Origin of the sequence: Allobosea sp. RCC_152_1 (assembly GCF_041360765.1) — a bacterium.
In the GTDB taxonomy this organism is placed as follows: domain Bacteria; phylum Pseudomonadota; class Alphaproteobacteria; order Rhizobiales; family Beijerinckiaceae; genus Allobosea; species Allobosea spartocytisi.
Window position 1 is genome coordinate 1 of sequence record NZ_JBFUPU010000003.1, and the last position, 54916, is coordinate 54916.

56 protein-coding genes and 1 riboswitch (1 of these 57 cut by a window edge) are annotated in these 54916 nt (G+C 67.2%); of the genes, 33 read left to right on the top strand and 23 right to left on the bottom strand.

The window, feature by feature from the left end:
• Positions 1-172 precede the first annotated feature (172 nt).
• Positions 173-580, top strand: coding sequence for a DUF1236 domain-containing protein (locus tag AB6806_RS11845; protein WP_038361010.1), 408 nt, complete (start codon positions 173-175; stop codon positions 578-580).
• Between the two features lie 64 nt (positions 581-644).
• On the opposite strand, the gene upp is transcribed toward AB6806_RS11845, so the two are convergent.
• From upp to AB6806_RS11875, 6 genes are all read right to left on the bottom strand, one after another.
• Positions 645-1286, bottom strand: a complete 642-nt coding sequence (gene upp / locus AB6806_RS11850; protein ID WP_038361008.1) for a uracil phosphoribosyltransferase — start codon at positions 1284-1286, stop codon at positions 645-647.
• A gap of 174 nt (positions 1287-1460) precedes the next feature.
• Positions 1461-2678: a URC4/urg3 family protein gene (locus AB6806_RS11855; protein WP_142020166.1), complete on the bottom strand. Its 1218-nt coding sequence runs from the start codon at positions 2676-2678 to the stop codon at positions 1461-1463.
• Between the two features lie 51 nt (positions 2679-2729).
• Positions 2730-3992, bottom strand: a complete 1263-nt coding sequence (locus AB6806_RS11860; RefSeq protein ID WP_113253328.1) for a GTP cyclohydrolase II — start codon at positions 3990-3992, stop codon at positions 2730-2732.
• A 114-nt stretch (positions 3993-4106) separates the two neighbouring features.
• Positions 4107-4268, bottom strand: coding sequence for a Thivi_2564 family membrane protein (locus AB6806_RS11865; RefSeq protein WP_091855869.1), 162 nt, complete (start codon positions 4266-4268; stop codon positions 4107-4109).
• Between the two features lie 340 nt (positions 4269-4608).
• Positions 4609-6921 (bottom strand): glycine--tRNA ligase subunit beta, encoded by a 2313-nt coding sequence (glyS, locus tag AB6806_RS11870; protein WP_370954663.1) that lies wholly within the window; start codon positions 6919-6921, stop codon positions 4609-4611.
• On the bottom strand, positions 6921-7883 hold the full coding sequence (locus AB6806_RS11875) for a glycine--tRNA ligase subunit alpha (RefSeq protein ID WP_051987699.1): 963 nt from the start codon (positions 7881-7883) through the stop codon (positions 6921-6923). Before AB6806_RS11875 ends, glyS begins: the two co-directional genes overlap by 1 nt.
• A gap of 217 nt (positions 7884-8100) precedes the next feature.
• Between AB6806_RS11875 and AB6806_RS11880 the strand changes: the two genes are divergently transcribed.
• Positions 8101-8382 carry a hypothetical protein gene (locus AB6806_RS11880; RefSeq protein ID WP_113253998.1) on the top strand — a complete coding sequence of 94 codons (282 nt, stop codon included), beginning with the start codon at positions 8101-8103 and terminating at the stop codon, positions 8380-8382.
• Positions 8383-8536: 154 nt separating this feature from the next.
• Positions 8537-8836 carry a hypothetical protein gene (locus AB6806_RS11885; protein WP_038360993.1) on the top strand — a complete coding sequence of 100 codons (300 nt, stop codon included), beginning with the start codon at positions 8537-8539 and terminating at the stop codon, positions 8834-8836.
• A 2-nt stretch (positions 8837-8838) separates the two neighbouring features.
• Here AB6806_RS11885 and AB6806_RS11890 read toward each other — a convergent pair whose 3' ends face one another.
• On the bottom strand, positions 8839-9612 hold the full coding sequence (locus AB6806_RS11890; RefSeq protein WP_370954664.1) for a tRNA1(Val) (adenine(37)-N6)-methyltransferase: 774 nt from the start codon (positions 9610-9612) through the stop codon (positions 8839-8841).
• Positions 9605-9829 carry a putative signal transducing protein gene (locus AB6806_RS11895; protein WP_038362326.1) on the bottom strand — a complete coding sequence of 75 codons (225 nt, stop codon included), beginning with the start codon at positions 9827-9829 and terminating at the stop codon, positions 9605-9607. Before AB6806_RS11895 ends, AB6806_RS11890 begins: the two co-directional genes overlap by 8 nt.
• A 157-nt stretch (positions 9830-9986) precedes the next feature.
• On the opposite strand from AB6806_RS11895, the gene AB6806_RS11900 reads away from it, so the two are divergent.
• The 3 genes from AB6806_RS11900 (at position 9987) to tcuC (ending at position 13030) form a co-directional block, all read left to right on the top strand.
• On the top strand, positions 9987-11003 hold the full coding sequence (locus tag AB6806_RS11900; protein WP_370954665.1) for a polyprenyl synthetase family protein: 1017 nt from the start codon (positions 9987-9989) through the stop codon (positions 11001-11003).
• 20 nt (positions 11004-11023) lie between these two features.
• Positions 11024-11614 carry an NUDIX domain-containing protein gene (locus tag AB6806_RS11905; protein WP_370954666.1) on the top strand — a complete coding sequence of 197 codons (591 nt, stop codon included), beginning with the start codon at positions 11024-11026 and terminating at the stop codon, positions 11612-11614.
• Between the two features lie 99 nt (positions 11615-11713).
• The gene (gene tcuC / locus AB6806_RS11910) at positions 11714-13030 is read left to right on the top strand and encodes an MFS transporter (protein ID WP_370954667.1); all 1317 of its coding nucleotides are present in this window, start codon (positions 11714-11716) and stop codon (positions 13028-13030) included.
• On the opposite strand, the gene AB6806_RS11915 is transcribed toward tcuC, so the two are convergent.
• The 3 genes from AB6806_RS11915 to AB6806_RS11925 all read right to left on the bottom strand — a co-directional run bounded on the left by AB6806_RS11915 (position 13008) and on the right by AB6806_RS11925 (position 17884).
• Positions 13008-13901: a 4-(cytidine 5'-diphospho)-2-C-methyl-D-erythritol kinase gene (locus tag AB6806_RS11915; protein ID WP_370954668.1), complete on the bottom strand. Its 894-nt coding sequence runs from the start codon at positions 13899-13901 to the stop codon at positions 13008-13010. The genes tcuC and AB6806_RS11915 overlap by 23 nt on opposite strands.
• A 48-nt stretch (positions 13902-13949) precedes the next feature.
• Complete coding sequence (locus AB6806_RS11920; RefSeq protein WP_248311130.1) at positions 13950-15731, bottom strand: tetratricopeptide repeat protein; 1782 nt, start codon at positions 15729-15731, stop codon at positions 13950-13952.
• Between the two features lie 473 nt (positions 15732-16204).
• Positions 16205-17884: an electron transfer flavoprotein-ubiquinone oxidoreductase gene (locus tag AB6806_RS11925; protein WP_038360984.1), complete on the bottom strand. Its 1680-nt coding sequence runs from the start codon at positions 17882-17884 to the stop codon at positions 16205-16207.
• Positions 17885-18055: 171 nt separating this feature from the next.
• On the opposite strand from AB6806_RS11925, the gene AB6806_RS11930 reads away from it, so the two are divergent.
• Together AB6806_RS11930 and ypfJ are read left to right on the top strand one after the other, a co-directional pair.
• Entirely contained in the window at positions 18056-18889 is an 834-nt protein-coding gene (locus AB6806_RS11930) for a uracil-DNA glycosylase (protein WP_142020162.1), read from the top strand.
• 111 nt (positions 18890-19000) lie between these two features.
• Positions 19001-19885 carry a KPN_02809 family neutral zinc metallopeptidase gene (ypfJ, locus tag AB6806_RS11935; protein ID WP_113253992.1) on the top strand — a complete coding sequence of 295 codons (885 nt, stop codon included), beginning with the start codon at positions 19001-19003 and terminating at the stop codon, positions 19883-19885.
• Between the two features lie 82 nt (positions 19886-19967).
• Here the strand turns inward: ypfJ and AB6806_RS11940 are convergent, their stop codons facing one another.
• Together AB6806_RS11940 and AB6806_RS11945 are read right to left on the bottom strand one after the other, a co-directional pair.
• Positions 19968-20903, bottom strand: a complete 936-nt coding sequence (locus AB6806_RS11940; protein WP_370954669.1) for a dihydrodipicolinate synthase family protein — start codon at positions 20901-20903, stop codon at positions 19968-19970.
• Positions 20900-22240 (bottom strand): MFS transporter, encoded by a 1341-nt coding sequence (locus AB6806_RS11945; RefSeq protein WP_370954670.1) that lies wholly within the window; start codon positions 22238-22240, stop codon positions 20900-20902. The genes AB6806_RS11940 and AB6806_RS11945 overlap by 4 nt, the downstream gene beginning before the upstream one ends.
• Between AB6806_RS11945 and AB6806_RS11950 the strand changes: the two genes are divergently transcribed.
• Together AB6806_RS11950 and AB6806_RS11955 are read left to right on the top strand one after the other, a co-directional pair.
• Positions 22239-22382: a hypothetical protein gene (locus tag AB6806_RS11950; protein WP_370954671.1), complete on the top strand. Its 144-nt coding sequence runs from the start codon at positions 22239-22241 to the stop codon at positions 22380-22382. The two genes, AB6806_RS11945 and AB6806_RS11950, sit on opposite strands and share 2 nt — an antisense overlap.
• Before the next feature lie 30 nt (positions 22383-22412).
• Positions 22413-23096 (top strand): FadR/GntR family transcriptional regulator, encoded by a 684-nt coding sequence (locus AB6806_RS11955; protein ID WP_038360976.1) that lies wholly within the window; start codon positions 22413-22415, stop codon positions 23094-23096.
• A gap of 54 nt (positions 23097-23150) precedes the next feature.
• Here the strand turns inward: AB6806_RS11955 and AB6806_RS11960 are convergent, their stop codons facing one another.
• On the bottom strand, positions 23151-23627 hold the full coding sequence (locus AB6806_RS11960) for a glycosyltransferase family A protein (protein WP_162737898.1): 477 nt from the start codon (positions 23625-23627) through the stop codon (positions 23151-23153).
• Positions 23628-23793: 166 nt separating this feature from the next.
• On the opposite strand from AB6806_RS11960, the gene AB6806_RS11965 reads away from it, so the two are divergent.
• The 4 genes from AB6806_RS11965 (at position 23794) to AB6806_RS11980 (ending at position 27993) form a co-directional block, all read left to right on the top strand.
• Complete coding sequence (locus AB6806_RS11965; RefSeq protein ID WP_370954823.1) at positions 23794-24957, top strand: PA0069 family radical SAM protein; 1164 nt, start codon at positions 23794-23796, stop codon at positions 24955-24957.
• Between the two features lie 195 nt (positions 24958-25152).
• Positions 25153-25764, top strand: coding sequence for a ribonuclease HII (locus AB6806_RS11970; protein ID WP_038360974.1), 612 nt, complete (start codon positions 25153-25155; stop codon positions 25762-25764).
• Positions 25765-26090: 326 nt separating this feature from the next.
• A complete protein-coding gene (locus AB6806_RS11975) occupies positions 26091-27308 on the top strand; it encodes a site-specific DNA-methyltransferase (protein WP_113253988.1) in 1218 nt (405 codons plus the stop codon).
• Between the two features lie 55 nt (positions 27309-27363).
• Complete coding sequence (locus AB6806_RS11980) at positions 27364-27993, top strand: LysE family translocator (protein ID WP_142020159.1); 630 nt, start codon at positions 27364-27366, stop codon at positions 27991-27993.
• Here AB6806_RS11980 and mutY read toward each other — a convergent pair.
• Positions 27983-29059: an A/G-specific adenine glycosylase gene (gene mutY / locus AB6806_RS11985; RefSeq protein WP_142020158.1), complete on the bottom strand. Its 1077-nt coding sequence runs from the start codon at positions 29057-29059 to the stop codon at positions 27983-27985. The two genes, AB6806_RS11980 and mutY, sit on opposite strands and share 11 nt — an antisense overlap.
• Positions 29060-29170: 111 nt before the next feature.
• On the opposite strand from mutY, the gene AB6806_RS11990 reads away from it, so the two are divergent.
• Positions 29171-29806 carry a VOC family protein gene (locus AB6806_RS11990; RefSeq protein WP_142020157.1) on the top strand — a complete coding sequence of 212 codons (636 nt, stop codon included), beginning with the start codon at positions 29171-29173 and terminating at the stop codon, positions 29804-29806.
• Positions 29807-29833: 27 nt separating this feature from the next.
• Here the strand turns inward: AB6806_RS11990 and AB6806_RS11995 are convergent, their stop codons facing one another.
• The gene (locus AB6806_RS11995) at positions 29834-30427 is read right to left on the bottom strand and encodes a 3'-5' exonuclease family protein (protein ID WP_142020156.1); all 594 of its coding nucleotides are present in this window, start codon (positions 30425-30427) and stop codon (positions 29834-29836) included.
• A 151-nt stretch (positions 30428-30578) separates the two neighbouring features.
• Here AB6806_RS11995 and AB6806_RS12000 point away from each other — a divergent pair, with 151 nt between their 5' ends.
• From AB6806_RS12000 to AB6806_RS12040, 9 genes are all read left to right on the top strand, one after another.
• Positions 30579-31076 carry a DUF721 domain-containing protein gene (locus tag AB6806_RS12000; protein WP_142020155.1) on the top strand — a complete coding sequence of 166 codons (498 nt, stop codon included), beginning with the start codon at positions 30579-30581 and terminating at the stop codon, positions 31074-31076.
• A gap of 107 nt (positions 31077-31183) precedes the next feature.
• Positions 31184-31819, top strand: coding sequence for a DsbA family protein (locus AB6806_RS12005; RefSeq protein WP_038360963.1), 636 nt, complete (start codon positions 31184-31186; stop codon positions 31817-31819).
• 207 nt (positions 31820-32026) lie between these two features.
• On the top strand, positions 32027-35482 hold the full coding sequence (locus AB6806_RS12010; protein WP_142020154.1) for a chromosome segregation SMC family protein: 3456 nt from the start codon (positions 32027-32029) through the stop codon (positions 35480-35482).
• Positions 35483-35727: 245 nt separating this feature from the next.
• A complete protein-coding gene (locus AB6806_RS12015; RefSeq protein ID WP_051987690.1) occupies positions 35728-36078 on the top strand; it encodes an AtpZ/AtpI family protein in 351 nt (116 codons plus the stop codon).
• Positions 36079-36121: 43 nt separating this feature from the next.
• Positions 36122-36892, top strand: coding sequence for a F0F1 ATP synthase subunit A (locus AB6806_RS12020; RefSeq protein WP_038360957.1), 771 nt, complete (start codon positions 36122-36124; stop codon positions 36890-36892).
• A 61-nt stretch (positions 36893-36953) separates the two neighbouring features.
• Positions 36954-37181, top strand: a complete 228-nt coding sequence (locus tag AB6806_RS12025; protein ID WP_038360954.1) for a F0F1 ATP synthase subunit C — start codon at positions 36954-36956, stop codon at positions 37179-37181.
• 119 nt (positions 37182-37300) lie between these two features.
• Positions 37301-37894 (top strand): F0F1 ATP synthase subunit B family protein, encoded by a 594-nt coding sequence (locus tag AB6806_RS12030; protein ID WP_370954672.1) that lies wholly within the window; start codon positions 37301-37303, stop codon positions 37892-37894.
• Between the two features lie 11 nt (positions 37895-37905).
• Complete coding sequence (locus AB6806_RS12035; RefSeq protein WP_038360948.1) at positions 37906-38382, top strand: F0F1 ATP synthase subunit B family protein; 477 nt, start codon at positions 37906-37908, stop codon at positions 38380-38382.
• Positions 38383-38515: 133 nt separating this feature from the next.
• Positions 38516-39322 (top strand): dienelactone hydrolase family protein, encoded by an 807-nt coding sequence (locus AB6806_RS12040; RefSeq protein ID WP_370954673.1) that lies wholly within the window; start codon positions 38516-38518, stop codon positions 39320-39322.
• 149 nt (positions 39323-39471) lie between these two features.
• On the opposite strand, the gene AB6806_RS12045 is transcribed toward AB6806_RS12040, so the two are convergent.
• The 7 genes from AB6806_RS12045 to AB6806_RS12075 form a co-directional block, all read right to left on the bottom strand.
• On the bottom strand, positions 39472-40731 hold the full coding sequence (locus AB6806_RS12045) for a L,D-transpeptidase family protein (RefSeq protein WP_112762900.1): 1260 nt from the start codon (positions 40729-40731) through the stop codon (positions 39472-39474).
• A 126-nt stretch (positions 40732-40857) separates the two neighbouring features.
• Positions 40858-42432: an aminomethyl-transferring glycine dehydrogenase subunit GcvPB gene (gene gcvPB / locus AB6806_RS12050; protein WP_370954674.1), complete on the bottom strand. Its 1575-nt coding sequence runs from the start codon at positions 42430-42432 to the stop codon at positions 40858-40860.
• The gene (gene gcvPA / locus AB6806_RS12055) at positions 42432-43772 is read right to left on the bottom strand and encodes an aminomethyl-transferring glycine dehydrogenase subunit GcvPA (protein WP_142020150.1); all 1341 of its coding nucleotides are present in this window, start codon (positions 43770-43772) and stop codon (positions 42432-42434) included. The genes gcvPB and gcvPA overlap by 1 nt, the downstream gene beginning before the upstream one ends.
• A gap of 152 nt (positions 43773-43924) precedes the next feature.
• A complete protein-coding gene (gene gcvH / locus AB6806_RS12060; RefSeq protein WP_038360938.1) occupies positions 43925-44299 on the bottom strand; it encodes a glycine cleavage system protein GcvH in 375 nt (124 codons plus the stop codon).
• 32 nt (positions 44300-44331) lie between these two features.
• Entirely contained in the window at positions 44332-45480 is a 1149-nt protein-coding gene (gene gcvT / locus AB6806_RS12065) for a glycine cleavage system aminomethyltransferase GcvT (RefSeq protein WP_370954675.1), read from the bottom strand.
• A 160-nt stretch (positions 45481-45640) separates the two neighbouring features.
• Positions 45641-45738: riboswitch (glycine riboswitch) on the bottom strand.
• A 76-nt stretch (positions 45739-45814) separates the two neighbouring features.
• On the bottom strand, positions 45815-46417 hold the full coding sequence (locus tag AB6806_RS12070; protein WP_051987687.1) for a hypothetical protein: 603 nt from the start codon (positions 46415-46417) through the stop codon (positions 45815-45817).
• A complete protein-coding gene (locus tag AB6806_RS12075; protein ID WP_142020149.1) occupies positions 46414-46923 on the bottom strand; it encodes an invasion associated locus B family protein in 510 nt (169 codons plus the stop codon). Before AB6806_RS12075 ends, AB6806_RS12070 begins: the two co-directional genes overlap by 4 nt.
• Positions 46924-47275: 352 nt before the next feature.
• On the opposite strand from AB6806_RS12075, the gene coxB reads away from it, so the two are divergent.
• From coxB to thrC, 9 genes are all read left to right on the top strand, one after another.
• Positions 47276-48157 carry a cytochrome c oxidase subunit II gene (gene coxB, locus AB6806_RS12080; RefSeq protein WP_038360930.1) on the top strand — a complete coding sequence of 294 codons (882 nt, stop codon included), beginning with the start codon at positions 47276-47278 and terminating at the stop codon, positions 48155-48157.
• 20 nt (positions 48158-48177) lie between these two features.
• Positions 48178-49806, top strand: a complete 1629-nt coding sequence (gene ctaD / locus AB6806_RS12085) for a cytochrome c oxidase subunit I (RefSeq protein WP_038360928.1) — start codon at positions 48178-48180, stop codon at positions 49804-49806.
• A 150-nt stretch (positions 49807-49956) separates the two neighbouring features.
• Positions 49957-50901, top strand: coding sequence for a heme o synthase (locus AB6806_RS12090; RefSeq protein ID WP_142020148.1), 945 nt, complete (start codon positions 49957-49959; stop codon positions 50899-50901).
• A complete protein-coding gene (locus tag AB6806_RS12095) occupies positions 50898-51071 on the top strand; it encodes a hypothetical protein (RefSeq protein WP_166652956.1) in 174 nt (57 codons plus the stop codon). The genes AB6806_RS12090 and AB6806_RS12095 overlap by 4 nt, the downstream gene beginning before the upstream one ends.
• Entirely contained in the window at positions 51071-51691 is a 621-nt protein-coding gene (locus tag AB6806_RS12100) for a cytochrome c oxidase assembly protein (protein ID WP_112762904.1), read from the top strand. The genes AB6806_RS12095 and AB6806_RS12100 overlap by 1 nt, the downstream gene beginning before the upstream one ends.
• A gap of 53 nt (positions 51692-51744) precedes the next feature.
• On the top strand, positions 51745-52608 hold the full coding sequence (locus AB6806_RS12105) for a cytochrome c oxidase subunit 3 (RefSeq protein WP_112762905.1): 864 nt from the start codon (positions 51745-51747) through the stop codon (positions 52606-52608).
• A gap of 75 nt (positions 52609-52683) precedes the next feature.
• Positions 52684-53058, top strand: coding sequence for a DUF983 domain-containing protein (locus AB6806_RS12110; protein WP_038360917.1), 375 nt, complete (start codon positions 52684-52686; stop codon positions 53056-53058).
• On the top strand, positions 53055-53819 hold the full coding sequence (locus AB6806_RS12115) for an SURF1 family protein (RefSeq protein WP_112762906.1): 765 nt from the start codon (positions 53055-53057) through the stop codon (positions 53817-53819). Before AB6806_RS12110 ends, AB6806_RS12115 begins: the two co-directional genes overlap by 4 nt.
• A gap of 85 nt (positions 53820-53904) precedes the next feature.
• On the top strand, positions 53905-54916 hold the 5' portion of the coding sequence (gene thrC, locus AB6806_RS12120; RefSeq protein ID WP_142020147.1) for a threonine synthase. Its footprint extends 404 nt past the window's final position; 1012 of the gene's 1416 nt are visible here — the first part of the coding sequence; the start codon lies at positions 53905-53907; its stop codon lies beyond the right edge, outside the window.

The following is a 54916-nucleotide window of genomic DNA, read 5'->3' on the forward strand; positions in this document are numbered from 1 at the left end:
AGCCTGCCCGGAAAGCCACCCTCCCGTCACCCAGCGACCAGGAGGAGGCCGGAGCCCCAACAACCCGATCTTTTTTTTTATTTTTCGCAAGACGCCGGATCCATCGGGAACAGGAAGGCGGCAGCGCAGTTTCCCCGGGGCAAGGGGGCGCAATCGACGTCGGAGGACGATTATGATCAAGCGTATCCTGATTGCGGCTGCTTTCGCGGCCGTCCCTGTCGTGGCGTTCGCGCAAACAACCGGGCCGATCATCCGCGATCCCACGGGCGGTTCGACGCGCGACCCTGCCCTGGCAGAACCCATGTTCGGCACCTTCGCCCCGGCTCCGATGCACGAGGCCGCCGGCGGGACGATGATCAGCGATGAGGCGGCCTTCCGGAACTACGTGATGGCGCAGCACGTGCGGTCCTATCACTATCGCCAGCCGGTCGAGGTCGGCACGATGCTGCCGGCGCGAGGCGTGACCTTCCACGCCGTGCCGACGGAATATGGCGCGCATGGCTATCGCTACACGGTGGTGAACGACCAGGCCGTCATCGTCGAGCCGCGCACGAGGCGCGTCGTCGAAGTGATCGAATAGCCCTTTCGGCTGCTCGGAGGGGCTCGTGCCGGCAAAACGGCGCGGGCCCATTTTTCGGCCTGGTTCAGCGCGTGCCGAACATCCGGTCGCCGGCATCGCCCAGGCCGGGCACGATATAGCCGTGATCGTTGAGCTTCTCGTCGATGGCGGCGGTCCAGATGCGGACATCCGGATGGGCGCCACGCAGATGTGCGATGCCTTCCGGCGCGGCGAGCAGGCAGACGAAGCGCAGATCCTTCGCGCCGCGCTCCTTCAGGCGTTCCATCGCCGCCACGGCGGAGTTGGCCGTCGCCAGCATCGGGTCCATCACCACGATCATGCGGTCGGCGATGTCGGACGGCGCCTTGAAGTAATACTCCACCGCCTGCAGCGTATCCGGGTCGCGATAGAGGCCGATATGAGCGACGCGGGCCGCCGGGACGAGCTCGAGCATGCCGTCGAGAAAGCCGACGCCGGCGCGCAGGATCGGGGCGAAGACCAGCTTCTTGCCGGCGATGACCGGCTGCATCGATGTCTGCAGCGGCGTCTCGATCTCGATCAGCTCGGTCGGCAGGTCGCGCGTCACCTCATAGCAGAGCAGCATGCCGATCTCGTTGAGGAGCTGGCGGAAGCTCTTGGTCGAGCGGTCCTTCTCGCGCATCAGCGTCAGCTTGTGCTGGACCAGCGGATGGTCGACGACGGTGACACCGTCCTGGCTCAAGGTCATCGATTCCCCTTCCCTGTTCTCGGTGCCCCGAGCATCTTCGTCACGCCGTCATTCCGGGCGAAGCGAAGCGCAGACCCGGAATCCATCGTAGAGCGCCGAGCCCGGTGATGGATTCTGGATCGGCGCCGCTATCGCGGCTTGTCCGGAATGACGAGGCGGATAGCATAGATCCGCTCAGAATACCGTGCCGTCGCTGATGATGGCGAGGGGCGGGCCGCCATCCACACGCTTTTCGCGCGCGATGCGCCGGCCGGCGGCCCAGCTGCCGCCTTCCAGCACCTTGGCGAGCGGCAACTCCTCGCGCGAGCGGCCGAGACGCTTGCGGACGATCGAGCCGACCTCATCCAGCAGCGCGACGGTCAGCGCACGCCATTCCACCACGAGGACCGAGGAGACCTCATGGGGCTTTGCCCGGTCGGCCTCGTCCTTGAGCGCGATCACGCCGAGATCGAGGAAGAGTCCGCCATTACGGTATTCCGGCAGGCCGGTGAGATCGTCGATGTCGACGACGGCGATGCCGGCCCACTCCAACGGCTCGATCAGCGAATAGGTCAGCCATTGCGAGAGCTTGTGGAAGGGAACGAGCCCTTCCGTGACCTCACCCGTGGCGATCAGCGGATGGCGCCAGGTGTCGCCGAGCGCCACGCCGGCGAGCGTCAGGCGCGACGGCCAGATTCCGCCGAAGGTCGCCAGCACCTCGCCCAGCATGTGGCCGGCCCGGACGGTTCCCGTATCGGCAGCCGTCGAGAAGCGGTCGAACAGCTCACCGGGGCGTGACAGGCCCTGCCGCTCCAGTTCCTCGCCGAGGCGATTAAGCAGGGCGGCGCGCCCCTCGAGCGCCATCAGCGGGTTGGCCGGCCCCGCCTGGAAACCCTGTGCCAAAGAGGCCTCGTCGAGATGTCTCAACGCCTCCGCATCGGCGCGCAGGGGATCGACCGGGTTGCTGGAGAACAGGCCCGCCGCGAACATGTCGAGCGAGGCGAGCGCCAGCCCTTCGGAGCGACCGATCTCGCGGCCCGTCGCAGCGTCGCGATAGCGCCAGTCCGGCCCGGCGCCGGCGTCGAGCAGCACGCTGACCACGGCGAGGTCATAAGCAGCGCGGCCACGCGCGGCAGGGTCCGGAAAGTGCGCGGCGGCGTCGAGCCGCTGCCAGCGGTCGTCCCCCGCCAGGACGAAATGGCGCCAGCGCGCATGGAAGGGGATGTCCAGCGTCGGGTAATTCGCGCGGATGGTGTCGAGGACATAATCGGCGCAGGCCTCCAGCCGCTCGGGATGCACGCTGAAATGCAGGAGCCGCCCGGCAAGGCCGAGCTCCAGCATCTCCTGCGCGCGGGCGCGGACGGCCGCAGGCTTCAACAGGGCGCGGAACGCCTCGGGATTGGAACTCGGCATGGAGCTGCGGCTTTCGTCGCTGAGAATTTGCGTCGCTTGGAATAGGCTCGCTCAGAACTTGTCGAGCTCGCGGCCGACCGTGGCCTTGAGCGCGTTGTCGCCCGGTGCGCCCTCGGGCGAGTAATAGCCCGCCGCCTTCTTGGCCTCGATCTCGACCGAGGCGTCGAGCGGAATCAGCTCCGGGGGAATCGCGACGCGCTCGCCGATCACGATGCCGCTCTCGACCATGGCGTCGTATTTCATGTTCGACATCGACATCAACCGGTCGATATGGGTCACGCCGAGCCAGTGCAGCACATCCGGCATCAACTGCTGGAAGCGGGCATCCTGCACGCCCGCGACGCATTCGGTGCGCTCGAAATAGGTCGCGGCGGAATCGCCGCCTTCCTGACGCTTGCGGGCGTTATAGACGAGGAACTTGGTCACCTCGCCGAGCGCCCGGCCCTCCTTGCGGTTGTAGACGATCAGGCCGACGCCGCCGCTCTGCGCCTCCTTCACGCATTCCTCGATGCCATGGGTGAGATAGGGCCGGCAGGTGCAGATGTCGGAGCCAAAGACGTCCGAGCCGTTGCATTCGTCATGGACGCGGCAGGCGATGCGGCTCTTCGGATCGGCGAGCGCGGAAACCTCGCCCATGACATAGGCCGTGATCGAGCCGATCGGCGGCAGGAAGACCTTGAGGTCCGGCCGCGTCACCAGTTCGGGATACATGCCGCCGGTCTGCTCGAAGAGCGTGCGGCGCAGTTCGTTTTCCGTCGTTCCGAAGCGCTCGGCGATGCCCGGCAGATACCAGACCGGATCGACCGCGATCTTGGTGACGGAGATGTCGCCGGTGGGGTGCAGGATGTGCCCGTCCGCCGCGAGGCGATGCGCGCCCATCGCCGCCAGGATCTCGGGCAGGTTGAGCCGCGCCTTGGTGATCGCGATCGAGGGGCGGATGTCGATGCCCTCGCCGATCAGCTTGCCGAAATCCTGCGCCACCGTATGGCCGAAGGGGTCGAGCGAGACGATCTTCTTGGGATCGGCCCATTGCGGCTGCGGCGCGATCTCCGCCGTCGGATGGGTGTTGGTCAGGTCCGGGCGCTGCGAAGGATTCATCGCTCGGGCCGAGATGGCGAGCGCGCGATAGACCGAATAGGAGCCGCCATGGGCGCCGATGACGTTGCGGTCGGCCGGGTTGGTGGTCGAGGCGATGACCGGGCCGCGCTCGGCCGCCGTCGGTGCGCCCCATCGGATCGGGAAGCGCAGGGCGGCGCTGCCGGGTTCGGGATGGGAGGTCAGCCTGATATGGCCGGTGCGGTTCGGCGCGTTCATCGCGGTCGTACCCCGAAGGTCTTGCCCTTAAACAGGAAAGGCCCCGTGACGGCATGTCCGGGGCCCTCTGGATTTCAACGAGTCTGAACCAGCGCAGGCGCGCCGTCAATCAGCTTAGAAAACAGCGAGATAGCGCAGAAGCGAGATGATGCCGATCACGATGACGATGATCTGCACGACGTTCTTGATCTGCCCGTCGAGCGGCAGCATGCGCACGAGATAGAGCACGAGACCGATGACGAGAACGGTGATCAGAAGCGAAATCAGAATGGACATATCGAAGCCCTTTATCTCGGCCGGTCGCCGGCCCCCCGAGCCCCACCGCGACGTCTTCGCGGCAAGTCAGCCCCGATGACAGAACGTCGCAGGGTGGGAATAGGTTCCGGAGGGGGGATTTTAGGGGCGAAAAGGGGCGGTGGGTTCCAAATGAACGCGGGAACCGCAAACAGAAACCCCTCTCCCGGATGGGAGAGGGGTAGGGGTGAGGGAAGGACGGAAAACCCGCTCCGCGCAACAGTAACCGCAGCAGCGGAGAGCGCAGAGTAAGGGTGATCGCCGGCAGGCCCTCACCCCTGCCCCTCTCCCATCCGGGAGAGGGGTTCCCCGCGCCCCTCCTTTATCCCGCGATGCGATCGAAATCCGCGACCGCGCGCGTCGCCTGGCGAAGCTGGTTGAGCAGCTTCAGGCGGTTGGCGCGCTGGGCCGGATCGGGATCGTTGACCGTGACCTTGTCGAAGAAGGCATCGACCGCCGGACGCAATTCGGCGAGCGCGGCCATGGCGCCCTCGTAATCCTCGGCGGCGACCGCAGCCTCGGCCTTCGGCGTCGCCTGCGCCAGCGCGACGGCGAGCGCCTTCTCCTCGATCAGGCCGGCATCGGCGATGAGCTGAAGATCGGCGGCGCCGGTGAAAGCGCCCTCCCCGTCCTTCTTCTCCTCGGCCTTGAGGATGTTGGCGGCGCGCTTGTAGCCCGCGAGCAGGTTCTTGCCGTCCTCGGTGTCGAGGAAGCGGCCGAGTGCGGTGACACGCAGGGTGATGAGGAGGAGGTCGTCGTTGGCCGAAGCGCCCTCGCCTAGCACAGCATCGACGAGATCATGCCGCGCGCCCTGATCGCGAAGCATGACCTTCAGGCGGTCGTGGAAGAAGGAGAGGAGGTCGGCAGCGATTTTGTCTGGATCGCCATAGCTTGAGAAAGCTCTGGCTCTCCGGTTTTCCAGAGGACTCAAACGATCTTCTTCGCGCAACGCATCATATGTACCACGAGCTTTATCGATTGCCGCTTGTGCCGAAACCGTATCACGGTACTGCATTCCATCGGCGATAATGATCTGTTGGATGGCGCAGGGCTCGATTAAGCCCAACCGCACCCCATTCTCAACCACTAGCCGGATCACACCCAGCGCCGCACGGCGCAGCGCATAGGGGTCCTTGCTGCCGGTCGGCTTCTCGTCGATGGCCCAGAAGCCGACGAGCGTGTCAAGCTTGTCGGCCAGCGCCACAGCCACCGAAACCGGATCGCTCGGCACCCGATCGGAGGGCCCGAGCGGCTTGTAATGCTCCTCGACCGCCGCAGCGACGGAGGCGTCCTCGCCCTGCAGCTCGGCATATTTCCGGCCCATCAGGCCCTGCAATTCCGGGAACTCGCCGACCATCTCGGTCGGGAGGTCGGCCTTGGCGAGCTTGGCGGCGCGCTCGGCCTTTTCGGGATCGGCGCCGACGATCGGGGCCAGTTCCCTGGCCAGCGCGGCAATGCGCTGGACGCGCTCGCCTTGCGTGCCGAGCTTGGCGTGGAAGACGACGCCGAGCTTGTCGAGCTTGGCCATGCGCTGGTCGAGCGGTTTTGCGAGATCGAGGCCGAGCTTCTTCGCACTCTCCGCGAAGGTATCGAGATCGGGCAGCGAACCGCGGTCGGTCTGCCAGAAATAGGCGGCGTCGGAGAGGCGTGCTCGCACGACGCGGCCATTGCCGGCGGTGATCGCCACCCCGCCGTCGCTGGCGGCGAGGTTCGAGACCAGGATGAAGCGGTTGGCGAGGTTGCCCGTCGCGGGATCGCGCAGCACGAAGCATTTCTGGTTGGCGCGGATGGTGGCGCGGATCGCCTCGCCGGGGATGTCGAGGAAGCGCTCCTCGAAGGAGCCCATCAGCACCACCGGCCATTCGACGAGGCCCGCGACCTCCTCCAGCAGCCCCTCATCCTCGATCAGCTCCAGCCCCTGCGCGAAGGCGAGGTTCTTGGCATCGGTGAGGATGATCTCCTTGCGGCGGTCGGCATCGAGCACGACCTTGGCTTTCTCAAGCGAAGAGACGTAGTCGTCCAGGCGCCGCACCGTGATCGGACCGGGCGCGAGGAAGCGATGGCCATGGGTGACGTTGCCCGAGACGATGCCGTCGACCTCGAAGGGCACGATCTCGGTGTCCTCGGTCTCGGCGCCGAAGGTGCAGAGGATCGAATGCAGCGGGCGCACCCAGCGCAGGCTGGCGCCGGCGGCCGAGGCCTTGCCCCAGCGCATCGATTTCGGCCAGGGGAAGGCGCGGATCACGGCCGGCACGATCTCGGCGATGGCCGCAAGCGTTTCCTGGCCGGGCTTCTCGATGATGGCGACGTAGGAATCGCCCTTCTTCGGGTCGCTGACGATGGTGGCCTGATCGAGCGAGGTGAGACCCGCAGCCTTGAGGAAACCCTGCACGGCAGCGTCGGGCGCGCCGACGCGCGGGCCTTTCCGCTCCTCGCGCACGTCGCGGCCGCGCACCGGCAGGCCGGCGACATGCAGCGTGAGACGCCTCGGCGTGACGAAGGCCTTCGCGCCCTCATAGAGCAGGCCGCGCTCGACAAGCGCATCGGTGACGAGCTTCTTCAGGTCGTCAGCCGCCTTGCGCTGCATGCGCGCCGGAATTTCTTCCGAGAAGAGTTCGAGCAGGAGATCGGGCATCAGTTCGCTCCCCCGCCGGCGGTCTTCAGCCAGGCCGCGCCGCAGGCCTTGGCGAGCTCGCGCACGCGCAGGATGTAGCTCTGCCGCTCGGTGACCGAGATCACGCCGCGCGCATCGAGCAGGTTGAAGATATGGCTGGCCTTGATGCACTGGTCATAGGCCGGCAAAGCGAGTTCATGGCGGGGCAGGTTGGCGCCGGCAGCCGGCTCACCGGCGGCGAGCAGGGCCTTGCATTCGGCCTCCGCATCCGAGAAATGCCGGAACAGCATCTCGGTATTGGCATGCTCGAAATTGTGCCGGGAGTATTCCTGCTCGGCTTGCAGGAAGACGTCGCCATAGGAGATGCGATCCTCGCCATCGAGGCCGTTGAAGTTGAGATCGTAGACGTTTTCGACGCCCTGGACATACATCGCCAGCCGTTCGAGCCCGTAGGTCAATTCACCCGCGACCGGGGCGCATTCAACGCCCGCGACCTGCTGGAAATAGGTGAACTGGCTGACTTCCATGCCGTCGCACCAGCATTCCCAGCCGAGGCCCCAGGCGCCCAAGGTCGGGCTCTCCCAATCGTCCTCGACGAAGCGCACGTCGTGCAGGCCGAGATCGACGCCGATGGCGCGCAGCGAGTCGAGATAGAGCTGCTGCAGATCCGGCGGCGACGGCTTCAGGATGACCTGGAACTGGTAGTAATGCTGCAAGCGGTTGGGGTTCTCGCCGTAACGGCCGTCCTTGGGCCGGCGCGAAGGCTGGACATAGGCTGCCTTCCACGGCTTCGGCCCGAGCGCGCGCAGGGTCGTCGCCGGATGGAAGGTGCCGGCGCCGACCTCCATGTCGTAGGGCTGCAGCACCACGCAACCTCGCTCGGCCCAGAAGCGCTGCAGCGTCAGCAGCAGCCCCTGGAAGGAGCGGGTCGGGTCCAGCGCCGGGGACGGCGCGGCGGGCGAATGCTGGGCGAGGGCGGACAAGGGCGAAAAGCCTTCCGAAAACGCGGATGAGTGCGGCGTGATTAGGGGTTCGCGCCCGGCGCGGTCAAGCCAAAGCGACCAAACGGGACCGGAACCGGCGCCGGACAGCTTTCGTTCATATGCGGAGGATTATGACTTGGGCCATCCGCACGGTCCGCGGCGTTCGGGGTGAGCGTTTGAGCCGGGCCGGCGGGCTATAGACAGCAGGAGTTCTACAATGCTGACCCATCGTATCGTTGCCGCCACCTTCGGCGCACTCACCCTCGCCGCTTCCGCTTTCGCCGCTGTTCCGGCCTCGGCCGCGCCGGTTGCCTCCCCCGTCGCCGCCGCGCCGCTCCAGGCCGCACCGGCAGGCGATCTGCTGCAGCAGGCACAGTATTATTATGGTCCGCGCCGCTATTACGGCCGCCCCTATTACCGCCCGCGCTGCTTCTGGGCGAACCGGCGCGTCTGGAACGGCTGGCGCTGGGTCATCCGGCCGGTGCGCGTCTGCCGCTGAGCCCGACGCAATGCGGCCATAATGGGCCGCTGAATGAAGGCAGGATGAACGGCGCGGTTTCGCGCCGTTCAGGTTTCAAGGGTTAAGTTTCAGTTCAAGATCGGTGCCAGCTTTCGCAAGTTCACCCGGCCGACACCGTCTCACGGAGGATTTCATGTTCAGAACCATGCTTCTTTCCGCGATGGCGGCAGGCACGCTGGGCCTGGCCGCTCTGAGCGCCGCCCCGGCCTCCGCCGCGCCCGTCGCCGCCGCGCCGCTGGTCGATGCGACCGGCGGGATGGTCCAGCAGGCGCAGTACTATTACGGACCGCGCCGCTATTACGGCCCGCGCCGCTACTATGGACCGCGCTATTACGGGCCGCGCCGGTATTATGGCCCGCGCTACTATGCGCCGCCGCTCTTCGCGCCGCCGGTCTACGGGCCGCGCTATTTCTACGGCCCACGTTACTGGTAGCGTCAGCCCAGCTTAGCCCGCCCGCGATGGACGGCGTCGCTCAGCGCGGTTAGCCGCCCATCCGGACCATTGATGACGAAAGCCGGCAGCAACTCTGCCGGCTTTCTGCTGTTCAGGACGGCTGTGACGATGACGCGAATCGCCGGGCGCTCGGCGAAGGCATGGACCGGCCGGATGGCGAGAGCGCCGAAGCCGGCTTCGAGGCCGGCGAGCAATTCCGGCAAGGCCTCGGCGCGATGGATGATCGCGATCAGCCCGCCCGGCTTCAGCAGGCGCCGGGCAGCGCGCAGCCAGATTGCCAGATCGCCCTCGGCGACATGGGCGGCCTTGCGATTCGGCACCGGCGACGCCCGCGTGCCGCCGGGTGGATAGAAGGGCGGGTTCATCGCGACGGCATCGTATGCCCCCGGCGCAAGGCCGAGCCCGGAGAGTTTCCCGGCCGGGGCGCCGACATCGGCCGCGACGACAGAGACCCTGCCCTCCATGCCGTTCAGCGCCGCGTTGCCGGCCGCCAGCGCCGCCAGTTCCGGATCGCGCTCCAGCAGCGTGACGCCAAGCTGCGGCTGCGCCAGCGCCGCAGCGAGCCCCACCGTCCCGACGCCTGCTCCAATGTCGAGGAGCCGGCCCGCTCCCAGCTCCGGCAGGGCAGCCGCGAGCAGCACCGCGTCGCTGCCGGCGCGATGCCCCTTGCGCGGCTGGCGCAGGATCAGCCGGCCGTCGAGCAGACGATCCTCGACGATCTCGCCGAGGCCGGCGGGCGCCTTCGCCTCACTCATCGCGCAGCTCGGCGCCATAGCCGGCATCGATCAACAATGCGCGAGCGCGCCTGCGATCCTGGTCGCGCACCAGCAGCCGGCGCGGGAAGGCGCCGATCATGCCTTCCAGCGCGCTGATGTGCTGGTCGGCGATCAGGCAATCGAGATTGGCCGCGCTCAGGAGCGCTTCGAGGGCGCCGAGCAGGATCAGATCATTGGTGCGGACGAGTTCATGCATGCCGCCATGGAGCCGAAGCGCCGGGTCCGGCGCAAGCATCCTGTGGCCCCACTGCGGCGACGCGGTGCAATTGCGGGGGCTGGCGTCCCATGCAACGGTTGTGGCATGGCTCCGGGCGCGCCGCCCGGCGCGAGTGGTTTGGCTGGAGTTCAGTCCATTGGGTGTCGTCGTATCCTTCGAGGAACGGGAATCGGGCCAGCGCGGCATCGAGCCGCTGGTGGCGTTGACGCGTGAGGACATGGAGCGCGTCAATGCGATGATCCTGTCGCGGACCGGCTCGGACGTGACGATGATCCCGGAGGTCGCCAACCATCTGATCTCCTCCGGCGGCAAGCGCCTGCGGCCGATGCTGACGCTGGCGATGGCCGATCTCTGCGGCTACCAGGGCGAAGGCCAGGTCAAGCTCGCGGCCTCCGTCGAGTTCATGCACACGGCCACGCTGCTGCATGACGACGTCGTCGACGAGAGCGACATGCGCCGCGGCAAGCTCGCCGCCCGCATGCTCTGGGGCAACGAGGCGAGCGTGCTGGTCGGCGACTTCCTGCTCGGCCAGGCCTTCAAGATGATGGTCGAGGTCGGCTCCCTGCGCGCGCTCGACATTCTTTCGACGGCGGCCGCCGTGATCGCCGAGGGCGAGGTGCTGCAGCTTTCCGTCGCCAAGAACACCGAGACGACGGAGGACGAATATCTCTCCGTGATTCGCGGCAAGACCGCCGAGCTCTTCGCCGCTGCCTGCGAGGTCGGGCCGGTGATCGCGGGCTCGTCCAAGGCGAACGAGGCGGCCTGCCGCAGCTACGGGCTCAATCTCGGCATCGCCTTCCAGCTCATCGACGACGCGCTGGACTATGGCGGGGTCGCCGCCAAGCTCGGCAAGAACACCGGCGACGATTTCCGCGAGGGCAAGATCACGCTGCCGGTGGTGCTCTCCTTCCGCCGCGGCAGCAGCGAGGAGCGCGCCTTCTGGAAGCGCACCCTGCAGGACGGTGCGATCGAGGACGGCGATCTCGAGCAGGCCCAGGCGCTGATGCGCAAGCACAAGGCGCTGGAGGACACGATCGAGCGCGCGCGCCACTATGCCAAGATGGCGAAGGATGCGCTCGGTCTCTTCCCGGCCTCGCCGATGAAGCAGGCGCTCAACGACGCCGTCGATTTCTGCATCGCACGGGCGCATTGAAGCCGCGGGTCGAGCCATCGATGGCAGATCCGGCGTCCGACGCGAAACCGGAAATCGCGACCCTATCGTCGAGAGTCGTCTACGCAAACCGTTGGATGACGGTTCGCGAGGATGCCATCCAGCGGCAGGATGGGTCGCACGGCATCTATGGCGTCGTCGAGAAAGTTGATTTTGTCGCCATCATCCCGGTCGAACCGGATGGCAGCATTCACCTGGTCGAGCAGTATCGCTACCCCGTCGGCGCGCGCTTTTGGGAGCTACCGCAAGGCTCCTGGGAGCTGAATCCGCAGGCAGATCCCGTGAGTGTCGCTCGCGGCGAACTGCGCGAGGAAACCGGCCTCCACGCCGAAGACATGGTCAAGCTCGGCTATCTGTTCGAATGCTATGGCTATTCCAATCAGGGCTGTCATCTCTTTCTCGCCCGCCGGCTCCGCTACGAAGGCAGCGATCTCGATCTCGAAGAGCAAGGCCTCGTTTGCCGCCGCTTCACGGCCAGCGAAGTCGTCGCGATGATCGAGAGCGGTCGGATCAGGGATGCGACGACTGTCGCCGCGATCGGCCTCATGATGATGAAAGGTTTGTTCCCGAAAGGCAGCGGCGGTACCGACTGAACCGAAGCCAAAAGGGGCGCCTGTTTCTCTAATCCGGGGCTTCCCTCTGGCCATGCGCAGGCATAGCGTGATGGCTGTGGGAAACGCTTAGGCCGGAGAATGGCCATGTCGGCATCGTCGCAACGCCAGTCGCAGATCTGGTCCGTCGTCCGCGTCTCGAGCGGAAACTTCCTCGAAATGTACGACTTCTTCGTCTTCGGCTATTACGCCGCGGCGATCGGCAAGGCGTTCTTCCCGTCCGGCAGCGAGTTCGCACAGCTCATGGCGGCGTTCATGACCTTCGGCGCGGGCTTCCTGATGCGTCCGCTCGGCGCCATCGTGCTCGGCAGCTATATCGACCATCACGGCCGCCGCGCCGGGCTGCTCCTCACCCTGATGCTGATGGCCTTCGGCACGCTCACCATCGCGCTCGCGCCGACCTACGCCTCCATCGGCATCCTGGCGCCGATCATCGTCGTGATCGGGCGGCTGGTGCAGGGCTTCTCGGCCGGCGTCGAGCTCGGCGGCGTCTCGGTCTATCTCTCGGAGATCGCGACGCCCGGCAACAAGGGCTTCTATGTGAGCTGGCAGTCGGGCAGCCAGCAGGTCGCGGTGATCTTCGTGGCGCTGCTCGGCGTCTGGCTCGCCACCATCCTGCCGCCCGAGACCATGACCGAATGGGGCTGGCGCATCCCGTTCCTGGTCGGCTGCCTGATCGTGCCGTTGATCTTCCTGCTGCGCCGCTCGATGCAGGAGACCGAGGAATTCGCCGAGCGCAAGCGCAGCGCGAGCCATCCGACGCCCGGCCAGATCATCCGGATGCTGGCGACGCATTGGCAGACCGTGCTGGTCGGCATACTGCTGGTGACGATGACGACGGTGTCCTTCTACTTCATCACCGCCTACACCCCGACCTTCGGCAAGGAGGTGCTGAAGCTCTCCAGCATCGACAGCCTGCTGGTGACGCTTTGCGTCGGCGTCTCCAACCTGTTCTGGCTGCCGGTGATGGGGGCGCTATCCGACCGGGTCGGCCGCAAGCCGCTTCTCATCGCCTTCACCGCCCTGCTCTTCGTCAGCGCCTATCCGGCCCTGTCCTGGCTGGTTTCGCAGCCCTCCTTCGCGCGGCTGCTCATGGTCGAGCTGTGGCTCTCCTTCATCTATGCCAGCTATAACGGCGCGATGGTGGTGGCGCTGACCGAGATCATTCCGGTCGAATTGCGCACGACCGGCTTCTCGGTCGCCTACAGCCTCGCGACCGCGTTGTTCGGCGGCTTCACCCCGGCGGTCAGCACCTATCTGATCGAGGCGACCGGCAACCGGGCCGTGGCGGGCCTCTGGCTGATGTTCGCGGCGGCCTGCGGTTTCGTCGCCACGCTCATCGCCTATCGCCGGCGCAGCGTGCCGACATCCGTGGTCAGCGCAGCAGCGTCGCCCTGACCCACCATTCGGGGCGCTGCTTCGCCAGCGCCTTCGCGGCTGCCGCACTGGCAACGCAATCGTCGAACAGGGCGAAGCAGGTCGCGCCGGAGCCGGACATGCGGGCAAGCCGGCTTCCGGGCAGCGCCGCCAGCCGCTCCAGAACCTCGCCGATTTCGGGGGCGATGCGTTGCGCCGGGACGGCAAGGTCGTTGCCGGAGCGTGCCAGCACGGCGCGCCACTCAGCCGCAGAGGCCGGCAGCGCGGGCAAGCTCCCGCCAGCGGCCAAAAGTCGATCGCCGGCCGCCAGCCCCAGCGCGCGAAAAACCCCGACGGTCTCGACCGGCGCACCCGGATTGACCAGCACGGCAAACAAGGAAGGCAGCCGCAGCGCCGGCCCCAGCCTGTCTCCGATGCCGGCCATCAGCCGCGCCCGCGATTCCAGGCAGACGGGAACGTCGGCCCCCACGCCCGCCGCAACCTCACGCAGTGTCGGGTCCGACAGGGCAATGTCGTTCAGCCGTGCGAGCAGGCGCAGCGCCGCGGCCGCATCGGCCGAGCCGCCACCGATGCCCGAAGCCACCGGCAACCGCTTGGTGAGATGAAATGCGCCCGCATGCGTGCCCGGAAAGGCCTGACCGAAAGCGCGTGCCGCCCGCAGGACGAGGTTGCGATCATCGGCTTCCAGCCCGGCGGCGCGCGGACCGGCGATCGTCAGCGAGAGCACCGGGCCGGGGTCGAGCGCAAGCTCGTCGCCGATGCCGGCGAAAGCGACGAGGCTTTCAAGCTCGTGATAGCCGTCCGGACGCCGGCCGAGCACGCGCAGGTCGAGATTGACCTTGGCGCGGGCACGCGTCCGCAAGCGCAGCGCATCACCGGCAGAGGCGGCCATGGCAAGGCCCCTGCTCTCCGCTCCCGGCTCCATCGCGCGGGGCAGGCGTCAGCCGCCGTCCTTCTTCTGCTCGGCGGGGCTAGCCTGCTCGCCCGCATTCGCCGATGGCGTATCCTCCATCCCGCGCTCGATCTTGCGCAGGATGTTCGGCAGATCTTCCGGCTCGGGCTTGAGATCGCGGGCGTGGTTCCACTGGAACTTCGCCTCGAGCTTGCGGCCGGTCTTCCAGTAGACGTCGCCGAGATGGTCGTTGATGACCGGGTCGGAGGGGCGCAATTCGGCGGCGCGCTCGATCTCGCGCGAGGCGTCCTCGTACCGGCCGAGGCGATAATAGGCCCAGCCGAGCGAATCGATGATGTAGCCGTCGCGCGGGCGCAATTCGACGGCCCGGCGCAGCATGTCGAGCCCCTCGTCGAGCTTCAGATGCTTGTCGACCAGCGAGTAGCCGAGATAGTTCAGCACCAGCGCCCGCTCGCGGCCGAGCGGATCGGGCAGCAGTTCCAGCGCCTTGCGCAGATCGGCCTCGGCATCGGGCCAGCGGTTGATGCGCTCGCGCGCGATGCCGCGGAAATAGAACAGGTCCCAGTTGGCGCGGCCGGGTACGGCGAGCTTGGCGATCGCCTTGTCATAGGTGTCGGCGGCCTCGGCGAACTGCTTGCGCGAGCGATAGATGTTGCCGAGCGCGGCGAGCGCATCGACGTCGTCGGGCCGCTCGCTGATGACCCTGTCGAGATGCTTCACGGCATCGTCGTGCTTGCCGAGATTCTCCAGCGCGAGCCCGGCCTGGATCTCGGCATTGGGCCGCAGCGGCGAGGTCATCGGCATCTTGTCGTAGACCGCGACCGCATCTTCCGGCTGACGCGAGCGCTCGAGGATGTCGCCAAGCGTCAGGATGGCGAGGTCGTGGCTCGGATCGAGAAAGATCGCCATGCGCAGATAGAGCAGCGCCGCCGCCTCGTCACCCTGGCGGTTGCCGGCGCTGGCGAGGCCGTAGAGCACCTCGGCCGCGCCCTGCTGCGGCGTCGCGATCTGGCGCGGCGGAGCTTCCTTCTTCGCGACGAGGGCCATGCCCTCGCGGATGATCGGGTGGTTCGGCAGCAGCCGGTCGAAATCGGCATAGGTTGCGGTGGCATCGTCGAAATCGCCGTTGCGGGCCTGGAAACGGGCCCAGAGATCGACGAGACGCAAGGTCGTCTTCTCGGCGTCGTAGGCGCTCTTCAGGCGCCTCTCGGCCTCCTTCCGGCGGCCGGCCGCATCGAGGATCAGGCCGGCGTGATAGTCGCGGAAGAGATTGTAGGAGGGCTCGCCCTTCAGGCGCTCCAGCGTCTCGACGGCGCGCTTCGAATTGCCCGAGCCGAGATAGGACCAGGCGGACAGCAGCGTCGCGGTGATGTCCGCGGCGCGACCGCGCCCGCCGCGCTGCAGGTGGTTGCGCGCGGTCTGGTAGCTCTTCTGCTTGATCGCGCGGATGCCGACGACGAGCTGGGCGAGGCCATTGCTCGGATCGACCTGGATCAGGCGGTCGGCGGCGCGGAAGGCGTCCGGCATCGAGCCGTCGGCCAGGAAGGCGACGAAAGCGCGTTCCAAGAGATCGTTGTTCTGCGGATCTTCCTTGACCGCCTCGCGCAGATAGACGGAAGCCGCACCCAGATCACGCGAGGCGCCGGCCACGATCGCCGCGAGGTAATTGCCTTCGAGGCTGTCGGCGGGCTCAAGCGATTCGGCGGACCGTGGCGTCGCGCCCTGCGCAGCGGCGGCCACCGGCAAGGCCAGGACCAAAGACAATGCAGCAGCCGTGCCGGAGGCACGCACCTTCTTCAAAAATGTCACGACTGCCATTCTCCCTCGGTCCGCCGCCCCGCTGTTCCGGGGCGCTCTTCCAGCGGACCGTGATCGCTCGCGTAGGGGGTCAAGATGGCGGTTTCCGGGCGAGCGGGCAAGCCGGGCCCGGCGCGAATGCGGCACTTTCGTAGCGACCGCGCAACAGTTGCCGAAAACCCGCTCCCCAAAAGGAGCCATGAAGCAATCGCCAGTCTTCGGCGCGGGATATCCGGGCTATATTCCTGCGACCCGCAGTTCCGGCGGGCGCTCTATTGGGGGTCATTCCAATGAAAAAGATTGTTCTGAGCTTTGCCGCCGTCGCTCTTCTCGCCGGCTTCGTCGCCGGCTGCGCCACCACCGAGGTGAAGGAAGCCCCGAAGGTCGTACGCAAGGGCTGATCGCCCCTCGCGTAAAACAAAGGGCGCGTCGCGAGGCGCGCCCTTTTCATTTGGGGAAGGCCGGCAAGCAGCCTCGCCGAGCGATCACATATTCGCGTAGCCCGGCCCGCCACCGCCCTCGGGCACCGTCCAGGTGATGTTCTGGGCGGGGTCCTTGATGTCGCAGGTCTTGCAGTGGACGCAGTTCTGCGCGTTGATCACGAAGCGCGGATTGCTTTTCGTCTCCGCGTTCTCATAGACGACCTCGTAGACGCCGGCCGGGCAATAGAGCCGCGCCGGTTCGCCATAGAGCGGAAGGTTCTGCGTGATCGGCACCGACGGATCGGTGAGCTTCAGATGGGCCGGCTGGTCCTCCTCGTGATTGGTCGAGGAGAGGAAGACCGAGGAGAGCTTGTCGAAGGAGATCTTGCCGTCCGGCTTCGGATAGCTGATCGGCTTGACCTCGGCGAGCGGCTTCAGCGTGGCGAAGTCCGGCTTGCCGTGCTTCAGCGTGCCGAAAGGCGACCAGCCGAAAAGCTGGTTCAGCCACATGTCGACGCCGCCGAGCCCGATGCCGATGAGCGTGCCGAACTTCGACCAGAGCGGCTTGACGTTGCGGACCGGCTTCAGATCCTTGCCGATGGCGCTGTCGCGCCAGCTCGTCTCGATCTCGACGACCTCGTCATGCTTGCGGCCCGCCTGCAGCGCCGGCACCAGCTTGTCCGCCGCGAGCATGCCCGACAGGATGGCGTTGTGGCTGCCCTTGATGCGGGGAACGTTGACGAAGCCGGCGGCGCAGCCGATCAGCGCTCCGCCCGGGAAGGTCAGCTTCGGCACCGACTGGTAGCCGCCCTCGGTGATGGCCCGCGAGCCATAGGAGAGGCGCTTGGCGCCCTCGAAGACGTCGCGGATCATCGGATGGGTCTTGAAGCGCTGGAACTCGTCGAAGGGCGAGAGCGTCGGGTTCTGGTAGTTCAGATGCACGACGAAGCCGACGGTGACGAGATTGTCGTCGAAATGGTAGAGGAAGGAGCCGCCGCCGGTGCCGTTGTCGAGCGGCCAGCCGAAGGAATGCTGGACGCGGCCCTTGTGGAACTTCTCCGGCTTGACCTGCCAGAGCTCCTTCAGGCCGATGCCGTATTTCTGGGGCTCGCGCCCCTCGTCCAGCGCGAATTTCCTGATCGCGATCTTGGAGAGCGAGCCGCGCGCGCCCTCGCCCAAGAGCGTGTAGCGGCCGCGCAGCTCCATGCCGCGGGTGAAGCGCTCGGAAACCGTGCCGTCCTTGGCGATGCCCATGTCGCCGGTGGCGATACCCGCAACCGAGCCGTCCTCGTTATAGAGCAGCTCGGCGGCGGCGAAGCCGGGATAGATCTCGACGCCGAGCGCCTCGGCACGGGCGGCAAGGAACTTCGTCACCAGCCCGAGCGAGCCGACGAAATTGCCGTGGTTGTTCATCAGCGACGGCATGGCGAAATTCGGCAGGCGGATGCCGCTGGGCTCGGTCAGGAAATAGAAGACGTCTTCCTTGACCTCGGTGGTCAGCGGACGCTCCGGATCGTCGCGCCAGTCCGGCACCAGCCGGTCGAGGCCGATCGGGTCGATGACGGCGCCGGAGAGGATATGGGCGCCGACCTCGGCGCCCTTCTCGACGACGACGACGGAGACGGATTCGTCGAGCTGCTTCAGCCGGATCGCAGCGGCCAGGCCCGCAGGGCCGGCGCCGACGATGACGACGTCATAGTCCATGCTCTCGCGCGGTTCGCTCTGCGCTTCCTTCAGATCCATCCCGTCCTCCGCACGCGAAAACGCGCTGCCCAGATAGTTTATATGTAAACTGTTTTGCCCGTTCGTTCAACGACGGGCGCTGATCAGTCTGGAAACCCTCTATCCAAGCCTATGCTCCATTTTGCAACCGCGAACGCTCGCGAAGCGGCTCGACAGGGTATAGGATGAGCCATGAGCTTCTCCGATGCAGTCTCTCCCGACGAGCCGGGTCCCTACGAGCTCCTGAGCTGGTACGCCGAGATGGGCGTGACCGAGGCGCTCGACGAGGAACCGCACGACCATTTCTCCGCGCCCGCGCCGCCGCCCGCGCAGCGTCCGTTCGCCACCCTGGCCGGGCGCGTTCCGGGAGGTGCTCCGCCGCCGGCGAGCCGGCCGATCGCGGCTGCGGCCACCGCCCCCGACGATGCGACGCTGACGGCCCGCGCCCTGGCGCGCGAGGCGCACACGCTCGACGAGCTGAGGGCGGCGCTGGCGACGTTCGAGGGCTGCGCGCTCAAGGCCACGGCCAAGAACCTCGTCTTCGCCGACGGCAATCCGGAAGGCCGCGTGATGATGGTCGGCGAGGCGCCGGGGGCCGATGAGGACAGGCTCGGCCTGCCCTTCGTCGGCCGGTCCGGCCAGCTCCTCGACCGCATGCTGGCGGCGATCGGACTCACGCGGAAGGACGACGTCTATATCGCCAACCTGCTGCCCTGGCGCCCGCCCGGCAACCGCACGCCGACGCCGCAGGAGGTCGCGATCTGCCTGCCCTTCATCCAGCGTCAGATCGAGCTCGCCAACCCCGAGATCCTGGTCTGCATCGGCGGCCCCTCGGCGCAGGGCCTGCTCGGCTTCAAGGGCATCCTGGCCTCGCGCGGCAAATGGGTCGAGTACGACACCGGCTCGCGCCGCATCCGCGCCATGGCGACGCTGCACCCGGCCTATCTCCTGCGTCAGCCCCTGCAGAAGCGCCTGGTCTGGCGCGACCTGCGTGCGCTCAAGACGGCGCTGGAGGCGGAGGCCTGAGCGGTTGTAAACCGCCGCAGTCACCTCGCGTTCAGCCATCGCCCGCAAAGACAGCTTGAGTTCGCCGTCTCTCTTGGCGAGATTGCGAAGAGTTTCGTCGGGGACCTGACCATGCAGTGGGAAGATTACCGCCAGTCCGACAATCTCGAGGACAGGCGGGGAGGTGGCGGTGGCGGCTTCGCCGGCATGCCCGGCGGTCGCGGCGGCATCGGCATCGGCACGATGGTGGTGCTCGGCCTGCTCGGCTGGGCGCTGGGTATCGACCCGCGCCTGCTGATCGGCGGGGCCGAGATGATCGGCGGCATCGGCGGGCGCGAGCAGACGCCACAGACGCGCCAGTCCTCCGGCCCGCCGCAGGACCAGATGGGCCGCTTCGTCTCGGCCGTGCTGGCGCAGAACGAGGACGTCTGGACCAAGCTGCTGCCGCAGCAGGCCAACACCCGCTACCAGGCGCCGCAGCTCGTGCTGTTCTCCGGCGTCAACCGCTCCGGCTGCGGCGTGGCGCAGTCGGCGATGGGGCCGTTCTATTGCCCCAACGACCGCAAGGTCTATCTCGACACCTCCTTCTTCCAGGAAATGCAGCGCAAGCTCGGCGGTGGCGGCGACTTCGCCTATGCCTATGTCATCGCCCACGAGGTCGGGCACCATGTCCAGAACCTGATCGGCATTCTGCCGAAAGCGAATCAGCTCCGCGAGCGTTCCTCCGAGCGCGATGCCAATGCGATCTCGGTCAGGATCGAATTGCAGGCGGACTGCTTCGCCGGCGTCTGGGCCCACAACATCCAGGCGATGGGCCGGCTCGACCAGGGCGATATCGAGGAAGCGATCCGCACGGCCTCGGCCATCGGCGACGACAAGCTGCAGAAGGCGGCGCAAGGCGTGGTCGTGCCGGATTCCTTCACACATGGCTCCTCGGCGCAGCGGACCAAATGGTTCAACACCGGCTTCCAGTCGGGCTCGATGCAGAGCTGCGATACGTTCAGGAATCAGATCTGACAGAGACAGGAGCGCAAGCCTGATGGCCGGCTTGTGCTCCTGAAGGGCCCCCGGTCCGGGGCGCCGGACATGAGCGCTCCGGCTAGACCGGCTTCTTCCCCGCGGAATTCGGGGCCGCGAAGGCGCCCAGCCGCTTCGCGTGGGCCTCGACCAGCGAGAGACCGAAGTCCGTCGGCCGCAACGCCGGTGCCCGGTCGAAGACCGGAAGGCCTGTGCGGGCCGCGAAGAGGCGCTTGCCATAGCAGATCAGGTGCTCGAGCCCCTGCATCACGAAGGTGATGGCCGGCAGCACCTGCGCGTACATCTCCTCGGCCTGCGCCTCCTCTCCGGCGCGGAAGCGCTCATAGATGCGCACGGCATGATCGATGCAGTCGGGTGCCAGGATGAAGCCAGCGCACCCGGCCCGCAGGCTCTCGATCAGTTCCAGGCCGGCGCGACCGTTGAAAACGGGCACCCGCCCTTCCGTGAGCTGAATGACGCGCTCGATCTCGACGGCCGATCCCTCGCCCTTGAGCAGGCTGATGTTCGGATATTCGCGGGTCAGCACGCGGATATCCTCGGCCGTCAGGCCGCGCCCGAGAAAGGCGGGCGCGTTCTGGATCGCCACGGGGATCGTGCTTTTCTCGGCCACGCGGCCGAAGAAGCGGATGTATTCGCCGGCCGGGAAACTCCCGACCGCCGGCGGCTGCAGGATGACCCAGTCGGCTCCCACATTTTCCGCATGGCGCAATTGGGCGACCTGCTCGGCGACCGAATTGCCTGAGATCGTGAAGGCCAGGGGAACCTGCCCGCCAGTATCCTCCGCCACCCAGTCCATGACGGTGCGACGCTCGCCCTCGGAGAGCTTGGCGACCTCCGTCGCCAGGCCGAGCGCCGCCATGCCATGGACCCCGGCTGCGAGGCACAGCTCCGTCTGCCGCCTCATGGCGGCGCGATCCAGCGCCTCGTTCTCGTCGAACAGCGCATAGGCGATGGCATGGATGCCATGCAGCGCTGCGGTCTTGCCGGCCGGGATCATGGGGTGCCCCGTCCCGCCCGTGCGAGCCCATCGTCCTGCACGGCATCGATCATCCGACGGCGCGGAGCCAGGACGATGCCCAGCAATCCGCCGATCACCAGAGCGATGGCGACGACCAGGAGCGCGACGTTGAAATTGCCGGTTGCGTCCTTGATCCAGCCGATGACCGGCGGGAGGCCCAGCCCGGCCAGGTTCGCCACCGCATTGATCAGCGCGATCGAGACGGCGGCAGCGATGCCGGAGACGTATTCGGTCGTGACCGCCCAGAAGACCGGGATGGCGGCCCAGTTGAGACCGATCGACAGGGCCAGCAGCAGAAAGGCCACTGTCGGCTGGCCCGCGAGCTGGACGGCGACCGCCAGAACCAGACCGGCCAGGACCAGCGGCAGGCCAAGATGGAGCGCCCGCTCGCCGCTCGCATCCGAATGGCGCCCGTTGAAGAACATGAAGATGCAGGCGACGAGAAACGGCACGGCCGAGAGCAGGCCGACCGTCATGTTGCTCTGACCCGATACCGACTTCACGATCAGCGGCAGGAACAGCGTGATGCCGATGGTGCCGAAGGCCTGCAGCAGCCAGAACAGCGCCAGCAGCCAGACCCTGCCGCTGGTGAAGGCCTGACGCCACCCGGCCGTATGCGACACCGGGGTGGCGGACTGCTCCTGCGCCAGCGTCTTTTCGAGCCAGTCCCGCTCGGCCGGCGCGAGCCAGGCCGCATCCGCGGGCCGGTCGGTCAGGACTTTGAGCGTGACGAAGGCCAGCAACACCGCCGGGATGCCTTCGATCAGGAAAAGCCAGCGCCAGCCCCCCATGCCGTGCCAGCCGTCGAGGCCGAGGAGCAACCCCGACAATGGCAGGCCGATCACCGAGGCGAGCGCCGCACCGATATAGAAGAACGACATGGCATTGGCGCGCTCGCGCGACGGGAACCAGCGCGCCAGGTAATAGATCACGCCGGGGGTGAAGCCGGCTTCCGCTGCACCGAGCAGCAGGCGCATGCCGTAGAGCTGGTTGGCGCTGGTGACGAAGGCCATGCCGGCGGCAATGACGCCCCAGCTCAGCATGATCCGGGCGATCCAGCGGCGCGCACCGACACGGGCCAGCACCATGTTGCTGGGAATTTCGAACAGGATGTAGGTCGCGAAGAAGATGCCGGCCGCCCGGCCGTACATCTCGGCTGTGAGGCCGAGCTCGGCATTCATCTGAAGCGCCGCCACCGAAATGTTCGAACGGTCGATATAGGCGATCAGATAAAGCAGCATCAGGAAGGGCAGCAGGCGCCAGCCGACCCGCCGCATCGTTTCCGCTCGATTCACAGTCCCTTCGAAGGTGGCCATGGCCCAACTCCTCCCGAGTGTTGGTGACCGCGATCTTCTCGCCGCGGCCCTTCAAACATCCGATGTAAAACATATGATGTTTGACCGCAAGCATGCGGGACACGAAGCCCGCTTGCTTGTGACGCAGGACGGCGGCGGCTAAGAAGCCTCCGAACCGCATCGCTCGAGGCTCATGACCAACCGCAAGCCCGCCCGGACCAGCAGCGTGGTCGAAAGCCTCGGCATCGAGATCGTCGGCGGCAATCCGCCGCCGGGCGGTGCGCTGGCCGCCGAACCTGCTCTCGAAGCGCGCTTCCAGGTCAGCCGGGGCGTCGTGCGGGAAGCCGTCCGGATCCTGGCGGCAAAGGGGCTGGTCAGCGTGCGCCAGCGCCACGGCACGCATGTGCGCCCGCGCCATGAATGGAGCTGGCTCGACCGCGACCTGATCGGCTGGATCGCCGCCAGCGGAATCAGCCGCGCCGATCTCCTCGCCTTCGCCGAGGCGCGCCGCATCATCGAGCCGGAAGCGGCCGCGCTCGCAGCCACGCGCGCGACCAACGTGCAGCGCGACGCGATCAGCGCAGCCTATGCGGCCATGGTCCGCGACCGCCACGATCCCGCCCGCGCGATCTCAGCCGACAAGGCCTTTCACCTGGCGGTTCTGGACGCCACGCATAATCCCGTCCTGCAAAGCCTTCACGGCGCGATCGACGCGCTGCTCAGCGCGATCTTCGATTTCACTGTGACCGTGTTCGAGGGAAACCTCGACAATCACGGCGCCGTCGCCGCCGCCATCCAGCGCGAGGACGCCGATGCCGCGCGCCAGGCCATGCGCGCCTTGCTGAACTATACGGGCGACTATCTCGAACATCGCTGATGCGTTCGCGCTCCTGCGCAGCCGCCTTGCCGGGCCATTCGCCCCGACGGCCAGCTATCCGCTCACGCGCTCCCGCCCCGTCTGCAGCCGCCGCGGCGCATGGCCGAGCCGGCCGGCGAGCACCGCGCCCTTGGGCGCGATCAGGCCCGCACGCAGCCGCCGGCCGCCGAAGGAGATCGCGGCGCGCTCGCGCAAGGAGGCGGCGAAGCCGCGCAGCGGCAGCAGCGCCGGCGCATCGGGCGCGAGCAGGAGGTGCCGTTCGACCGCCTGCGCCCAATTGAGCTGCGGCACGTCGCCGGCATCGAGCAGCAGGAGCCAGTCGCCGCGCGCTTCCTTGGCGCCAAGATGCCAGCCTTCGGCGTTGCCCGCGCGCAGATAGCTCGCACCCGTCGCATCGGCGATGCGCGCGAGACCGTCCGCGCCGACGGTGTCGACGACGACGGCATGGCCAAGGAATCCCTCAGCCACCGCCGGAATCAGCACGGCGAAGGTCGCGGCGATGGCTTGCGCCGAGCCGGGCGCACGGATCACGGCTGTGAGCATCTGCAATGTGTATGGCGCAGCGCAACACGTCGCAATCCTGTCACTTGCCTTTTGTTCCCGTTATGTTCACATTCGAGACCAATGATGGACGCCGATTCCCGGCGTTCGGCAGGATGGAACAGCCATGCCCCAGGCCAGACCGACTTCCCGGCCGATGCCGACGGCCCTGCCGCTGCGGCGGCAGGGTAGCGAGCCGGTGTCCGCCTCCGTGCGAATCGCGCCTGTCGATCCGCTCGCCCATGTCGGCAGCAGCATCGATCCCGAGCGGCGGCGCGGGCGCGGCGCCACGATCAATCCGGGCGGGCGCTACGAGGCCGAACAGCGCGTCGCGGAAGATGACGGCTGGGGCTCGCTCGGCGACTTGCCGGCGTTCAAGACCGAGATCGCCTATGAGAAGGCGCGCAGCATCATCACGCGCAACGACTCGCCGGACATCTCCTTCGACCGCTCGATCAATCCCTATCGCGGCTGCGAGCATGGCTGCGTCTACTGCTTCGCCCGGCCGACCCATGCCTATCTCGGCCTTTCGCCAGGGCTCGACTTCGAGAGCAAGCTGACGGCCAAGCTCGATGCGGCGCAATTGCTGGAGAAGGAGCTCTCCGCTCCCTCCTACCAGCCGCGCACCATCGCCATCGGCACCAACACCGACCCTTACCAGCCGATCGAGAAGAAGCTGCGCATCATGCGCCAGGTGCTGGAGGTGCTGGCAAAGTTCAACCATCCCGTCGGCATCGTCACCAAATCGGCGCTGGTGCAGCGCGACATCGACATCCTCGCGCCGATGGCGGCGAAGGGGCTCGTCAAGGTCGCGCTTTCGGTGACGACGCTCGATCCGAAGGTCGCGCGTGGGATGGAGCCGCGCGCCGCCTCGCCGCCGAAGCGGCTGGAGACGATCCGCAAGCTCTCGGAAGCCGGCATTCCGGTCACGGTGCTGGTGGCGCCGATCGTCCCGGCGATCAACGAGCACGAGATCGAGCGCATCCTCGATGCTGCCAAGGCCGCGGGCGCGCAAGAGGCTGGTTACGTGCTGCTCAGGCTGCCGCTGGAGGTGCGCGACATCGTGCAGGAATGGCTGCTCACCCATCACCCGGACAAGCTGCGCCATGTGATGTCGCTGATCCGCTCGACGCGCGGCGGCAAGGATTACGATTCGCAATGGGGCCAGCGCATGGTCGGTTCCGGCCCCTATGCCTGGATGATCGGCCGGCGCTTCGAGATGGCGGCCGAGCGCATCGGCTTCAACACAGCGCGCAGGCGGCTGCGTACGGATTTGTTCGTCAAGCCGGAGAAGGAGAAGGCGCAGTTGAGCTTGTTCTGACGCGCGAGCAGTGCCGGCCTACTGAATGAAGCCCTCCTTCTCGGGCGAAGCGAAGCGCCGACCCGAGAATCTCTCGCCCGAGAGGATTCCAGAGCCCCCTGCGGCGAGAGATGCTCGGGTTGCGCCCGCGCATGACGGAGGGCGTGCGCTCACGTCGCTCTGGCTCCGAATCGGACTCTGTTGCATAAGCCCGCCATGCCTGCAGACTTCACCCGCGAAACGCTTGCCATCGCCGACGGCCGCTGGCCGCTGGCCGGCATCGACGAGGTCGGGCGCGGGCCGCTCGCCGGGCCGGTGGTGGCGGCTGCGGTGATTCTCGATCCCGAGCGCGTGCCGGCCGGGCTCGACGATTCGAAGAAGCTGCCGGCACCCCTGCGCGAGGAGCTCTTCGCGGAGATCATGGAGCGGGCGCTCGCGGTTTCCGTCGCCAGCGCCACCGCGGTCGAGATCGACGCCGTCAACATCCGGCAGGCGACGCTGCTCGCGATGCGCCGGGCCGTGGCGGCGCTGCCGCTGGCGCCGCTGCATGTCCTGGTCGACGGCAACGATCCGCCGGTGCTGGCCTGTTCCTGCGAGGCGATCATCCAGGGCGACGGGGCAGTGGCTTCCATCGCGGCCGCCTCGATCGTCGCCAAGGTGACGCGGGACCGGATGATGGCGCGGCTGTGCCGGCGCTATCCGGCCTATGGCTTCTCCGGACATGTCGGCTACGCGACGCCGCAGCACCGCAAGGCGATCGCCGAGCACGGCCCCTGCCCCGAGCACCGTTATTCCTTCGCGCCCGTGAAGGGCGTCTGGTTCCGGTAGGGATCGCCAGGCGTCATCCTCAGGCGAAGCGCAGGCCCGAGAATCTCAGGCAAAAAAGGCGCCAGAACCTCCTTCGGCAGGAGATGCCCGGTTCAGGCCCGGGCATGACGTTGGCCGCAGGCCGCAAGCCCATCGAAGCCGCCACCCCCTGCCCCAACGGGAGGTCCGCAGGTTAACGTGCGTTTACGAATTTCTCTTTCTTGCCAATGGCCTAGGCAAAAACTGCAGCCCCAGAATGGGACGCATTTTTTTCAAACCGGAAACCCGGCCTTTACCCTGACTCGCCAGTATCGCCCTCGTTGAAGTTGCGTAACGGTCTTGGCGTCATGGGTATCTCGCGTACCGGGACCGCCAGCGCTCCCGTCCGGATTCAGGTTTCGCGTACCGGACGGCCAGCGCTGGGGGCTCGGATGAAGGCCAAGGGCCTTCACGATCATAACCTCCTCGAACAGGGCGGCATTCCTGCGGCATTGCCGCTGGATCAGGTCATCGTCGGCGACTGCGTCGCGGCGATGAATGCCCTGCCGCCGGGGAGCGTCGATCTCGTCTTCGCCGATCCGCCCTATAATCTCCAGCTCGGCGGCGATCTGCGCCGGCCCGACGACAGCCTCGTCGACGCCGTCGACGACGACTGGGACAAGTTCGCCTCCTTCGCCGAATACGACGCCTTCACCAAAGCCTGGCTCGCGGCGGCGCGGCGGGTGCTGAAGCCCGATGGCGCGCTCTGGGTCATCGGCAGCTATCACAACATCTTCCGCGTCGGCGCGATCCTGCAGGATCTCGGCTTCTGGATGCTGAACGACATCGTCTGGCGCAAGGCCAACCCGATGCCGAATTTCCGCGGCCGGCGCTTCACCAACGCGCATGAGACGCTGATCTGGGCGGCGCGCGGCGAGCAATCGAAATACACCTTCCACTATGAGGCGCTGAAGGGCGGCAATGACGACCTTCAGATGCGCTCGGACTGGTATCTGCCGCTCTGCACCGGCGACGAGCGCCTGAAGGGCGCCGACGGCGCGAAGGTGCATCCGACGCAGAAGCCCGAGGCGCTGCTTGCCCGCGTGCTGCTCTCGGCTTCCAATCCCGGCGACGTCGTGCTCGATCCCTTCTTCGGCACCGGCACGACCGGTGCCGTCGCCAAGGCGCTGGGCCGCCATTTCATCGGGCTCGAGCGCGAAGCCGTCTATGCGAAGGCTGCGCGCGAGCGCATCGCGGCGGTGAAGCCGCTGCCGCCTGAAGCCTTCGCCACCGCGCCGTCGAAGCGCAGCGAGCCGCGCGTGCCCTTCCTCAGCCTGGTCGAGGCCGGGCTGGTCAAGGCGGGCGAGACCGTCATCGACGACAAACGCCGCCACAGCGCCGTCATCCGCGCCGACGGCACGCTGTCGGTCGGCCCCGCCATCGGCTCGATCCACAAGGTCGGCGCGCTGGTGCAGGGCCTGCCGAGCTGCAATGGCTGGACCTTCTGGCATGTCGAGCGCGAGGGCAAGCTGATGCTGCTCGACATGCTGCGCGGCGAGATCAGGGCGCAGATGGCGGCGGCCTGAGCCGATCGCCGGCACGGTTCATGCTTAACCCTGCCCTACCGGCAGGAGACCGCTCATGGACCCCGTCACACTCGATCTCGGCACCCTCGCGGCCTTTGGCGCAGCGTTCTTCGTCTTCGCGGCAAGCCCGGGCCCCGACAATATGACGATCGTGGCACGCACGCTCTCGCATGGAGCGGCTTCGGGCCTCGCCTATGGTCTGGGCACCGTGGCCGGAATCCTGATCTTCCTGATCCTCGCCGCCTTCGGCCTGTCGCTGCTGGCTGCCGAGATGGGCACCGCGATGACGGTCCTTCGCTATGTCGGAGCGGCCTATCTCGTGGTGATGGGAATCATGCTCTGGCGCGCCGATCCGGTTCTGCCGGGTCCCGGCGGGGAGACGGAGCGGCGCGCGCTCGTGCCGGTCTTCCTGACGGGGGTCGCGCTCAATCTCGGCAACCCCAAGATGCCGCTGTTCTATCTGGCACTGTTGCCGCATGTGGTCGGCCCGCAGCTGACGCTCTCGCAGGTGGCGGTGCTGGCCGGCGTCATCCTGCTGGTCGAGGCGGTGGTGATCGGTGGACATGTCCTGCTCGCCGGCCGGGCGCGGCGCTGGCTGCGCACGCCGGCCGCCGTGAAAAGGATGAACCGCGCCGCAGGCGGCGTGATGATCGGCACCGGCTCCGTGGTGGCGGTCACGCGCTGAGGCCGGTGACCTTCACGCCGGCGGCGGCCAGCACCTTAACCATCACGCCCGACAGAGGCTCTTCGGCGAGCCGGCCCAGCGGCGTGAAGCGCATGCCCGCAGGCGCCGGGGTCTTCGCCGGCACGGCCCCGGTGAAGACCGTCAGCTCCAGCGGAAAATGCGTGAAGACGTGCCGGACGGGCTGCGGCACTTCCGTCCAGCGCAGCGGCAGCGGGGCGTCCTGCGCGGCCCCGTCGAGCTCGTAATCGGCACGCCATTCGCTTGTCGGCACTTCGGCCATGCCGCCGAGCAGGCCCTTGGCCGGTCGCGTGCGCAAAAGGATCGCACCATCGGCGCGGGTCAGCACGAAGGCGGCGCCATAGCGCGTCTGCCCCGCCTTCTTCTTCGCCTTGCGCGGGAAGCTCTCCTGCGTGCCTTCGATCCGCGCCCGGCAGGGCTCGCGCCAGGGGCAGAGCCCGCAGGCCGGGTTGCGCGGGGTGCAGATGGTGGCGCCGAGGTCCATCAGGGCCTGCGCGAAATCCCCGGGCCGGCCGGCCGGCAACAGCGCCAGCACCTTTTCGCGGATCAATGGCCGCGCGCCCGGCAATTCGTCCGCGATGGCGAAAAGCCGGGTCATCACCCGCTCGACATTGCCGTCCACGGCCGCCGCCGGCCGGTCGAAGGCGATCGCCGCGACGGCGCCGGCCGTATAGGCGCCGATGCCGGGCAGCGCGCGCAAGCCCTCCTCCGTGTCCGGGAAACGGCCGGCGTGATTCTCCATCACCGCCTTCGCGCAGGCATGGAGATTGCGGGCGCGGGAATAATAGCCGAGGCCGGCCCAGGCCTGCATGACCTCTTCCGAGGGCGCCCGAGCCAGAGCCTGCACGGTCGGAAACCGCGCCATGAAGCGCTCGTAATAGGGCTTCACCGCCGTAACCGTCGTCTGCTGCAGCATGATCTCGGAGGCCCAGACGCGGTAGGGATCGGGCCGCTCGCCCGCCTCCGCGCGCCAGGGCAAGGCGCGGCGATGCCGGTCGTACCAGGCGAGCAGATCGGCGGCGCGGGGCATCGGAACGGAGGCGTCCATCCAGCCGGTTTAGCGCGTGGCGGCGAGGCTGCGAAGAGGCGTGCGACGGCACTGTCACATCAACAATTGCCTGCTGTGGACAGCGGGCATGATCACCCGCAGTGATGAAGCATGCTCAAGCTCGACCACCTCACCGTCATCGCCCCGACCCTGGCTGAGGGCGTCGACCATGTCCGCGCCTGTCTCGACATCGACGTCCCCTTCGGTCAGCGGCATGCCTATATGGGCACGCACAACCGCCTGCTGCAGCTCGGGAACATGGTCTATCTGGAGATCGTCGCGCTCGATCCGGATGGGCGCCGGCCCGACCGCGCGCGCTGGTTCGGCCTCGACGACCAGAAGCAGGTCAGGCGGGATTGGGATACCGGCCGCCGGCTCCGCGGCTGGGTGGCCAGAACCGACGACATCGATGGCCTCCTCAGGGGCCGCGAGCAGATTTTCGGGAGGAAGATCGCGCTGCCGATGGATGCCCCGAGCTTCGATTTCGCCATCCCGGACGATGGCGCGCTGCCCCCGGACGGTGCCCCATCCATCATCGACAGGCGGGGCAAGCCGCGTTCGATGGCGAGCATGGCCGATCTCGACGCGCGGCTGCTTTGCTTCTGGTTCGAACATCCTGAAGCCGGAACGATGGGGACGCTGTTCCGCGAGCTTGCTGTCGACCGTCCACCCATCGCGGTTCCGGGGCCCGAATTGCGCTATGGCGCCCTCATCGAGACGCCGGGCGGGGTCAGGGAGCTTTTCTGAATTGTGCGCCTAGCCTGGGGAGCAGATCTAAAACTCGCGCACAGCGCGCCCATTCTGAATGAAGAAGCTCAAGAGGTTTGCATAACCGCGAGCGTCATCAATCGCGCGATGCGTGTGCTCGACCTCGCCGAGCCATCTGGTTGGATAGTTCTCAACATCGCATTCCCAATGATCTCGCCCTGTGCTTCCAGCCACCATGGACATCAGACAAAGGGGCGCATGATGGAAAAGCCGATCGGAAACCCATGGCCCTTCGAACAGCGGGCGTTTCATGTATCGCCGCAGATAATAATCGAACCATGCCCCATCGAGGCTAACGGGATGCGCCGCAAAGATCGGCTTGCCCTGGAATGATTTCACCCAGTCGACAAATCGGCCGATGACAGTGGCGGCAGGTTCTGGATTGCCGGTCGCAGCCGCCCATGCTTCCGGGTGCTTCTCCCAGAAGGACATGGTGCTGGGATCGCTCGCTGCCCCGTCGAGAGTTTCGAGAACGGCCTCGAACTCGCCAAAGATGCTGCCGCCGGCCGATACGGCGACGGAGCCGAATGAGAGCATCGAATTTTCACCGGGCGTTGGCCCGTCGAACTCGCAATCGGTGACGACGTAGAACTGTCCCATCACTGCTCTCGGCATCCTTTGGCCCATGATACGAGCCCGAAGCCTAGAGTGGAGCATCTCGCTCCTTCTGCAACAGGTTGAAAGCAGCAATCCGCTCGCGATCCCTCCCCACCGCCTTGCCACGCCCCCAACCCCACGCGCAGAATAAGCCATGGCCGCCAAATCCCTCGCAGAGCTGATCGACGATTGCATCGCGCCCGCGCTCGCCGCGCAGGGTTTCGCGGGGCGGGCCATCGTCTCGCTCTGGCCGGAGATCGTCGGCGAGCGGCTGAGCCAGCGCACGCGGCCGCTCAAGATCGACTGGCCCAAGCGGCGCCCGGTGCCGGGCGAGGCGACGGAGCCTGCGACGATGGTCGTGCGCGTCGAGAGCGCCTTCGCGCTGGAGATGCAGCAGCTCGGCCCGCTGGTGGTCGAGCGCGTCAACACCCATCTCGGCTGGCGCGCGGTCGGCAAGCTCGTGCTGAAGCAGGGCCCGGTGGCGCCGTTGCACGTCCCCGCCCGGCCGGCGCCGCCACTCGACCCCGCAGCCGCCGCGCGGATCGAGGATCAGGTCGCTTCGGTCGCGGATGAGGGCTTGCGCGATGCGCTGGCCCGGCTCGGCCGCGCGGTGTCGCAGAAGGCACGGCAGGGCGATCCCGATCACAAATGACACGGCTTCGTGAGCATGAGGCCGCAGGCGCCGATGGGCTCTTGCCACAATGCACCGGCCTCTATAGCTCCCGATTTTGATCTTTGACCCTTCGAGGACCCCTCACGATGACCAACAGGCGACAGCTCCTGACCGGCGCAGCCGGGATCGCCGCCGCCGCGCTCGCGGGCGCCGAATTCACGGGCATCACCGCCGCCCGTGCCCAGACCAAGCTGCCGGATGCCGGCCCGCTCGGCGATGTCTGGCTCGGCCCGGCGGACGCCAAGGTCACCGTTATCGAATATGCGTCGATGACCTGCTCGCACTGCGCCCATTTCCACGAGACGACCTGGCCGGAGCTGAAGAAGAAGTACATCGACACCGGCAAGATCCGCTTCACACTGCGCGAATTCCCGCTCGACCCGCTCGCGACGGCCGGCTTCATGCTCGCCCGCTGCAACGGCAACGACAAATTCTACCCGATGACCGACCTGCTGTTCTCGCAGCAGAAGAACTGGGCCTTCGTCGACAAACCGGTCGATGCGCTTTCGGCGCTGGTGAAACAGGCCGGATTCTCGCAGGAATCCTTTGAAGCCTGCTTGAAAAGGCAGGACATCTATGACGCCATTACCACGGTGAAGGATGGCGGCGCCAAGGCGGGCGTGGACGCCACCCCGACCTTCTTCGTCAACGGGCAGAAACTCTCCGGTGCAGTCTCGATCGCCGAGTTCGACAAGGTGCTGGAGCCGCTGCTCGCGAAGTGAGCGGGGCGGCCGCGTATCCTTCTCCCCTCGGGGGAGAAGGTGGCAGCGCGAAGCGCTGACCGATGAGGGTAGCCCAGCGCTGACAACCTTCATCCGTCTGCTTCGCAGACACCTTCTCCCCGCGCATGTCGGATGTTTCCGACATGCGCTTAAAAGCTCCAATCTCGGGCAAGCCCGGGATTGGTGGGAGAAGGAAGAGGCGCGCCGATGCATCTGACGCGCCTCAAGCTCACCGGCTTCAAGACCTTCGTCGAGCCGACGGAATTCCAGATCGAGCCGGGGCTGACCGGCATCGTCGGGCCCAATGGCTGCGGCAAGTCCAATCTCGTCGAAGCCCTGCGCTGGGTGATGGGCGAGAGCTCGTTCAAGAACATGCGCGGCTCGGGGATGGACGACGTCATCTTCGGCGGCTCGAACGAGCGCCCGGCCCGCAACATGGCCGAGGTCGCGCTCACCCTCGACAATAGCGACCGCAAGGCGCCCGCCGCCTTCAACGAGGCCGATGTCCTCGAGATCACGCGCCGGATCGAGCGCGAGGAGGGCTCGACCTACCGCATCAACGGCAAGGAGGTGCGGGCGAAGGACGTGCAGCTCCTCTTCGCCGATGCCGCGACCGGCGCCCGTTCGCCGGCCCTCGTCCGCCAGGGGCAGATCAGCGAGATCATCTCGGCCAAGCCGCAATCGCGCCGGCGCATCCTGGAGGACGCCGCCGGCATCGCCGGCCTGCACAGCCGGCGCCACGAGGCGGAGCTCAGGCTGAAGGGCGCCGAGGAGAATCTGACCCGGCTCGAGGACGTGCTCGGCGAGATCGACGGGCAGATCGAGGCGTTGCAGCGGCAAGCGCGGCAGGCGGGACGCTATCGCAGCCTCGCCGCCGATATCCGCCGGGCCGAGGCCATGCTGGCGCTGATCGCCCTGCATGATGGCCGCGTGCAGGAGGCGCAAGCCGAGCACGTTCTGGAGGAGGCGGTGCGCGCCGTCGCGGAGCAGACCGGCATCCAGGCCGAGGCCGCGAAAAGGCAGGCCATCGCCGCCCATGAGATGCCGGCGCTGCGCGAAGGCGAGGCAGCCGCCGCCGCGGCTCTCGTCCGGCTGAAGCGCGGGCTCGACGAGCTCGAGGCCGAGAACCGCCGGGCGAAGCAACGGGCGGAGGAACTCGGCAAGCGGCTGGCCGAATTGCAGACCGATCTGGCGCGGCAGGAGAGCATCGGCCGCGACGCTACCGAGAGCCTCGCCCGGCTCGCCGAGGAGGACGCCGCGCTCGCTCGGGAAAGCGAAGGCTCCGGCGGCAGCACCGAAGCCGCCACGGCCGCGCAGGAAGAGGCCGAAGCGGCGCTGGCCGCCGCCGAGGCCGAGCAGACCGCGGCTCAGGCCGCGCTCTCCGAACTCGCCGCCCGCCGCGGCGCCCTGGAGCGCGCGCTGCGCGAAGCCCGCGAGCGCGAGGCGCGGGCCTCGGCGGAACGCGACAGGCTCCAGCGCGACCAGGCCTCGATCGAAGCCGCCAGCACCGGCGCGCCGCTCGACGGCTTGCGCGAGGCTCTCGCTGCCGGCGAGGCGGCGATGCGGGCGGCGGATGCGCAGGCCATCGCCGCACGCACGGCGCTCGCGGCGGCCCGCGAGCGGGAGAATCAGTCGCGCGGGCCGCTGGCCGAAGCCGACCGCAAAGCGCAACGGCTCGAAACCGAGATCGGGACGCTGCGCAAGCTGCTGGCCCCCGCCACAGACGGCCGCTGGCCCGCCATCATCGAGGCGATCAGGGTCGCCAAGGGTTTCGAGGTCGCGCTGGGCGCGGCGCTCGGCGACGATCTCGACGCCGCCTCCGACACGGCCGCGCCAGCGCATTGGCGCGAGACCGGCTCCGGCGCAGGCGACCCGGCGCTGCCCGATGGCGCGGAGGCGCTGGCGCGCCATGTGAAGGGGCCGGCCGCGCTCGGCCGTCGCCTCGCCCAGATCGGCGTGGTCGCGCGGGCGGATGGCGAGCGTCTGCGCGCCCTGCTCGCGCCTGGACAGATCCTCGTCTCGCGCGAAGGCGATGTCTGGCGCTGGGACGGCTTCACCAGCGCCGCCGAGGCGCCCTCCCCCGCCGCGCGGCGGCTGGCCGAAAAGAACCGGCTCGACGACCTCCAGCGCGAGGCCATCGCCGCCCGCGAGGCGGCCGAAGTCGCGCGCGGGGTGCTGGAAGCGGTCATCGCGGAAACGCGCGCCGCCGCGCAGGCCGAGACCGCAGCGATCGAGGCGACACGGCAGGCGCGCCGCCTGCTGGACCAGAGCCGCGAGCAACTCGCCGGCGCCGAACGCAAGGCGGCGGAGATGGCGGCACGGCTCTCGGGCCTGACGGAGGCGATCAGCCGGCTCGGCCAGAGCGCGGCGGAGGCCGGCGCGCAGGCGAGCGAGCAGGAGAAGGCACTGGCCGCGCTGCCCGTTTCGGTGGAGCTCGAAAACAGCCTGCTCAAGGCACGGGCCATGCTGGGCGAAAGACGGGCCACCGCCTCCGACGCCCGCGCGCGGCTGCAGACCCTGGCGCGCGAGGCGGAGCTGCGGGCACGCCGCCGCGCCGCCATCGCCGCCGATATCGAGGCCTGGCGCAAGCGCGCCAACGCCAGCAGCCAGAGCGCCGGCGAGAGCCGGCAGCGCATCGCGACGGCCACCGCCGAGCGGCAGGCGCTGCTCGAAGCTCCCGACACCTTCCTGACCGAGCGCAGGCGCCTCGTCGCCGAGATCGAGCAGGCGGAGGCAGCGCGGCGCGAGAGCGCCGACAGGCTGGCGAATGGCGAGGCCGCGCTGGCGGATGCCGACCGGCAGGCGCGCATTGCGCTGGAGGGACTGTCCGGCGCCCGCGAGCGGAGAGCCTCGGCCGAGGCCCGGCGCGACGCCGCGCGCCAGCGCGTTGCCGATATCGCGCGCCAGATCGAGGACGGGTTGGAGACCGGGCTCGACGGGCTGCAGGCCATCGCGGGGCACAAGGCCGGCGACCCGCTGCCCGAGACGGAGGCGGTCGAACGGCGTCTGACGAATCTCAAGGCAGAGCGCGAGCGGCTCGGCGCCGTCAATCTGCGGGCCGAGGACGAGCTCACCGAGGTGAAGGGCAAGCGCGAGGGGCTTTCATCCGAACGCGACGACCTGACCGAGGCGATCCGGCGGTTGCGGCAGGCGATCGGCGCGCTCAACCGCGAAGGCCGCGAGCGCCTGACCGCCGCCTTCGAGATCGTCAACGGCCATTTCCAGCAGCTTTTCGGCGTGCTGTTCGGCGGCGGCGAGGCGGAGCTCAGGCTGGTGGATTCGGATGATCCGCTCGAAGCCGGGCTCGAGATCTTCGCCCGGCCGCCCGGCAAGAAGCCGCAGGTGATGACGCTGCTCTCGGGCGGCGAGCAGGCGCTGACGGCGACGGCGCTGATCTTCGCCGTCTTCCTGACCAACCCCTCGCCGATCTGCGTGCTCGACGAGGTCGACGCTCCGCTCGACGACGCCAATGTCGAGCGCTACTGCGACCTGCTCACCGAAATGGCGCGGAACACGCAGACGCGCTTCATCCTGATCACCCATAATCCGATCACCATGGCGCGGATGGAACGGCTCTTCGGCGTCACCATGGCCGAGCGCGGCGTGAGCCAGATGGTTTCGGTCGATCTGGCGACGGCCGAGCACATCCGCGAGGCCGGCTGAAGCGCGCCTGGAGCCGCTGAAAAAATGCCACAATCGCCGCCGCAATGCGGCGAGAATGTCGCACTTAGCCCGAATTTACAGATATTCCAATGCGTTAGCTATTATCCACCTGCCTTGACAGCGCGGGGGGCTGCCAATAAAGGAGGCCGTGCTGACGACGGCTCGATGCGCGGGTTTGGACAGGGTTATACTGGTTTTTCGCCGGATCGTGGCGATTTCACGATCAAGACGGGAGACCCGGGACCATGACCGAACCTGACCCCAACGCCTCAGACTCGGAGTTGCGCGCAAGACTGGGTTCCCTGAAGTCCGCGATCAAGCGGGCGGAGGAGAACGAAAAGCCGGGCGCGGGTCCGGCTGGAGAGGACAAGGCCCTTGCGGGCGCGATGTCCTCCGGCTTTCGCGCCGCGACGGATCTCGCAGGCGGCATCATCGCAGGCGCCCTGATCGGGTACCTCGGCGACCGGTGGCTTGGAACGTCTCCGTTCCTGCTGATCGCCTTCCTGGTGATCGGAACCATCGCGGGCTTCAGATCCGTCTATCGGCTCGGTTCGCGCCCGACCTCCGTGTCGAAGAGCGATCCGAAGAGAGATTGACCGAAGGGGCGGCCCATAAAGCCGCACGACGAGGGACGAAATCATGGCGGCTGGCGGCGGAATCGATCCGATCCACCAATTCCACATCAACCCGATCGTGGAGCTGAAGCCGTTCGGCCTCAACCTGTCCTTCACCAACACCTCGCTGTGGATGGTGATCGTGACCGCGGTCGTCTCGGCAATCATGATCTATGGCTCGAGCCAGCGTTCGGTCGTTCCCGGCCGGCTGCAGTCGCTCGCCGAGATGATGTACGAATTCGTCGCCTCCACCCTCACCGGGGTGATGAACAAGGACGGCATGAAGTTCTTCCCCTTCGTGTTCTCGCTGTTCATGTTCGTGCTGGCGTCCAACCTGCTCGGCCTGCTTCCCGGCTCCTTCACCGTCACCAGCCAGATCATCGTCACCGCGGCCCTGGCCGTGCTCGTGATGAGCGTCGTGCTGATCTACGGCATCGCCAAGCATGGCACCCATTTCTTCGGCCTGTTCGTGCCGTCGGGCGTGCCCGGCTGGCTCCTGCCCTTCGTGGTGCTGATCGAGGTCGTCTCCTTCGTGTCGCGCCCGGTTTCGCTCTCGCTTCGCCTGTTCGGCAACATGCTCGCCGGCCATATCGCGCTCAAGGTCTTCGGCGGCTTCGTCGTCGCGCTGACCACCGGTGCCGCCGCTGGCTTGTTCACATACGCCATCGCGCCGCTGCCGCTGCTGCTGGCGGTCGCGCTGACGGCGCTCGAAGTCCTCGTCGCGGTTCTGCAGGCCTATGTCTTCGCGATCCTGACCTGCGTCTATCTCAACGACGCGCTGCATCCCGGCCACTGAGGCCCTGCAAGCGCCGTTAAGAGTTCAACCAGCCCTTTAGCCTTCCCACTGGAGAAACATCATGGATCCTGTTGCAGCCAAGTTCATCGGCGCCGGCCTCGCCTCGCTCGGCATGGGCCTCGCCGCCATCGGCGTCGGCACCATCTTCGGCAACTTCCTGTCCGGCGCGCTGCGCAACCCGTCGGCCGCCGACGGCCAGTTCCCGCGCGCCTTCATCGGCGCGGCGCTCGCCGAAGGTCTGGGCATCTTCGCGTTCGTCGTCGCGCTCGTCCTGCTCTTCGTGGTCTGACGTTTTCGTCGACCGCACGACACAAGTCGCGCGCGCTGGCCGCTTTCGGCCGCGGGCGCGACCTTCTTCCTATCCTTTGCGCTGAAAGGCACCCCATGCCGGTTCGATCTTCAGGGTTCGTGCGACAAGGATGGCCGCTGGCTGTCGCCTCGTTCGCCACTCTGCTGGCTGGCGCGGCGCAGGCTGCCGAGCAAAAACACGGCGAGAGCGGCGAGGGAGCATCCTTTCCGCCTTTCGACCCGGCCCATTTCGCCAGCAACCTGTTCTGGCTCGCCATCACCTTCGCCGCGCTCTACTGGCTGATGTCGAAGGTCGCGCTGCCGCGCATCGGCGAGATTCTCGAGGAGCGCGCCAACACGATCGGCCGCGACCTCGACCAGGCGGCCGAGATGCAGGCCAAGGCCGAGGACATGGCGCAGGCCTATGAGAAGGCCCTCGCCGAGGCGCGCAAGAACGCCCAGGGCATCGCCCAGACGGCGCGCGACACCGGTGCCAAGGCGAGCGACGCCCAGCGTCATGCGACCGAGGCCGAGCTTGCCGCCAAGCTGGCCCAGGCCGAGGCGACCATCGCCAAGACCAAAACCGAAGCGATGGGCAATGTGCGCGGCCTCGGCAGCGACGTCGCGATCGCGATCGTCACCAAGCTGACGGGCCAGGCCCCGACCGCCTCCGAGGCTTCGGAAGCGGTCGACCAGGCGCTGTCGCGCGGCTGAGGAGAGTTTTGATGGATACTTTCTGGGTTGGCGTCGCGCTCGTCATCTTCCTTGCGATCCTGGTCAAATTCGGCGTGCCGAAGATGATCGTGAAGGGCCTCGACGCCCGCGGCGAAAAGGTCGCCCATGAGCTGGCGGAGGCTCGCCGCCTGCGCGTGGAGGCCGAGAAGCTGCTTGGCGAATACGACGCCAAGCGCAAGGCCGCCGAGGCCGAGGCCGCCGAGATCATCTCCTCCGCCACCGAGGAGGCCAAGCGCCTCGCGGCCGAGGCCGAGGCCAAGCTCGCGGACTTCGTCGCCCGCCGGACCAAGACGGCCGAGGAGAAGATCGCCCAGGCTGAGAGCCAGGCCGAGGCCGAGGTTCGCGCCGCGGCTGCGGAGGCCGCCAGCAAGGCCGCCGAGACCATCTTGCGCGGCCAGATGGCCGGCAAGGCTGGCGAGGCCGCCTTCGCCGCAGGGCTCACCGAGGTCAAGGCCAAGCTCAACTGAGCCCTGGCCGGATCGTTCGAACATTCGACGCCGCGCTCTTCGGAGCGCGGCGTTTTTCTTTGCCCGCTTCCGCCGAGATCATGCTCTGGGATAGCTTGGCGATGGCGGTGCCCCGGATCGGAGGACAGACGCGGTGATCGGCAATCTTCTTCGCTCGCTCCGGCTCGCACCGCTCGTTCTCGCCGCCACGCTCGGTGGAGCCCGCGCCTTCGAAAAGGTGAGCTTTCCGTCACGTGACGCGCAGGATCTCATCGGCTGGCTGGCGCGTCCGGAGGGGGCCGGCCCCTTCCCTGTCGTGATCGGCCTGCATGGCTGCGCGGGGCTCTACACGCGCTCGGGCGAGGTCGGCGCACGCGAGACGGACTGGTCGCAGCGGCTGACGCAGGCAGGCTACGCCGTGCTGCTGGTCGACAGCTTCGGTCCGCGCGGCATCAAGGCGCTCTGCACCGAGCGTGAACGATCGCTGACGCCCGCCGGCCGCGCCCGCGACGCCTTCGCCGCCGTCGACTGGCTGAACAGGCAGAGCTTCGCCGCTAGCCAGCGCATCAGCCTGATTGGCTGGTCGAATGGCGGCTCCACGGCGCTACGCGTCGCAGACAGCCCCGAGGCCAAACGCCTGCGCCACGTCATCGCCTTCTATCCCGGCTGCCGCGTCATGCTGAAGCGTGACTGGCGCGCCCGGACGGACACGGCGATCTTCCAGGGACTGGCCGATGACTGGACGCCGGCTGCACCTTGCGAGGAGCTCGCGCAGCGCGGCGGAGCGCGCTTCGTCGGCTTTCCCGGCGCCTATCACGATTTCGACCATCCGGACCTGCCCTTGCGCGAGCGCAAGGCGGCGTATTCCCAGCGGCCCGACGGCATGGTCACGATCGGCAGCGACCCGAAAGCGCGCGCTGAGGCGATCGACGCCGTGATGGCGATCCTGAAGACGCCCTAGATTCTTCCAATATTCGAGCCCTCATCCTGAGGAGCAGCCATAGGCTGCGTCCCGAAGGATGCTCCAGGAGGCTCTGGAGATGGCTGGATCATCCTTCGAGACGCCGCTGGCGCGGCTCCTCAGGATGAGGGCTTGAGATCGAGAACGCCTCAGTTGCTGGCAGTCGCCTGCGCCGCCGGCGGATTGCCCGAGGCGGTCTTCGGCGCAGCAGCCGGCCTCACTGGGGGAACCGCGGCGGTGGCTTTCGGCTTGGGCTTGCGCGGCTGGATCGTCGAGGTGACGATGCCTTGCGGCGTGTCGAGGCCGTAGATGTCGTCGCGGAACTGGACCTGTCCGTCGGCGCCCTGCCACCCGGTGAGATAGACCCACGCCACCGGCACCGCCTTCTTCAGCGGGATGTTCTTGCGCTCGCCCTTGGCGATCTCGTCCTCGATCGCCTGTCGACTCCATTCGGAGCCTTCGAGCAGCCAGGCGGCAAGGTCGCGGACACCCTCGATGCGGGCGCAGCCCGAGGAGTTGAAGCGCACATCGTTGCGGAACAGCGTCTTCTTCGGCGTGTCGTGCATGTAGACCGCATCGCTGTTGGGCATGTCGATCTTGAGCTGGCCCAGCGAATTGGTCGGACCAGGCTCCTGCCGGACGTAGAAATACGGATTGGTCAGGGTCGCCCATTTGACGCTCGCCGGGTCGATCTCCTTGTTCTCGGCCCCGAGCAGCTTCATGTTCGACTTGGCGATGAACGTCGGATCCTTGCGCATATGGGGGATGATGTCGGCCTTCACGATCGACATCGGCACAGTCCAATAGGGGTTCAGATTGACCGAGGTGATGTTGGCCTGGATCACCGGCGAAGGCCGGTCCGGCCGCCCGACGATGGCGAGATGGCGCTCCTTCACCTCGCCGTTCTCCACCGCCTCGACGCTGGCGCCGGGGATGTTCACCACGACGTAGCGGCTGGCGAAGTTGAAGCCGTTGCCCTTGAGCCGCTCCAGCGTGGCGGTGAGCTGGTTGAGGCGCATCTCGACCGGCGTGTTCATCGCCTTGAGGGTGAGGCGGCCGACCGTGCCGAGATCCGAGAGACCGTGGCGACGCTGGAAGCGCTTCACCGCCTCGACGACGGCCGCATCATAAACGTCGCCCGGCAAGGCCTCGGCCGAAAGGTCGCCGCCCGCGACGAGACGCTGCTTCAGCGCGACGACGTCCGGCCCCCGCGAATCGGGCTTGAGGGATGCAGCGCCTGCCGGCACCTTCGGCCAGCCGCCACGCGCGGCGACGTCCTCATGCGCGATCAGCGCTTCCAGCGTGCGGTCATAGGTGTTGGGGCCATAGCTCGCCTCGTTGGCGCGCGCGGGTAGCGCCGCGAGGGCGGCAACAGCCGCCGTAGCGAGGATGGCGTTACGCAGGAACATCGAACTACCCCCGAGCCACACAAGGCGGCACGGAGGCGATCATTCCCCGACATGGTCAAGGAATGCTTAAGAATCGGCGGGCGCCCTTCACCATGCTGACGGATATCGTCAGGGCGGGCCGCTCCCCTACTCCGCCGCGGCCTTGACCGGAGCCGGCTCCGTCCATTTCAGCACCGGCGAGCGGGCGGCGCGGGTCTCGTCGAGGCGGCGGATCGGGGCGTGATGCGGGGCGCTGGTGAAGCGCTCCTTGTCATTGCCCTTGGCCGCGATGGCGAGGTCGCGCAGCGTCGCGATGAAGAGGTCGAGCGCCGCCTTCGATTCCGACTCCGTCGGCTCGATCAGCATGGCACCATGGACGACGAGCGGGAAATACACCGTCATCGGATGGTAGCCCTCGTCGATCATCGCCTTGGCGAAATCGAGCGTCGAGACGCCGGTGCCCTTGAGCCATTCGTCGTCGAACAGCACTTCATGCATCGAGGGATGGTCCGGGAAGGGCAGCGACATCAGGTCCGCGAGGCCGGCACGGATGTAGTTCGCGTTAAGAACCGCGTCCTCCGAAGCCTGGCGCATGCCGTCCGAGCCGTGGCTCAGCATGTAGGCGAGCGCGCGGACATACATGCCCATCTGGCCGTGGAAGGCGGTCATGCGGCCGAAGGGATGGTTGCCCGCCGGCGCTTCGGCGCGCGACTCGATCAGATGCGGCTTGCCGTTCTCGACATGGATGAAAGGCACCGGCGCGAAGGGCGCCAGACGCTCGGAGAGCACGACCGGGCCGGCACCGGGACCACCGCCGCCATGGGGCGTCGAGAAGGTCTTGTGCAGGTTGATATGCATGGCGTCGACGCCGAGATCGCCCGGACGGGCCTTGCCGACGATCGCGTTGAAATTGGCGCCGTCGCAGTAGAAATAGGCGCCGGCCTCATGCATTGCCGCGGCGATCTCGACGATCTGGGGCTCGAAGATGCCGCAGGTGTTCGGGTTGGTCAGCATGATCGCGGCGATGTCCGGCCCGAGCAGGGCCTTGACGTCCTCGACCGCTACGGTGCCGTCCGGACGAGCCGGAACCGCCTTCACCGAGAAGCCGATCAGGGCCGCCGTCGCCGGGTTGGTGCCGTGGGCCGATTCGGGGACGAGCACGACATTGCGGGTCGCGCCCTCGCCCTTCGCCGCGATGGCGGCCTTGATCGCCATCATGCCGCAAGCCTCGCCATGAGCACCGGCCTTCGGAGAGAGGGCCACCGCCGGCATGCCGGTCAGCGTCATCAGGTAGCGGGCGAGCTCGAGCATCAGGTCGAGCGCGCCGGGCACGGTCGAGATCGGCTGCAGCGGGTGCACGTCGGAGAAGCCCGGAAGGCGCGCCACCTTCTCGTTGAGGCGGGCATTGTGCTTCATCGTGCAGGAGCCGAGCGGGAAGAGCCCGGTGTCGATGCCGTAGTTCTTCTGGCTGAGGCGCACATAGTGACGCATCGTCTCGGGCTCGGAGAGGCCGGGCAGGCCGATCTCGCCCTGGCGGGCATGCTTGCCCAGCCGCGACTTGAACGGCGCCGGCTTGTCGATGTCGACACCGGTCGTCTCGCGATGGCCGATCTCGAAGATCAGCGGCTCGATCTGCTGGAGAGCCTTGTTGCCGGTGAAGGTGAGGTGCTCTTCATGCGAGGCCTCGCCGGCCTGGGTGGGACGTCCCTGACGGTTCAACATCACAGCACCTCCACGAGCGCCGCCACGAGGGCCGCCCGGTCTTCATCGGTATTCACCTCGGTCGAGGCGATGATCAGCAGGTCGTCGAGCCCAGCCTTGGGCAGGAGCCGCGAGACGGGGACGCCGGCCAGGATGCCCCTGGCGGCGAGCACCTCGACGACCTCGGCGGCCGGCTTCTTCAGCTTCACGGTGAACTCGTTGAAGAAGCTGTCGTTGAGCACCTTCACGCCTTCGACGCCCGCGAGCGCGTCGGCGAGCTTCACGGCGTTGGCGTGGTTCACCTCGGCAAGGCGCGCGAGGCCGGTCTGGCCCAGCAGCGTCATGTGGATGGTGAAGGCCAGCACGCAGAGGCCGGAATTGGTGCAGATGTTCGAGGTCGCCTTGTCGCGGCGGATATGCTGCTCGCGCGTCGAGAGCGTCAGCACGAAACCGCGCTGACCGGTCGAATCGACCGTCTCGCCGCAGAGCCGGCCCGGCATCTGGCGGATATATTTCGACTTGGCGGCGAAGAGGCCGACATAGGGGCCGCCGAAATTCAGCGCGTTGCCGATCGACTGGCCCTCGCCGACGACGATATCGGCATCCTGCGCGCCCGGCGGCACGACGGCGCCGAGCGAGACGACCTCGGTGAAGACCGCGATCAGCAGCGCGCCATGGGCATGAGCCTTCTCGGCGATCGGCTTGAGGTCGCGCAGGTTGCCGAAGACGTCGGGCGACTGGACGACGACGCAGGAGGTGTTGTCGTCGATCTGCGAAAGGATGTCCTCATTGGCCGAGACGTCCGGCTTCAGGACCACGACCTCGTCATTGGCCATCTCGGAGAGGGTCTCGACGACCGCAGTGTAATGCGGGTGCAGGCCGCCGGAGAGCACCGCCTTGCGGCGCTTGGTAACGCGGTGCGCCATCAGCACGGCCTCGCCGGTGCCGGTCGAGCCATCATACATCGAGGCGTTGGCGACCTCCATGCCGGTCAGCGCGGCGACCTGGGTCTGGAACTCGAAGAGATATTGCAGCGTGCCCTGCGCGATCTCGGGCTGGTAGGGCGTGTAGCTGGTCAGGAATTCCGAGCGCTGGATCAGGTGATCCACCGTCGCCGGGACATGGTGCTTGTAGGCGCCGGCGCCGACGAAGAAGGGAACGGCGGAGGCGGCGGTGTTCTTGCCGGCCATCTTGCCGAGGATGCGCTCGACCTCGAGCTCGCCCTTGGCGCGGGGCAGGTCGACCGGGGCCTTCAGCAGCTTGCCGGCCGGCACGTCGCTGAACAGCGCGTCGATGTCGGAGACGCCGATCCGTGCGAGCATGTCCTCGCGGTCGGTATCGGTGAGCGGGAGATAGCGCATGGGGTGCGTCCGTATCTTTTCGATTCAAAGCGCGCCGTCATTTCGGCCAGAGCGAAGCGGAGAGCCGGAATCCACCGTAGAGCGCTGTGCCCCACGATGGATTCCGGGTCTGCGCCGCTACGCGTCTTGCCCGGAATGACGGTGGAGCGACATCAGAGCGTCTTCACGTAATTCTGGTACTCGTCCTCGCTCATCAGCGCGTCGAGCTCGGCTGCGTCCGTGAGCTTGATCTTGAGGAACCAGCCCTTGCCGGCCGGGTCCTCGTTGACGGTGCCCGGCGCGGCCTCGAGCTCGCCATTGACCTCGACGACCTCGCCGGAAACCGGGGCGTAGACTTCCGAAGCGGCCTTGACGCTCTCGACCACCGCGGCCTCGCCGCCCTTGCTCAGCGCCTTGCCGACCGTCGGCAGCTCGACGAAGACGACGTCGCCGAGCTGGGACTGGGCGTAGTCGGAGATGCCGACCGTGCCGGTGTCACCCTCGATGCGGATATATTCATGGTCCTTGGTGTAGCGGGTCTCGGCCATGGTTTCCTCCTGGCGAAAATCGGGAAATCGGATCAGCGCTTGTAACCGTTGGGGACGAAGGGCATCGGCGCCACGACAGCCGGCAGCGGCTTGCCACGCACGATGAGGTTGAGCTTGGTGCCCGGCGCGGAATGGGCCTTGGCGACATAGCCCATGGCGAGCGGGCCGTTCAGCGTCGGGCCGAAGCCGCCCGAGGTCACGGTGCCGATCACCTCGCCCTCAGGCGTCGCGATCTCCGTGCCTTCGCGGGCCGGGGCGCGACCTTCCGGCAGCAAGCCGACGCGGATGCGGGACGTGCCCTCGGCCAGTTCGCGCTGGATGCGCGCGGCGCCGGGGAAGCCGCCCTCCTCGCGGCGGCGCTTCTGGATCGACCAGTTGAGCGCGGCCTCGATCGGCGAGGTCGTGGTGTCGATGTCGTGGCCGTAGAGGCACAAGCCCGCTTCGAGCCGCAGCGAATCGCGGGCACCGAGGCCGATCGGCTTGACGTTGGCATCGAGCAGCAGCGTGTCCCAGATCTCGCCGATCTTCGCCGCTGCGGCAGAAATCTCGTAGCCGTCCTCGCCGGTATAGCCGGAGCGGCTGACATTGGCCTTGATGCCGGCGACCTTCATGGTGCGCGAGGTCATGAAGCCCATCTCGGCGGCTTCCGGCGCGATGGCCGCGAGCGCGGCTTCGGCGCCCGGCCCCTGCAGCGCGATCAGGCCGCGATGCTCGGCCTTGATGAGCTTCACGTTGGCCGGCAGGCGCGCCTCGATATGGGCGTAGTCGGCATCCTTGCAGGCGGCGTTGACGACGAGATAGAGCGCGCCGTCCTCGTCGAGATCGATCGAGCGCGTGATCATCAGGTCGTCGAGGATGCCGCCCTCCTCGTTGAGGAGCTGCGAGTAGCGCTGCTTGCCGGGGGCGAGATTGACGATATCGGCGGGAATCAGCGCTTCCAGCGCCTTGGCCGTGGTCTCGTGATCGGGGCCGATCAGGAAGCACTGGCCCATATGCGAGACGTCGAAGAGCCCGGCCTTGTCGCGCGTCCAGTTGTGCTCGGTCAGGATGCCCGTCGGATACTGCACCGGCATGTCATAGCCGGCGAAGGGCACCATGCGGGCGCCGAGCGCGACATGGCGCGCATGAAGCGGGGTCTTGAGCACCACGGCATCCGTGGCATCGGCGGCTTCGGCAGCCATGGCGGCCCCTTCCAGAGTCGAGCGCAAGCCCCGGACGGAACTGTCCGGAACGCGCCCCCTCTGTCTCGGAACCTGAGAGATTTCCCCGCCCCGGCCAACTCAGCCGGACAGGTTACACCCGTCGGTGGGCGGAATCGCTTCCGCCACTTTCCAGAGCGCCAACTCCCCAGCGGTCCTTTTGCCTGAGCGTTTCCGGGGCGGTTGCGCCTTCGGCGCCGGCCCTGACGGATCAGGCCCGGTCTCTCCCGCGGGGATATGCGGCTTCGGGCACAGATACAGAAGGCGCCGGCCCAGTCAATCCGGGCGGCGCCTTCTTTCACGGCAATGCCTGCCGTTATCGACGGCGATGGCGGGCCGGTGTCGCCGCGCCGCCCTGCCCCAGGCCGACGATGATCTCGACGTCGCTCTTGCCGGGCGGCACGGTGATGCCCTCCTCGACATGGGTGAAGTCGACGCCGCCCTGCCCGGACGGGATCGTCCCGCCGACGCGCGCGCCGCGACGTGCGACGACATCGGTGCCGCGCGTCACCGTCGTGGTCAGCGTGGCGCCGTAGTTGCCGGCACCGCCAGCCGGGCCGAGCAGGATGCGGCCCTCGACGCCGACCTTGAGGCGGAAGCCGCCATTGCCGGTCGGCGTGCATTCGCGCGCGACGTTGGTGATCGAGATCTGGTAGCGCAGGCCGCTCGAATCCTGCCCGGCCTGGGCCCGGATCGCGGCGCCGCCATCGGCGACGATGACCTCCGGACAGACGACCGTCATGTCGTCCTCGTCCTTCGGCAGCTGGTCCGCCGGCGGCGGGGTGGCGGACTGGAACATCAGCATGTTGAGCGCCGTGCTGCCGGCGGAGGATGATGAGGGCGAGCCGCAGCCGGCAAGGCCCAGGCAGAGCAGCGGCAGAGCGAGCCAGCGGCTCCGGTCAAGGGTTCGATCGATCACGGCAAAGCCTCCACGCCAGGGCCGAAGCCGTTGAGCGAAACGGGCACGCCCACCCCCTCCTCCGGCGTCTGGAATACGATGAATGTCGCGCTCTTGCCGCTCTTGAGCTGGCCAAGCAGCGCATCGTCCATGACGACCTCGGCGACGCAGCCGGTGGTCAGGCAGCGGACGAAGCCGGCGCGGCCGATATCCTTGTCGTCGATCTTGAGGCCGAGCCCCGAGGGCAGCAGCACGCCGAGCGGAGCGACGACGCGCAGGAGCCGGCTCTTCTGGTCGGCCGTCTTCAGCACGATGACGAGGAGCGTGAGATTCGGGCGATCCTCGGCGGCGACGTTCTGGACGAGCGCGCATTGCTCGGCCTTGGCGCCGGGCGGCACCTCGCAGCGCATCTGCCAGTCGCCATGTGTCGAGCGCACCGTACCCTGCGCATAAGCGGGACCGGCGGCGAGGCCGGCCGCCATGAGCGCCAGCACCAGCGCACCAAGCGCCCCCAGGATCCTCTTCATCCCTGCCATCCTTCCAAATCGCATCTTGCGACACAAACCACAGCAGGAACGCAGGATTCGGGCGAAAGCCCGGCCGCGCCACGAAATCCCACCGCCATCAACATAAAACGCGTTCGGACCATGCAGGCCCGGTCCTGTCAAGGCGGACCGCGCCCCGATGCCGCACTTCAAACCCCACCTCGCGTGCTTATGCCGCACGACATGAGGCGCAGCCGGCATTGTCCCTCTGGCGCAAGCGTGATCTTTGATTTATCGCAATCCCGAAGAGCAGGGCGACCTCACGGTCGCCCCTTCGTGCATGGACCCGAGCTCCGGCTCCCATGCAGGTCGATTGAGGAGCTATGTCGGACCGATGCGATTTCTGAGCAGGACCCTTGCAACCGCCGCGCTCGCGGCCCTTGCAGCCATCGCGCTGGCGACCGTCCCGGCTTTCGCCGGCACCGGCATGCCCACTCCCTGGCAGATGAATCTGCAGGGCGCGGCGACCCCCGTCTCGGATTACATCCACTGGTTCCACGACTGGCTGAACATCATCATCTTCGTGGTCACGCTCTTCGTGCTCGCGCTGCTGGTCTATGTGATCTTCCGCTTCAACGAGAAGGCCAACCCGGTCCCCTCCAAGACCACGCATAACGCCTTGCTCGAAGTGGCCTGGACCGTGATCCCGGTCCTGATCCTGGTCGTGATCGCCATCCCCTCCTTCCGCCTGCTCAAGCTGCAGCTCGAGGTGCCGAAGGCCGACATGACCATCAAGGTCACCGGCAAGCAGTGGTACTGGTCCTATGAATACGCGCAGGACAACGCCGCCGCCTTCGGCTTCGATTCGCTGATGCTCGACGAGAAGCAGCGCGCCGAGGCGATCGCCTCCAAGAAGATCGCCGCCGATGAGGCGCCCCGCCTGCTCGCCGTCGACAACGAGGCGGTCGTCCCGGTCGGCAAGATCGTCCGGGTCCAGGTCACCGGCGCCGACGTCATCCACAAATTCACGGTGCCGTCCTTCGGCATCAAGATCGACGCCATCCCCGGCCGCCTGAACGAGACCTGGTTCATGGCCGAGCGCGAGGGCATCTATTACGGCCAGTGCTCGTTCATCTGCGGCCAGAACCACTCCTACATGCCGATCGCCTTCCGCGTCGTCAGCCAGGAGCGCTATGCCGCCTGGCTGACGGAGGCGAAGCAGAAATTCGCCAATGCCGAAGATGCGGGCCGCAAGCTCGCCGCGGCCTCGAAGTAATTCGCCGAGGAGACTAGACCATGGCAACCGCGGCACCGCACGCTCACGACCACGGACACGACGCAGCCCATGACCACCCGACCGGGTGGCGGCGCTGGCTTCTGTCCACCAACCACAAGGACATCGGGACCCTCTACCTGATCTTCTCGATCATTGCGGGCCTGGTCGGCGGCTTCCTGTCGATCATGATGCGCATCGAGCTCATGTATCCGGGCCTGCAGATCTTCTCGAGCGGCCAGACCTACAACGTCTTCGTCACCGGCCACGGCCTGATCATGATCTTCTTCATGGTCATGCCCGCCGTGATCGGCGGCTTCGGCAACTGGTTCGTGCCGCTGATGATCGGCGCGCCGGACATGGCCTTCCCGCGCATGAACAACATCTCGTTCTGGCTGACGGTCGCCGGTTTCGTGCTGCTCGTCATCTCGCTCTTCGTGCCCGGCGCGCCCGGCGCCAACGGCGTCGGCACGGGCTGGACGATCTATCCGCCGTTCTCGACGGCGGGCCATCCCGGGCCGTCGGTCGATTTCGGCATCCTGTCGCTGCACCTGGCGGGCGCGGCCTCGATCCTGGGCGCGATCAACTTCATCACCACGATCCTGAACATGCGCGCGCCTGGCATGACCATGCACAAGATGCCGCTGTTCGCCTGGGGCGTGCTGGTCACCGCCTTCCTGCTGCTGCTGGCGCTGCCGGTGCTCGCCGGCGCGATCACCATGCTGCTGACCGACCGCAACTTCGGCACCACCTTCTATGACCCGGCCGGCGGCGGCGACCCGATCCTGTACCAGCACCTGTTCTGGTTCTTCGGTCACCCCGAAGTCTACATCATGATCCTGCCGGCCTTCGGCATCGTCAGCCACATCATCTCGACCTTCTCGAAGAAGCCGATCTTCGGCTATCTCGGCATGGCCTACGCGATGGTCGCGATCGGCGTCGTCGGCTTCATCGTGTGGGCGCACCACATGTACACCGCCGGCCTTTCGCTCAACACGCAGCGCTATTTCGTGTTCGCGACGATGGTCATCGCGGTGCCGACCGGCATCAAGATCTTCTCCTGGATCGCGACGATGTGGGGCGGTTCGATCCGCTTCACCGCGCCGATGGTCTGGGCGATCGGCTTCATCTTCCTGTTCACCGTCGGCGGCGTCACCGGCGTGGTGCTGGCCAATGCCGGCGTCGATCGCTCGCTGCATGCGACCTATTACGTCGTGGCCCACTTCCACTACGTGCTGTCGCTCGGCGCCGTGTTCGGCATCTTCGCGGGCTTCTACTACTGGTTCCCGAAGATGAGCGGCTACATCATGCCGGACTGGATCGGCCGCCTGCACTTCTGGATCGCCTTCATCGGCGCGAACCTGCTGTTCTTCCCGCAGCACTTCCTCGGGCTCGCCGGCATGCCGCGTCATTATGTGGACTATCCGGATGCCTTCGCCGGCTGGCATTTCTGGTCGTCGATCGGCTCCTACATCTTCGCGGCTGGCCTCCTTGTCTGGCTCTACGGCATCGTGGTCGCGTTCAGCCGCAAGGAACTCGCCGGCAACAATCCGTGGGGCGAAGGCGCAACGACGCTGGAGTGGACGCTGTCCTCGCCGCCGCCCTTCCACCAGTTCGAGACGCTGCCGCGCATCACCGGCTCGGACCACTGAGACGACCGGCGGCGGACCTCAGGGTCCGCCGCCGCCCTTCCCCCGAGCGCCTCCCGAGAGGCGTTCCGGAGACGGGCGACCGCAAACCGCTCGCAATACCCCGGCCCACTGAACGGTGCCGATCCAAAGAGTACGAAGACGATCAGATCGATGTCCGCCGCGTTCGAAACCCACACCGAAGGCACCATCGCCTCCACCGGCGAGGCGCGCGATTTCTTCGCGCTGCTGAAGCCGCGGGTGATGTCGCTCGTCGTGGTGACGGCGCTGACCGGCATGGCGACGGCGCCCGGCACGGTGCACCCGGTGCTGGCGCTGGCGGCGCTGCTGGCGATCGCGGTCGGGGCCGGCGCCTCGGGCTGCCTCAACATGTGGTACGACGCCGATATCGACACGCTGATGAGCCGCACGGCCAAGCGCCCGATCCCGTCAGGCCGGATCCTGCCCTCCGAGGCGCTCGCCTTCGGGCTGACCCTCTCGGTCGGCTCCGTGCTGGTGCTCGGGCTCGTCGCCAACCTGCTCGCGGCGGCGATGTTGGCCTTCACCATCTTCTTCTATGCCGTCGTCTATTCGATGTGGCTGAAGCGCTGGACGCCGCAGAACATCGTCATCGGCGGTGCCGCCGGCGCCTTCCCGCCGATGATCGGCGAGGCGGTCGTCACCGGCCAGTTCGGCTGGCACTCGCTGGTGCTGTTCGCGATCATCTTCCTGTGGACGCCGCCGCATTTCTGGGCGCTGGCGCTGGTCAAATCCGCCGATTACGCCCGCGCCGGCATCCCTATGATGCCGAATGTCGCCGGCCCGGCCGCGACCCGCCGGCAGATCGTGCTCTATTCGCTGGTCATGGCGCCGGTCGCGGTGCTGCCGGCGCTGATGGGCTTCGGCGGACTGATCTATCTCGTGGTTTCGGTCACGACCGGGCTCGCCATGATCTGGCTTTCGATCCAGGTCTGGCGCCGCACCGAGGGGCAAGCCGCGATCAAGGCCTGCTGGTCGCTCTTCGGCTTCTCGATCCTCTATCTGTTCCTGCTCTTCGCGGTGCTGCTCGTCGAGAACGTCTTCGGCCTGATGTGGACGCTGCCGAAGGTGATCGGATGAGCGAGAATCACAACCGAAAGGTCGCGCCGGCGCCCTTCTCTCCGGAGGACATGGCGCGCCGTCGGCGCCGGAACCTGGCGCTCGCGCTGGTTCTGGCCGGGCTGGTGGTCTTCTTCTTCGTGGTGACGCTGGTGAAGACCGGCCCGGCCATCATGAACCGGCCGCTGTGATGACGAAGCCCTCCGACAGCCGCGTGGCGACGCATTCCGCGAAATCGACCCGCACGGCGCTGATCTGCGTCGGCGTCGCCTTCGGCATGCTCGGCATGTCCTTCGCGGCCGTGCCGCTCTACGACCTGTTCTGCAAGGTCACCGGCTTCGGCGGCACGCCGCAGATCGGCACCGCCGCGACCGGCAAGGTGCTGGACCGCTTCATCTCCGTGCGTTTCGACGCGAATGTCGCGCCCGGCCTCGGCTGGAAGTTCGAGGCCGAGAGCCCCGAGATCAGCGCGCAGGTCGGCATCACCCAGACGGTGTTCTACAAGGTCACGAATCGCTCCGACCGCACGGTGACGGGCATCGCGACCTACAATGTCACGCCCGAGCAGAGCGCGGCCTATTTCGTGAAGATCCAGTGCTTCTGCTTCACCGAGCATACGCTGAAGCCGGGCGAGAGCTTCGAGGCGCCGGTGGTGTTCTACATCGACCCGGAAATCGCGCAGAATCGCGATCTCGACGGCATCAAGGCCATCACCCTTTCCTACACCTACTTCGCCTCCAAGGCAGGGCAGCCGGTCGCCGAGGACCAGGCCGGCACCGCCAAGGGTGACGCGAAGAATCCGAAACTGTAAAAGCGCGCTCACAGAGAGCGCGGACAAGAAGTCGCACGCGGAGACCGAATACGATGGCCGGGGCCCATACGAAGCACCACGATTACCACCTCGTCGATCCGAGCCCGTGGCCGCTCATCGGCGCGACCAGCGCGACCATCATGGCGATCGGCGCCGTGATGTGGATGAAGGCCCTGCCGGTCGGCGGCCTGCATATCGGCCCGCTGGTCTTCGGCGTCGGCATGCTCGGCGTGCTCTACACCATGCTGTCCTGGTGGATGGACGTGATCCGCGAGGCGGAGAAGGAAGGCCATCACACCCGCGTGGTGCAGCTCCATCACCGCTACGGCATGATCATGTTCATCGCCTCCGAGGTGATGTTCTTCGTCGCCTGGTTCTGGGCCTATTTCGACGCGAGCCTGTTCTCCTACGAGCAGATCAATTTCCTGCGCCACGACTTCACCGGTGGCGTCTGGCCGCCGAAGGGCATCGAGACCTTCGATCCCTGGCATCTGCCGCTGCTCAACACGCTGATCCTGCTGACCTCCGGCACCACCGTGACCTGGGCGCACTACGCCCTGATCAACAATGACCGGGCCGGCCTGAAGCAGGGCCTGTGGCTGACCGTGATCCTCGGCCTGCTGTTCACGCTGTGCCAGGCCTACGAATATTCGCATGCGGCCTTCGCCTTCAGCGGCAACATCTACGGCGCCACCTTCTTCATGGCGACCGGCTTCCACGGCGCGCATGTCATCATCGGCACGATCTTCCTGGCGGTGTGCCTCTACCGGGCCTATCTTGGCCACTTCAAGCCGGAGCAGCATCTCGGCTTCGAGTTCGCCGCCTGGTACTGGCACTTCGTCGACGTGGTCTGGCTGTTCCTGTTCGTCTCGATCTATGTCTGGGGCGCTGGCGCACAGACCGCTGCCGGGCACTGACCGGCTGCCGCGCGCCCGGCGGTCGCGCTGACAGAAGGCGGCCGCGAGGCCGCCTTTTTCGTTCAGGAGGCATCAATGGCCGAACCTCAACCCTCCCTTCCCTCCCCCTATGCGACGGGGCTCGCCGGGCGCTGCCCGCGCTGCGGCGAGGGCGCGCTTTTCGACGGCTTCCTCAAGCTTAAGCCGCGCTGCAGCGCCTGCGGGCTCGACTACAAATTCGCCGATTCCGCCGACGGGCCGGCCGTGTTCATCATGCTGATCGCAGGCTTCGTGGTGCTGGGGGCGGCGCTCTATGTCGAGATCGCCTATGAGCCGCCGATCTGGCTGCATCTCGCCATCTGGCTGCCGCTCGCGATCGCCATCTGCCTCGCGCTGCTGCGGCCGATGAAGGGGCTCGCGGTGGCGCTGCAATACGTCAACAAGGCCGAGGAAGGCAGGCGCGAGAAGTGACCTCCCCGTCAGCCAAGGCGAAGAGACCCGGCCTGCTGCTACCGGGGCTCCTGACCGTTCTGGGCGCCGTAGTGCTTTGCGGGCTCGGCACCTGGCAGCTCGAGCGGATGCAGGAGAAGCGCGCCTATATCGACCGGCTCGAGACCCAGTCCGCGGGCGCCCCGGCGCCGATGCCGCCGAGCGCCGACTGGGCGAAGCTCGACGCCGGCGCGCTCGACCTGACCCATGTGGTCGCCAAGGGCAGCTATACCGACGAGCATGTCGCGGGCGTGCGCACCACGATCGCGGCGGGACCGCCGGGAACACGCCAGCTCTCCGGCTTCGGGCGCTGGATCTTCCAGGGCTTCAGGCTGGAGGATGGCGGCGTCATCCTCGTCAATCGCGGCTTCGTCCCCGAAAGCAAATTCGGGCAGATCCGTCCCGCTTCCGGCCCGGACACGATCCGCGGCTTCCTGCGCGCGCCCGAGACGCGCAACGCCTTCACACCGGCGGACCTGCCGGCGATCCGCGAGTTCTACACCCGCGACCCCGCGGCCATCGCCGCCGCCCTCAACCTGCCGCCGGCGCCCTTCTATCTGGAGGCCGAGCGTGAGGGCGACGGGCTGACGCCGCCGGCCGGCGTCGATGTGCGCGAGCTGATCGGGCGCATTCCCGACAACCACCTGCAATATGCGCTGACCTGGTTCGCGCTCGCACTGACGCTGGTCGGGGTGTTCGGAGCTTATGCCTGGCAGGGTCGGAAAGGCACCGGCTCGGCCTGAGACCGCAGGATCGACATCAAACGGTTTTGCCCAAAGCAGCAGACCGGCCTATAGCATCAGATATAGATCAAAGAGGCCCAAGACCGTGCTGCATGTCTCCACCCGGGGCGAAGCCCCGGCGCTCAGCTTTTCCGACGCGCTCCTGACCGGGCTCGCCCGCGACGGCGGACTTTATCTGCCGCAGAGCTGGCCCACGCTCGACGCCGCCGAGATCGCCGGCTTTTCCGGCAAGTCCTATGCGGCCGTGGCAGAGCGCGTCATCGGCGCGCTGAGCGACGGCGATGTCGAGCCGAAGGCGCTCGGCCGGATGATCCACGACGCCTATGCCGGCTTCCGGCATCCGGCCGTCTGCCCGCTGACGCAGATCGGCGACAACCTCTTCGTGCTCGAACTCTTCCACGGCCCGACGCTCGCCTTCAAAGACGTGGCGATGCAGCTTCTCGGCCGGCTGATGGACCACACGCTCGGCCTGCGCGGCCAGCGCGCCACCATCGTCGGCGCGACCTCCGGCGATACGGGCAGCGCGGCCATCGACGCCTTCAAGGGGCTGAAGAGCGTCGACGTCTTCATCCTCTATCCGCAGGGCCGTGTCTCGGACGTGCAGCGCCGGCAGATGACCACGGTCGATGCGGAGAACGTCCACGCCATCGCGGTCGAAGGCACCTTCGACGACTGCCAGAACCTGGTGAAGGCGATGTTCAACCATCACGCCTTCCGCGACGAGATCGGCCTGTCCGGCGTCAATTCGATCAACTGGGCGCGCATCGCCGCGCAGGTGGTCTATTACTTCACGGCGGCGGTTTCGCTCGGCGCGCCCGCCCGCAAGGTGTCCTTCGCAGTGCCGACCGGCAATTTCGGCGACATCCTCGCCGGCTGGGTCGCCAAGCGGATGGGCTTGCCCGTCGAGCGCCTGACGATCGCGACCAACAGCAACGACATCCTGCCCCGCACGCTGGCGAGCGGCGTCTACGAGATGCGTGGCGTCCAGGCGACGACCTCGCCTTCGATGGACATTCAGATCTCCTCCAATTTCGAGCGGCTGCTGTTCGAGGCGCATGGGCGCGACGGCGCCGCCGTGCGGCGGTTGATGCAATCGT

What these genes read in the sequence shown, in the direction of transcription:
- AB6806_RS11980 (WP_142020159.1), top strand. Translation starts at nt 27,364, where the DNA reads ATGGACCCCGTCACACTCGATCTCGGCACCCTCGCGGCCTTTGGCGCA.
- coxB (WP_038360930.1), top strand. Translation starts at nt 47,276, where the DNA reads ATGCGATTTCTGAGCAGGACCCTTGCAACCGCCGCGCTCGCGGCCCTT.
- AB6806_RS11940 (WP_370954669.1), bottom strand. Translation starts at nt 20,903, where the DNA reads ATGATCCCGGCCGGCAAGACCGCAGCGCTGCATGGCATCCATGCCATC.
- AB6806_RS11905 (WP_370954666.1), top strand. Translation starts at nt 11,024, where the DNA reads ATGGCAGATCCGGCGTCCGACGCGAAACCGGAAATCGCGACCCTATCG.
- glyS (WP_370954663.1), bottom strand. Translation starts at nt 6,921, where the DNA reads ATGCCCGATCTCCTGCTCGAACTCTTCTCGGAAGAAATTCCGGCGCGC.
- AB6806_RS11845 (WP_038361010.1), top strand. Translation starts at nt 173, where the DNA reads ATGATCAAGCGTATCCTGATTGCGGCTGCTTTCGCGGCCGTCCCTGTC.
- ctaD (WP_038360928.1), top strand. Translation starts at nt 48,178, where the DNA reads ATGGCAACCGCGGCACCGCACGCTCACGACCACGGACACGACGCAGCC.
- AB6806_RS12095 (WP_166652956.1), top strand. Translation starts at nt 50,898, where the DNA reads ATGAGCGAGAATCACAACCGAAAGGTCGCGCCGGCGCCCTTCTCTCCG.
- upp (WP_038361008.1), bottom strand. Translation starts at nt 1,286, where the DNA reads ATGACCTTGAGCCAGGACGGTGTCACCGTCGTCGACCATCCGCTGGTC.
- AB6806_RS11925 (WP_038360984.1), bottom strand. Translation starts at nt 17,884, where the DNA reads ATGGATCTGAAGGAAGCGCAGAGCGAACCGCGCGAGAGCATGGACTAT.
- ypfJ (WP_113253992.1), top strand. Translation starts at nt 19,001, where the DNA reads ATGCAGTGGGAAGATTACCGCCAGTCCGACAATCTCGAGGACAGGCGG.
- AB6806_RS11865 (WP_091855869.1), bottom strand. Translation starts at nt 4,268, where the DNA reads ATGTCCATTCTGATTTCGCTTCTGATCACCGTTCTCGTCATCGGTCTC.
- AB6806_RS11855 (WP_142020166.1), bottom strand. Translation starts at nt 2,678, where the DNA reads ATGCCGAGTTCCAATCCCGAGGCGTTCCGCGCCCTGTTGAAGCCTGCG.
- AB6806_RS11860 (WP_113253328.1), bottom strand. Translation starts at nt 3,992, where the DNA reads ATGAACGCGCCGAACCGCACCGGCCATATCAGGCTGACCTCCCATCCC.
- gcvPB (WP_370954674.1), bottom strand. Translation starts at nt 42,432, where the DNA reads ATGTTGAACCGTCAGGGACGTCCCACCCAGGCCGGCGAGGCCTCGCAT.
- AB6806_RS12000 (WP_142020155.1), top strand. Translation starts at nt 30,579, where the DNA reads ATGGCCGCCAAATCCCTCGCAGAGCTGATCGACGATTGCATCGCGCCC.
- AB6806_RS11895 (WP_038362326.1), bottom strand. Translation starts at nt 9,829, where the DNA reads ATGCATGAACTCGTCCGCACCAATGATCTGATCCTGCTCGGCGCCCTC.
- AB6806_RS12105 (WP_112762905.1), top strand. Translation starts at nt 51,745, where the DNA reads ATGGCCGGGGCCCATACGAAGCACCACGATTACCACCTCGTCGATCCG.
- AB6806_RS12090 (WP_142020148.1), top strand. Translation starts at nt 49,957, where the DNA reads ATGTCCGCCGCGTTCGAAACCCACACCGAAGGCACCATCGCCTCCACC.
- AB6806_RS12035 (WP_038360948.1), top strand. Translation starts at nt 37,906, where the DNA reads ATGGATACTTTCTGGGTTGGCGTCGCGCTCGTCATCTTCCTTGCGATC.
- AB6806_RS12005 (WP_038360963.1), top strand. Translation starts at nt 31,184, where the DNA reads ATGACCAACAGGCGACAGCTCCTGACCGGCGCAGCCGGGATCGCCGCC.
- AB6806_RS11915 (WP_370954668.1), bottom strand. Translation starts at nt 13,901, where the DNA reads ATGGCCGCCTCTGCCGGTGATGCGCTGCGCTTGCGGACGCGTGCCCGC.
- AB6806_RS11930 (WP_142020162.1), top strand. Translation starts at nt 18,056, where the DNA reads ATGAGCTTCTCCGATGCAGTCTCTCCCGACGAGCCGGGTCCCTACGAG.
- AB6806_RS12100 (WP_112762904.1), top strand. Translation starts at nt 51,071, where the DNA reads ATGACGAAGCCCTCCGACAGCCGCGTGGCGACGCATTCCGCGAAATCG.
- AB6806_RS11965 (WP_370954823.1), top strand. Translation starts at nt 23,794, where the DNA reads ATGCCGACGGCCCTGCCGCTGCGGCGGCAGGGTAGCGAGCCGGTGTCC.
- AB6806_RS12010 (WP_142020154.1), top strand. Translation starts at nt 32,027, where the DNA reads ATGCATCTGACGCGCCTCAAGCTCACCGGCTTCAAGACCTTCGTCGAG.
- AB6806_RS12110 (WP_038360917.1), top strand. Translation starts at nt 52,684, where the DNA reads ATGGCCGAACCTCAACCCTCCCTTCCCTCCCCCTATGCGACGGGGCTC.
- mutY (WP_142020158.1), bottom strand. Translation starts at nt 29,059, where the DNA reads ATGGACGCCTCCGTTCCGATGCCCCGCGCCGCCGATCTGCTCGCCTGG.
- AB6806_RS12025 (WP_038360954.1), top strand. Translation starts at nt 36,954, where the DNA reads ATGGATCCTGTTGCAGCCAAGTTCATCGGCGCCGGCCTCGCCTCGCTC.
- AB6806_RS11945 (WP_370954670.1), bottom strand. Translation starts at nt 22,240, where the DNA reads ATGGCCACCTTCGAAGGGACTGTGAATCGAGCGGAAACGATGCGGCGG.
- tcuC (WP_370954667.1), top strand. Translation starts at nt 11,714, where the DNA reads ATGGCCATGTCGGCATCGTCGCAACGCCAGTCGCAGATCTGGTCCGTC.
- AB6806_RS11890 (WP_370954664.1), bottom strand. Translation starts at nt 9,612, where the DNA reads ATGAGTGAGGCGAAGGCGCCCGCCGGCCTCGGCGAGATCGTCGAGGAT.
- AB6806_RS11995 (WP_142020156.1), bottom strand. Translation starts at nt 30,427, where the DNA reads ATGGGACAGTTCTACGTCGTCACCGATTGCGAGTTCGACGGGCCAACG.
- AB6806_RS11885 (WP_038360993.1), top strand. Translation starts at nt 8,537, where the DNA reads ATGTTCAGAACCATGCTTCTTTCCGCGATGGCGGCAGGCACGCTGGGC.
- AB6806_RS11950 (WP_370954671.1), top strand. Translation starts at nt 22,239, where the DNA reads ATGGCCCAACTCCTCCCGAGTGTTGGTGACCGCGATCTTCTCGCCGCG.
- AB6806_RS11990 (WP_142020157.1), top strand. Translation starts at nt 29,171, where the DNA reads ATGCTCAAGCTCGACCACCTCACCGTCATCGCCCCGACCCTGGCTGAG.
- gcvPA (WP_142020150.1), bottom strand. Translation starts at nt 43,772, where the DNA reads ATGCGCTATCTCCCGCTCACCGATACCGACCGCGAGGACATGCTCGCA.
- AB6806_RS11955 (WP_038360976.1), top strand. Translation starts at nt 22,413, where the DNA reads ATGACCAACCGCAAGCCCGCCCGGACCAGCAGCGTGGTCGAAAGCCTC.
- AB6806_RS11970 (WP_038360974.1), top strand. Translation starts at nt 25,153, where the DNA reads ATGCCTGCAGACTTCACCCGCGAAACGCTTGCCATCGCCGACGGCCGC.
- gcvT (WP_370954675.1), bottom strand. Translation starts at nt 45,480, where the DNA reads ATGGCTGCCGAAGCCGCCGATGCCACGGATGCCGTGGTGCTCAAGACC.
- AB6806_RS12075 (WP_142020149.1), bottom strand. Translation starts at nt 46,923, where the DNA reads ATGAAGAGGATCCTGGGGGCGCTTGGTGCGCTGGTGCTGGCGCTCATG.
- AB6806_RS11975 (WP_113253988.1), top strand. Translation starts at nt 26,091, where the DNA reads ATGGGTATCTCGCGTACCGGGACCGCCAGCGCTCCCGTCCGGATTCAG.
- AB6806_RS11880 (WP_113253998.1), top strand. Translation starts at nt 8,101, where the DNA reads ATGCTGACCCATCGTATCGTTGCCGCCACCTTCGGCGCACTCACCCTC.
- AB6806_RS12045 (WP_112762900.1), bottom strand. Translation starts at nt 40,731, where the DNA reads ATGTTCCTGCGTAACGCCATCCTCGCTACGGCGGCTGTTGCCGCCCTC.
- AB6806_RS12015 (WP_051987690.1), top strand. Translation starts at nt 35,728, where the DNA reads ATGACCGAACCTGACCCCAACGCCTCAGACTCGGAGTTGCGCGCAAGA.
- gcvH (WP_038360938.1), bottom strand. Translation starts at nt 44,299, where the DNA reads ATGGCCGAGACCCGCTACACCAAGGACCATGAATATATCCGCATCGAG.
- AB6806_RS12020 (WP_038360957.1), top strand. Translation starts at nt 36,122, where the DNA reads ATGGCGGCTGGCGGCGGAATCGATCCGATCCACCAATTCCACATCAAC.